Genomic DNA, 56,242 nt, shown 5'->3' on the forward strand with positions numbered 1-56,242 from the left:
CAACGCATTTGTTCAAGGTTCTCGCTGAACAAAGCAGTTCGCCGAAGTGGAATTTCTACAAGTACGTGGTCGATCGCCAGGGCAAGGTGATCGCCAATTTCTCCAGCCTGACCAAGCCGGATAATCCCGAGTTCATCGAGGCGGTGGAGAAAGCCCTCGCATCGAAACCCTGATCGACGCGCACTAAAAAGCCCCGCCTCTGTACAAGAGCGCGGGGCTTTTTCAATTCAGGCGGTGAGGGAGTCGCCGTGAATCATCAGAAACGGTATGTTGCGCCAACACCGAAACCGTTCGCATAGTTTTCATACTCTGCGCTGTAGTTCTGACGGCCGTTGCTGTTGTTGACCTTGACCGACTCTTCGCGCAGGTACGAGTACGCCACGTCGATGGTCAGGTCGTCGGTCGGGCTCCAGCCGGCGCCCAGGCTGAAAATCTTGCGATCGCCAGTCGGAATGCGCGGGGAACGGTTTTCGTTATTGGTCGGTGCCTGGTCAACGGACAGGCCGGTACGCAGGACCCATTGTTTGTTCAACTGGTACGAAGCGCCGATGGCGTGCGCCCAGGTGTCGTGCCAGTTCTGTTCTTCGGTGATGGTACCGAACTGGCCATTGAGGAGGGCCGGAACGCCTTTGTTTTCGACGGTGATTTCTTTCAGGCGGCTCCAGCGAGTCCAGGTGCTACCTGCGTAGAGCGTCCACTGGTCATCCAGTTGATGAGTGACCGAGAAGTCGACCGACTCAGGCGTGGTGATATCCAGAGACGCATCGTACTTCTGGTTCGGGTTCTGACCAACGGCACGGAGGAGGTTGTAATTGACCTTGGTGTCGCCTTCGAGCTTGTACTTCACTTTCGAGTGGTAGGTCAGGCCGACGCGCGTGCTGTCGGTGGCTTGAACCAGCACGCCGATGTTGTAGCCCAGCGCGGTGTCGTCACCCTTGATCTTGACCTTGCCGTCCGGTGCGGCCTGAGTGATCGACAGGTTCGATTCCAGGGTGCCGGCAATGTGGTTGATGGTCGGGCCAAAACCGATCGACACCTTGTCGTTGAAGGCGTAGCTGACGGTTGGCTGGAGAGTCACGATTTTGACTTCGCTCTTGCTGCCGAAGTATTTGCCGGCGAAGCCGTTCTCGTAGTCGGTCACCAGGCCGAATGGAGCGTAGACGCCGAAACCGAATGCCCACTGGTCATCGATTGGCTTTACGTAGTAGCCCATGGGCACGCCCATGAAAGGGACCATGTCACCTTTGTTGGTGCCACTGTTCGGACTGGAGCTCGCATCACTGATATCAGCGTGTGCGTCGATAAATGCAACACCACCGGTCACTTGTTCGCGCTTGAGGCGAGACATGCCGGCAGGGTTACCAAAAACCGTAGATGCGTCGTCGGCAGATGAAGATCGCCCGGCAAAACCTGTCCCCATCCCGCTGATGCTTTGTTCGTTGAGTGCGAAGCCACTTGCGAAGAGTTGGGTGGATGCCATGGCAACGGCGAGGCTAATGGTGGTTTTGAGCATTACTTTTTTCATTATTAGAATTCCTGGTGATCACCGGGGCGGAAATTACCAAGATTTTCGTCTGGGCGCTATAGCCTGTAACGCTTGAGTTAGAGCGGTTTTGTAGGACAATCCGACCAAAATCGCTACCTGTTGTACGATTTTCGGAAATGGGTGGCTTAGCAGGCGACCTGATTCAACGATGAAACACAGGTTTGCCACGCGTAGGTGAAATCTCGCAGACGACCTTGGGGCTGGAAAGTCTGGCGCCAGATTCGGGCCATTCCCAACAAGTCATCGGAGGCGGGGAGGGGAGTGTTCTGTTCTTCTACCAGCAGCCAGGCAATGGCGGTGGCGTAACGCAGGTTGACGGTCAATTCCAGATGCGGCCCGCTGAGAAAAGCATGCTGGCTGGCAAGGCCGCGGACCAGGCTTGCCCGATCCGGGTCCAGGGCCAGATAGTGATCCCAAAGGGCCTGGTGGCGGGGTTCGGTGATTCGGTACAGGCCGTGTCCACGGCGGTCATGCAGGGCTGAACCAAGGGCTGACTGACTGGCGGCGATGCCCAGCAGCAGGGATTCGGCAGTTGCGCTATGGCGTCCGAGGTAGATCAACGTCGGACGGATCACATAACGACACAGTTCGCTGGCAGCGATTCCCATAAAGCCCTCGAAACAGGAAGTGGTCGGCGATACCTGAAGGGCATTGGCAGCAGTGGAACGATTCAGGCTCGCCGCAAGCGGATCAAGCCGCTTGAGTTGAAGTGTAGTGTCATTATTTCGCTGTAAAGGACTGTTTTTAAAATATTTCCGGCTTCGAGTTATAACCGTTATATCGGTTGGTGCTTAGCCGCAGGTCGCGAAATGAGAAATATCGGGCAATAAAAAGCCCCGCTTTTGAGCAGGGCTTTTTAGGTTTTCAGCTTTTCTGGCGTCTCAGGCAACCAGTGCCTGGCGAGTACGCTCGATCACAGCCTGCAGCGGTTCTGCGCTGGAGTATTGATCAGGGTACAGGCGTTCGCTGTGACGAGCGATGCCGTGTTCGTTGACCAGAGTGAAGCTGAAGCAGCCTTTGCGAGCGGCCATAATCAGGCAGTTCATTGGAGCAAAAGCGTTGGTTAGGGTGCGAATGGCATCCTGAGTGTGGATTTGAGTGGACATAATTGGTGTTCCTACAAGCGACACGGATAAGAACCGTGCAAAGTTAAAACGTTCCAGTGACGACGACCACCATTGGTCGAACGAAGAACCCGACTGGAACAAAGCAGCCAGTTTGAAGCGCTGATAAATTGGCGCGCTTGGGCTGGCAGGTAGGTACTTAGGAGGGCAGGCAACACATCAAGGGCAAAGGTTCTGGGCCCGGGGTGAAGATCCTGATCAATTTGCAGGCTGGTTCGGTCAGAGTAAGTGAGCTTGGCAACACCCTTTGCTTTCGATTCAAAGGCTGCGTTGGCGCAAGATTTACCTGGAAACCATCGAGGTGGTCGATCCCGTTTTGTCGGTGGAGGCTTCTCTTAGGGAAGGCTGACCGGGGGATTTGTTCGACCAGAATTGACTTTCAGCTTGGTACTAACGCCGCGGATACTAACGGATTGAACTGCAGAAGGGAAGTCTGTTTGTAAAAAAGCGCTGAAGTGCCTGTCGGCAAGTCTCGATTGAGCTGTCAAAGAGCAGGCCAGTGCCCCGCAATAGCCCAGAACCCGACCGTTGATCCGAGCGAACGAGCGAGTCAGGATCGACCGGCGGCACGGGTTGCTCGGGTTTATCCCCAGACGCTGCCGAAAAACGCGCCGAAAAAGCGCATCGATATAACCGCCTCACAGGTACTTGTGCACATAAATTGCGCGAACTGTCATCCCACTGTCATCCTCGCCTCAACGGGAGTGGGTGCCTGTAATGAAAATTTAAGTCAATGAAAAACATCGCTTTTTTTTACTGGTGAAAAAATCGTCAGTTTGACTGCGAGCCCCGCGCCACACGGCTTTGCGCGAGTTCAAAGGCGGTTGTCCACTGAGTTATCCACAGCTTCTGTGGATTGTCCCAAGCGCTTGCTCTAGGACGGGCGTGCAGGCTTTTTTCGACTTTACCTGTATGAAAAAAAGAGTAGAGTGGCGCGCCTTCCGATCTGCCCTACAGTGCTTTATGAAGTTTCGCTCAGTATCAGTCTCTGCTGCTTCCACCTCTCCCAGTGTTACCCCACCTAAGCGCTTTTCGATGCGCGTGGCCGAGTGGCTACTCGACAGCCCGCGCCTGGGCGAAAACTCCAACATCAAACACTTCGCCGGACGCTTGCTTAAGCAGCCTGCCCTTGAAGGCGTCGTGGCCGCGCAAAGCCGTCTCGGCCAGCTAATGTGCCGCGAGTGCGGTAACGCTCGGGATCGCCGCATTGGCCAGGAGCTCCTGCGTCAGGCCGCGCGTGCGGGCGACCGACGTGCGCAACAGGAACTGGGCCTGAGCGAAGACTGAGCTGTCCAAGACCTGACGCCTTGGTTAACCTTCACGCTTTATCGAATCGGCAGGAGTGGCTATGGCGATGGACTTGACCAGCGCATTGCTGGGGCTGGCTGGTGCTGGGTTGCCGTTACTGGTACTGGCATGGCAACTTCAGCGTCGGGCGAGTGCGGGGCAGGCCGAGCTGGCGCTGCTGGAAGAGCGCCTTGCCATCGCCCAACAGACGCAGGATGGCTTGAATGCTCAGCTTGATACTTGCCGTGATGAAATCGCTGACCTGAGCCAGGCCAATGCCGCCAAACAAGCGGATCTGGCCGCCGTGCGCCGTGAAGTAGAACTGCTGCAGATCGAACGCGACGACGCCCGCGACGCATCTCACGCCTGGAACATCGAACGCGCCGGCAAAGAGGCTGAGTTGCGTCGTCTCGACGCGCAGGCCGCCTCTCTCAATGCCGAGCTGCGTGAGCAGCAGGAAAGCCATCAGCAGCGTCTCAACGACCTTCAAGGCTCGCGAGACGAGCTGCGCGCGCAATTCGCCGAGCTGGCGGGCAAGATCTTCGACGAGCGTGAGCAGCGTTTTGCCGAAACCAGTCAGCAGCGTTTGGGGCAGTTGCTCGATCCGTTGAAGGAGCGCATTCAGTCGTTCGAAAAGCGCGTTGAGGAAAGCTATCAAGCCGAAGCCCGCGAGCGTTTTTCCCTGGCCAAGGAACTGGAGCGGCTGCAACAGCTGAACCTGCGCCTGAGCGATGAAGCCACTAACCTGACGCGCGCCTTGAAGGGACAGAAAACACAAGGCAACTGGGGCGAACTGATTCTCGAGCGGGTGCTTGAGCACGCGGGTCTGGAGAAAGGGCGTGAGTATCAGACCCAGGTCAATCTCAAGGGGCCGGACGGTGAGCGTTTCCAGCCGGATGTGATTATTTACCTGCCCGGCGACAAGCAGGTCGTGGTCGATTCCAAAGTCAGCCTCACGGCCTATCAGCAATACGTGGCGGCCGAGGATGATGCCATCGGCCAGATCGCCATCAAGCAGCATGTGCTGTCCCTGCGCACTCACGTCAAAGGCTTGGCCGGCAAGGACTACAAGCGGCTCGACGGCTTGCACAGCCTGGATTTCGTTCTGCTTTTCGTCCCGATCGAAGCGGCGTTTTCTGCGGCGTTGCAGGCTGAGCCGACGCTGTTTCAGGAGGCATTCGACCGCAATATCGTGATCGTCAGCCCGACCACGTTGCTGGCCACTTTGCGGGTCATCGATAGCTTGTGGAAGCAGGAGCGCCAGAGCCAGAACGCTCGGGAAATCGCCGAGCGCGCCGGTTGGCTGTACGACAAGTTTGTGTTGTTCATTCAGGATCTGGATGAAGTCGGCAATCGCTTGCAGCAACTGGACAAGGCTTACAGCAACGCACGCAACAAGCTGACAGAAGGCCGTGGCAACCTGGTCAGTCGCAGCGAACAGCTCAAGTTGCTCGGAGCGCGGGCCAGCAAGAGCTTGCCGGCGGACCTGCTGGAGCGGGCAATGACCGATGTCGATGGCTTGGCCGAATTGCCGGAATAAGCAAGGCACCACCTAGTCTTCGTGGCGAGGGAGCTTGCTCCCGTTCGGCTGCGCAGCAGTCGTCAAGCAGACAGCGCGGTATACCTGACAGTCATCGTGGCAGCACTTGGGGCTGCTTCGCAGCCCAGCGGGAGCAAGCTCCCTCGCCACAGGTTTTGGGTGGTCTGGAGGGCCGCACTACAACGGCAAATGCCGACTCAACAACGCCCGCAACGCCGCCGGTTTCACCGGTTTGGCCAGGTAATCCAGGCCAGCTGCATGCACCTGGGCCACCGTCTCCGGCCGTCCATCGGCACTGATCACCACCCCTGGCACCGGCTCGCCCAGTTGCGTGCGCAACCAGGCCATCAACTCGGTCCCGGTTTCGCCATCGTCCAGGTGGTAATCCACCAGCGCCAGTTGCGGGCGCATCCCATCGCCGAGCAGCGTCGCGCATTCCTCACGGTTGCGCGCGGTCCAGACCTGGCAACCCCAGCGCGTCAGCAAACTGTTCATGCCGATCAGGATGCTGTCTTCGTTATCGATACACAGCACCTGCGCGCCGCTGAGCAAATGGCCATTGAGTTCGGCCACTTTGGCCGGCGTCGCGGCTTGTACCCGAGCCAGCGGTACGCTGACACTGAACACACTGCCGCGACCCGGCCAGGAACGCACGCGCAAGGTGTGACCCAGCACGCGACACAGCCCATCGGCAATCGCCAGGCCCAGGCCCAGACCTTTCTCGGCCCGGGTCTGGTGGCTGTCGAGGCGTTTGAATTCTTCGAAAATCACCTGCAGTTTGTCTTCTGGAATACCCGGTCCACGGTCCCAGACCTCAAGGCATAGCTCGCCGTTGCGCCGCCGAACGCCGAGCAGCACCGGCCCTTTGGCGTAGCGGAAGGCGTTGGTCAGGAAGTTCTGCAAAATCCGTCGCAGCAGTTTGATGTCGCTATCGACCCGCAGCGCGCTGCCCCTGACGCGAAATTTCAGCCCCTGTTCCTGCGCCAGAGCCTTGAACTCGGCGCCTAGCGTATGGAATAAATCATTGAGCTCGAAGGGCTTGCGATCAGGGTTGATCTTGCCGTTTTCCAGGCGGGAAATGTCCAGCAGGTCGCTGATCAGGTCCTCGGCCGAGCGTAGCGAACTGTCCAGATGATGAACCAGCTTGCGGGCTTCGCTGGATAAATTTTCTTCCTGGTGGGAGAGGGCGGCAGAGAACAGCCGTGCAGCATTCAGCGGTTGCATCAAGTCATGGCTGACGGCAGCCAGGAAACGGGTTTTCGACTGGTTCGCCGATTCGGCGGTGCCCTTGGCTTCAGTCAGGGCAACGTTGAGTTGCGACAGTTCGTGGGTCCGTTCGATGACCCGTTGCTCGAGGCCTTCGTTCGCTTCGGTCAGCGCTTGTTCGGCCTCGCGGAACGCGGTGATGTCGGTGAAACTCATGACGAAACCGCCGCCGGGCATCGGGTTACCGATCAGCTCGATCACTCGACCATTGGGGAACAACCGTTCGGAGGTATGGGCCCGGCCCTGACGCATCCAGTGCAAGCGGCGGGCGACATGCACTTGCGCTTCGCCGGGGCCGCACAGGCCGCGTTCGGCGTTGTAGCGAATGATGTCGGCAATCGGCCGGCCCACGCTGATCAAACCGTCGGGGTAGTTGAATAGCTCAAGGTAGCGCCGGTTCCAGGCCACCAGTTTCAACGACTGGTCGACCACGCTGATGCCCTGGGTGATGTTCTCGATGGCGCCTTGCAGCAAGGCGCGGTTGAACTGCAGCACCTCCGAAGTTTCGTCGGCGATCCGCACGACATCCTCGAGTTGCATTTCCCGACCTTCGATGGCGGCTTTTACCACTGCCCGGGTCGAAGATGCGCCGAGTACACCGGCCAGCAAGCGTTCGGTATGGGCGATCCATTCACCGTCCGCGTTTTGGGTCGGGCTGAAGCCTTTGCCCTGACGGTAGGCGAAACGGATGAAACTCTGACGAGCGCGTTCTTCGCCGACAAAACGGGCGGCCAGTTGCAGCAAGTCGTTGATCTGTACTGCCAGCATTGAGCGGGCATTGGGTCGCGCGCTGATTTCCTGGCCGATGAAGCGGCCGGCCTGCCAGTGCTCCGAAACCCGCGTGCGTGATAGTAGCGAGACCCAGGTGAACAAGGTGAAGTTGCCCGCCAGGGACAGCACCACGCCTTGAGTCAGCGGTGTGATCGGCAAGTTCAACGGGTTGCCTTGCAGCCAGGCTAGGCCTGGAAAACTGCTCAAGGGCAAGCCAAGACTGTTGGCGGCGATCGGCAACACCAACGTGTAGAACCAGAGGAACGTGCCGGCGGCCAGCCCGGCAAACACTCCACGACGGTTAGCCTGTTTCCAGTACAGCGCGCCGAGCATGGCCGGGGCCAGTTGGGTCACGGCGGCGAAGGCGATCTGGCCGATGGTCGCCAGGCTCGCGGTGGAGCCCAGCAGTCGATAACTGACGTAGGCCAACAGCAGAATGACCACGATGCTCACCCGGCGCACCGAAAGCATCCACTGGCGGAACACTTCGAACGGCCGCTCCGCGTTGTTACGCCGCAGCAACCACGGCAGCAGCATGTCGTTGGAGAGCATGGTCGACAGCGCCACGCTGGCCACGATCACCATACCGGTCGCCGCCGAAGCACCGCCGATAAACGCCAGCATCGCCAAGGCAGGGTGAGATTCGGCCAGAGGCAGGCTGATGACGAATGAGTCCGGCAGTACCGAACTGGGCAGCATCATCTGACCGGCCAGTGCGATCGGCACGACAAACAGCGCCGCCAGCGCCAGATAGGCCGGGAACACCCACTTGGCCAAGCGCAGATCCTGGGGGTCGATGTTTTCCACCACGGTTACATGGAACTGCCGGGGCAGGCAGATGATCGCCATCATCGCCACGCCGGTTTGCACCACCATGGACGGCCAGTTGATGGTTTCTTTCCAGTACGCCTCGAGGCGCGGGGCGAGCATGGCCTGGTCGAACAGGTCGTCGAAACCGTCGTACAGGCCGTAGGTCACGAACGCGCCGACCGCGAGAAAAGCGAACAGCTTGACCAGCGACTCAAAAGCAATCGCCAGCACCATGCCGCGGTGGTGTTCTGTGGCGTCGAGGTTGCGGGTACCAAAAACGATGGTGAACAGTGCAAGCACCAAGGAGACGATCAGCGCCGTGTCTTGCGCGCGCGTGCCCATGGCGTCAGCACCGGCGCCGATCAGCAGGTTCACGCCCAGCACGATGCCCTTGAGCTGCAAGGCGATGTACGGCAGCACGCCGACCAGACAGATCAGCGCCACCACCACCGCCAGCGACTGGGATTTGCCGTAGCGGGCGGCGATGAAGTCGGCGATGGAGGTGATGTTCTCCTGTTTGCTGATCATCACCATTTTTTGCAGGACCCACGGCGCGCACACCAGCAGCAGGATCGGCCCGAGATAGATCGGCAGGAATGACCAGAGTTGCTCGGCCGCCTGGCCCACGGCACCAAAGAATGTCCAGCTGGTGCAATAAACGGCCAGCGACAGGCTGTACACCCAGGCACGCATCCGTGGCGGCAACGGTGTGCTGCGCCGGTCACCGTAAAAGGCGATAGCGAACAGGATGGCCATATAGGCCAGGGCGACGGTGGCGATCAGCCCGATGGACAGCGACATGGGAACTCCAGACAAAAGACCTCCGGGACTGCGCCCGGTCAGGACAGTCTCGCATGACCGCTTGAGTTAGTCAGTGTCGACCAAGGTCGTGGCGTGGTGGGGTGTCGCAGGTTGGGAGCCGTCAGATCTTTGATGCCTGTGCAGGCTTCATCGCGAGCAGGCTCGCTCCCACATTGGATCTATGCCGGTCACAATTTATGTGTCCACTGAAGATCAACTGTGGGAGCGAGCCTGCTCGCGATGGCGGTTACTGATTCAGCGCAATATCAATCAACCGATGCAACTCTTCAACCTCCAGCGCCTGCGCTGAAAACAAGATGCGAAACACCGTCGGCGCCACCACCATATTGATCAGCCGATCGACACTCGGCTTCGGCTGATCGGGATAGCGATCCAGAATCGTCTGCAACTGCCCGCCAATGATCGTCACGCAATAGCCCGGTGTGGCGCTGGATTGCACGTCGCGCATCATGTTGCGCCCGGGCTCGGAACTCATTTCGTCCAGATACTGCTCCGCCCAGGCCCGCACATCACCGCGCAGGTTGCCGGTATTGGCCGGTTCGCTGTCGGGGCGCATGCGGGCGAGGGCGACGTCGGCCAGCAGCACCGACAGATCACCCCAGCGCCGGTAAATGGTCGACGGCGTCACCCCGGCCCGTGCAGCAATTTGCGGTACCGTCACGCTGGCACGATCCTGTTCTTCGAGGAGTGCGCGGACTGCCGAGTGAATCGACTCTTGGACCCTGGCGCTACGGCCACCTGGGCGTAAACCTTCTTTAATAGCCATACGGCGGACCTTAACACAAAGAATTTGCTTTAAGCGTTAGCCGGTAGCACACTCCGCAAAAGCAAAAAGTTAGCTTTTGCGGAGTGTGCCCATGTCCCGTCTAACGTCAAACCGTTCCAGCCTGTGGTTTCTGGCGATCACCTTACTCAGTTTTCTCGCCGCTTCCACCGCGCCGACACCGTTGTATCACTTGTATCAAGAACACCTGCGGTTCTCGGCAGCGACCCTGACCCTGATTTTCGGCGTCTACGCCCTCAGCTTGCTGGCGGCGCTGCTCACGGTTGGTTCGCTCTCGGATTATCTGGGGCGCAAACCGGTGATTTTCACCGCCGTGTTGCTGAACATGCTGGCGATGTTGCTGTTCATCAACGCCGACAGCGTTGCTTGGCTGATCGGTGCGCGGGTCCTGCAGGGTTTTGCCACGGGCATGGCCACCGCCGTTTTGAGTGCGGCGCTGCTGGATACTGACCGTCAGCAGGGGCCGATGGTCAACAGCGTCGCGCCGTTGCTGGGCATGGCGCTGGGTGCCATGGGCTGCGGTGTGTTGGCCGAGTTTGCGCCGCTGCCGCTGCAATTGACCTATTGGGTGCTGTTCGCGCTGTTTGTGATGCAAGCGTTGTATGTCTGGCGCCTGCCGGAAAGCGTCACTCGACAACCGGGTGCCTGGGCCTCGCTACGCCCGACCCTGCATGTGCCGATTCAGGCGCGGCGGATGCTGTGGCGGGTGCTGCCGATAGATCTAGCGGTGTGGGCGCTCGGTGGTTTTTTCGCTTCTTTGGCGCCGTCCCTGGTGCGGACTGCCACCGGGTCCACCTCGAATCTGATTGGCGGGGCGACGGTGGCCGTTTTGACGGTGACTGGCGCCTTGATGATCTACACCTTGCGCAATCGGCCGGCCGACAAAGTCTTGCTGTTGGGCGCGAGCCTGCTGCCTGCAGGCGTTGCGTTGATTCTGCTGGCAGTGCACAGCGCCAGCCTGCCGTTGTTTTTCTTTGGCACTCTGGTGGCGGGCGGCGGTTTTGGCGCGGGTTTCCTGGGTGCCCTGCGAAGCATCGTGCCGTTGGCCTTGCCTCATGAACGGGCGGGGCTGATGTCGGCGTTTTATGTGCTTAGTTATCTGGCGTTCTGCTTGCCTTCATTACTGGCTGGCAGTCTGACGCGGACCTTTGGGCTCGTGGCAACCACCGATGGTTATGGTGCGGTGCTGATCATACTGTCGCTCGGTGCGCTGGTCGGGTTGATGCGTGAGCAGTCCGTCAAAGTCTGTGGCGTCGATGTTCGATGACCGTTAGCCTTGGCACCGCCATTCATTTCGACGGACCGACCCGTGAAGATCATCCGCAGCAAATCCTTCACCGCTGACCGCGCCTGGGCGGCGCTGGACATCGCCAACATGAACGGCATCACCACACGTTTGCACTGGACCGATCAGGCTTATAAATGGCATATCAACGACGGTCAGGAAGTGTTCGTGGTGCTCGATGGGCAGGTGCAGATGCGTTATCGCGAAGAAGGCCAGGAGAAGGAAACGCTACTCGAAGTCGGCGATATTTTTTATGCGTCGGTGGGCACCGAGCATGTGGCTCATCCGCTGGGTGTGGCGCGGATTTTGGTGATCGAGACCGAAGACAGCGTCTAACGCCATATCTGTAAAACAGATAACAGTTAGAGATATTACCCGTTATATCGATATTCGATTCGGATCTACCATGAGCTCCACCTCACGAGAGGACAGGAGTTCACCATGACCTGCACCCATAGCGTTAAACCCGGTATCAAACCGTTCAGTCATTTGCAGCACCCTCGAGAAGCCATCCGCCAATTCACCCCCAACTGGTTCGCAGCGACCATGGGCACGGGTGTATTGGCGCTCGCGCTTGCGCAATTGCCGGTGGCGAATCCCGGTCTGCATGCGTTTGCCGAAGGCCTGTGGCTGTTCAACATTGTCCTGTTTGTTATGTTCACGGCCATGTATGCCGCGCGTTGGGTCATGTTCTTCGACGAGGCGCGGCGGATTTTCGGGCACTCCACGGTTTCGATGTTTTTCGGCACCATTCCCATGGGCCTTGCGACCCTCATCAATGGCTTTCTGCTGTTCGGTTTGCCGCGCTGGGGTGACGGTGTGATTCATCTCGCCGAAGTGCTCTGGTGGCTGGACGTGGCGATGTCGCTGGCTTGCGGCGTATTGATTCCCTACATGATGTTCACCCGTCAGGAGCACAGCATCGACCAGATGACCGCAGTCTGGCTGTTACCGGTGGTGGCGGCGGAAGTGGCGGCTGCCAGCGGCGGCTTGCTGGCGCCGCATCTGGCCGATGCTCATTCACAACTGGTGGTGCTGGTGACCAGCTACGTGCTGTGGGCCTTTTCCCTGCCGGTGGCGTTCAGCATTCTGACTATCCTGTTGCTGCGCATGGCGTTGCATAAATTGCCCCACGAAAACATGGCCGCCTCAAGCTGGCTGGCCCTTGGGCCGATTGGCACCGGTGCGCTGGGCATGTTGCTGTTGGGGGCCGACGCGCCAGCGATCTTTGCCGCCAACGGTTTGCCGGGTATCGGCGAGATCGCCGCAGGGCTTGGCTTGGTGGCCGGCATCACGCTGTGGGGCTTCGGGCTCTGGTGGATGCTGATTGCGCTGTTGATCACTGTGCGTTACTTGCGCGCCGGTATTCCGTTCAACCTCGGCTGGTGGGGCTTCACTTTCCCGTTGGGCGTCTATTCTTTGGCGACGTTGAACCTGGCGAGCACGTTGCACCTGACGTTTTTCAGTGTCTTTGGCTGTGTACTGGTGGCGTTGCTGGCGGTGATGTGGCTGATTGTTGCCAAACGCACGGTGCAGGGCGCATGGCGAGGTGAGTTGTTTGTTTCGCCGTGCATTGCAGGATTAAACAAATAACCGGCAAAGATTGGGTAATCTGTGGCCTGGATCGACGTTCGACATTCCAATAACAATTGCCACGCCACTTTTTATCCAACATCAGCTACCCAACATCAGGGACACATGGAAGATGAGTCACCCCTCGCAGTTCACCTTGCTTCGCACTCGGCGCTTCCTGCCGTTTTTTGTCACGCAGTCGCTGGGGGCCTTCAACGACAACATTTTCAAGCAGTCGTTGATCCTCGCCATTTTGTACCGGCTGACCATCGAGGGTGACCGTTCGATTTGGGTCAACCTGTGTGCGTTGCTGTTTATCTTGCCGTTTTTCCTGTTCTCGGCTCTGGCGGGGCAGTTCGGGGAAAAGTTTGCCAAGGACGCACTGATCCGTCTGATCAAGCTCGGGGAAATCGTCATCATGGCGGTGGGGGCGGTCGGTTTCATGTTCGATCACCTGTCGCTGATGCTGGTGGCACTGTTTGCCATGGGCACCCACTCGGCGCTGTTCGGGCCGGTGAAGTACTCGATCCTGCCGCAGGCCTTGCGCGAAGAAGAGCTGGTGGGCGGCAATGGTCTGGTGGAAATGGGCACCTTCCTGGCGATTCTCGCCGGGACCATTGGCGCCGGCATCATGATGTCGGCCAGCAACTACGCGCCGGTGGTGTCCACGGCAATCATTGGTATCGCCGTGCTCGGTTACCTGGCCAGCCGCAGCATTCCCCGGGCTGCCGCGGCATCGCCGGAAATGCGTTTGAACTGGAACATTTTCAGCCAGTCCTGGGCTACCTTGAAGTTGGGCCTGGGGCAAACCCCGGCAGTATCGCGTTCGATCGTCGGCAACTCATGGTTCTGGTTTGTCGGGGCGATTTATCTGACGCAGATCCCGGCGTATGCCAAGGAATGGATGCACGGCGACGAGACTGTGGTGACGCTGATTCTTACAGTGTTCTCGGTCGGTATCGCACTGGGTTCGATGCTCTGCGAAAAACTCTCCGGGCGCAAAGTCGAGATCGGTCTGGTGCCGTTTGGCTCATTCGGTCTGACGGTGTTTGGCCTGTTGCTGTGGTGGCATTCCGGCGCGATTCCAGACAGCGTTGCCGGTCATGGCTGGATCGAAGTCCTTGGGTTCGGTCACGCCTGGCTGGTGTTGATCGACATCCTCGGGCTCGGAATCTTCGGCGGTTTCTACATCGTGCCGCTGTATGCGCTGATCCAGTCGCGTACTGTCGAGAACGAACGGGCGCGGGTGATCGCCGCCAACAACATTCTTAACGCCCTGTTCATGGTGGTCTCGGCGATTGTGTCGATCGTCTTGCTGAGCATCGCCAAGCTATCGATCCCGCAGCTGTTCCTGGTGGTGTCGCTGCTGAACATTGGCGTCAATGCTTACATCTTCAAAATCGTCCCCGAGTTCAGCATGCGCTTCATGATCTGGCTGCTTGGCCATTCCATGTACCGCGTTGAACATCGCAATCTGGAGCTGATTCCCGATGAAGGCGCGGCATTGCTGGTTTGCAACCATGTGTCGTTCGTCGATGCGTTGCTGATTGGCGGCGCAGTGCGTCGGCCGATTCGCTTTGTGATGTATTACAAAATCTACAATCTGCCGGTGCTGAACTTCATCTTCCGTACGGCGGGGACGATTCCGATTGCCGGGCGTCAGGAAGACATTCAGATCTACGAAAAAGCCTTCACCCGCATCGCCCGGTATCTGAAGGACGGCGAACTGGTGTGCATTTTCCCTGAAGGCAAGTTGACCGCCGATGGCGAAATCAATGAATTCAAGGGCGGGCTGACACGGATTCTCGAAGAAACACCGGTGCCGGTGATTCCGCTGGCATTGCAGGGGTTGTGGGGGAGTTTCTTCAGTCGCGATCCGAACAAGGGGATGTTTCGTCGGTTGTGGTCGCGGGTGACATTGGTGGCGGGGCCGGCGGTGGCCGTTGAAGTGGCTGAACCGGCGACACTGCAAGGGTTGGTGGGGGAATTGCGTGGGGCCGTCAGGTAGTCGTTGATCGTGAGGGCCTCATCGCGGGCAAGCCCGGCTCCCACAGGGATTGACGGTGTGTCCACAATAGGTGACACAACACAGAACCTGTGGGAGCCGGGCTTGCCCGCGATGGCGTCAGTGGCCTAAGCGCTAACCTTGAGCCCAACCAACCCGGCAATGATCAACGCCACACTGGCCAGCCGAAACAACGCCATGGATTCACCAAACAAAATGATCCCGGCGATTACCGTGCCCACCGCACCCACGCCAGTCCAGATCGCATAGGCCGTGCCCAGCGGCAATTCCTTCATGGCAAGGCCCAGCAGGCCAAGGCTGATCGCCATGGCCGCGATGGTCAGTGCGGTAGGAAGAGGGCGGCTGAAACCGTCGGTGTATTTCAGGCCGACGGCCCAGCCGACTTCGAAAAGGCCGGCGAGAAACAGAATGATCCAGGACATCAGAGACCTCCATCGATGGATGGGGTCGTCCCCGGATTAATGATTCGATCGAGCCGCGAGGTCGTCCCCGCGTTGCGCAATAGAGTGCCCATCATTAACCCGAGGATCAAGTTTTCGGCTTAATCCGCTGCCTGCTGAGCAGCGATTTGCCGGTCTTCTTTCTCGCTCATACGACGGAAATACGTCGAGAGCAGTGCTCCGGAAATGTTGTGCCAGACGCTGAACAACGCGCTTGGCACCGCTGCCAGCGGCGAGAAGTGCGCGCTGGCCAGGGCCGCGCCCAGGCCGGAGTTCTGCATGCCGACTTCCAGTGCCAGGGATTTGCGTTGGGCCAGTGGCAGGTTGAACAGGCGCCCGGTGAAGTAACCCAGCAAGTAGCCGAAGCTGTTGTGCAACATCACCACGGCCATGATCAGCAGGCCGGATTCGGCAATCTTCGCCTGGCTGGCAGCCACCACGGCAGTGACGATGATCACGATGCTCACCACCGACACCAGTGGTAATACGTCTACCGCGTGACGAACCCGATCACCGAGTACGCGCTGGGCAACCACGCCGAGCACGATCGGCAGCAGCACGACTTGCAGGATCGACCAGAACAGCTCCATGAACGACACCGGCAACCAGGCCGAAGCCAGTAGCCAGATCAGCGCTGGCGTCAGCAGCGGAGCGAGGAGGGTAGTGACGGCGGCAATGGCCACCGACAACGCCAGATCGCCACGCGCCAGCCAGGTCATCACGTTCGAGGAGGTGCCGCTTGGGCAGCAGCCGACCAGAATCACACCGACGGCGATCTCTGGCGGCAGGTGGAAAACCTGGCAGAGTAACCACGCCACACCGGGCATGATCACGAAATGGGCGACTACGCCCAGCGCCACGCGCCACGGATGGCGAGCGACTTCGGCGAAGTCCTCAAGCTTGAGGGTCAGGCCCATGCCGAACATCACCAGCCCCAGCAGCGGTACGATGGCGCCTTTCAAACCGATGAACCAGGTCGGTTGCACAAACGCCACCACGGCGAAAATCAGTACCCAGTAAGCGAAGGTATTGCCGACAAAACGACTCAATGCAGCCAGTGCGCGCATGGCCTGATCCTTATTCTTGAGTAACACCACAAAACCAATGTGGGAGCGGGCTTGCTCGCGAAGGCGTCATAACATTCAACATCAATGTCGACTGTCAGTGCGCTTTCGCGAGCAAGCCCGCTCCCACAGTAGAGATCACAAGCCTTTAAATACCTTGCGGGGTCTCTTCACCACCCAACGCTTCAACCATCGCCGGCAGGAAGTCGCCGAAGGTCAGCATCATCAGGGTAAAACTGGCGTCCAGTTGCCCCAGGGCTTCGTCGCCACCGTCCTGTTCCGCCTGATCCTGCAGCAGGTCTTCGAACTTCAGGCGCTTGACCACCATTTTGTCGTCAAGCACGAACGACAGTTTGTCCTGCCAGGCCAGCGACAGTTGAGTGACCACTTTGCCGGTGCTCAGGTGCAGCTGGATTTCTTCGCTGGTCAGGTCCTGACGCTTGCAGCGCACGATGCCGCCGTCTTCGTGGGTGTCGCGCAGTTCGCACTCGTCCAGCACGAAGAAATCGTCCGCGGCTTTCTGGGTGGTGACCCACTCGGTCATGGTGGCGGTCGGCGACATCTTCACTGTCAGCGGACGCACTGGCAGCGAGCCGATCACTTCGCGCAGAGTAGACAGCAGGTCTTCGGCACGTTTCGGGCTGGCCGAGTTAACCAGGATCAGGCCCTGTTTCGGCGCGATGGCGGCGAAGGTCGACGAGCGACGGATAAAGGCGCGGGGCAGGAAGGCCTGGATGATTTCATCCTTGATCTGATCGCGTTCCTTTTTGTAGACCTTGCGCATTTGTTCGGCTTCGATCTCTTCGACCTTTTCCTTCACCGCATCACGCACGACACTGCCCGGCAGAATGCGTTCTTCCTTACGGGCGGCGATCAGCAAGAAGTCGCCGCTGATGTGCACCAGTGGTGCGTCTTCGCCCTTGCCGAATGGCGCGACGAAACCGTAGGTGGTCAACTCCTGGCTTGCACATGGACGCGCCAGTTTGGTGGCCAGTGCAGTTTCCAACGCCTCGGCATCAAAAGGCAGATCTTGGGTCAGGCGATAGATAAGCAGGTTTTTGAACCACATGGGGTGAGTCTCTCCTTTATACAAAGGGGGGCATTATTGTCCTCCGTGTGCCATAGGCCAACCCTTCTCTAAGCCTTTGGAAGGCCTGAGAAAATTAATTAAAAAAGTGCTTGCCAGAGGTTGGGTCGCTACGTAGAATGCGCGCCACACCGAAAGTGAAGGGTGATTAGCTCAGCTGGGAGAGCGTCTGCCTTACAAGCAGAATGTCGGCGGTTCGATCCCGTCATCACCCACCATTCGCTTTAGTGTTACGCGCAGCGGTAGTTCAGTCGGTTAGAATACCGGCCTGTCACGCCGGGGGTCGCGGGTTCGAGTCCCGTCCGCTGCGCCATATTCGGTAACCTGGAACGCTGAACGCCAGGTCACCACGGAAAAGCCCGCTAACGCGGGTTTTTTTCTGCCTGAGGTTCCTGCAGGGTGTGTCGTTTTACCGGTTTTCAGATTTTTTTGATTTTTTATCAATTAAATCAACACTTTATGAAAATCTGTGGCACAATGCGCCCCGCAACGAAGGTAAAGGGTGATTAGCTCAGCTGGGAGAGCGTCTGCCTTACAAGCAGAATGTCGGCGGTTCGATCCCGTCATCACCCACCACTTACTTTCAACGCTACGCGCAGCGGTAGTTCAGTCGGTTAGAATACCGGCCTGTCACGCCGGGGGTCGCGGGTTCGAGTCCCGTCCGCTGCGCCATATTCGGTATCTGGAACGCTGAACGCCAGATCACCACAGAAAGCCCGCTTAATGCGGGCTTTTTGCTGTCTGGGATTTGGCTTTGTGCTGACCTTCCACTGAAAAAGCGACCCGAACAGGTCAATACTGGTCAGTTAAGCGCGGAACCTGTGGGAGCGGGCTTGCCCGCGATAGCGACCTGTCTGACGCATCAATTATGAATGTGCTGCCGTCATCGCGGGCAAGCCCGCTCCCACATGGATTGCGCTTGACTGGCATTACCCGAACAGGTCGCTTTATTGTTCGGCGTTACGACTGTGCCGGTAGTCGCTGACGGCCTCATACACCGCTTTTCGCAACCGGTTGATCCCGCCAATCGGCCTATGGGCTTCAAGCCCGAACCATGGGTTGAAGGACAGGTTGTCGCATTGCAGGTTCAGCGCCGGGGTGTCGAAATCCTGGGCAGGCAGTTTGATCCGGGCCACGGTTTCGAAGGGCGCGTCGCTTTCGTTCCACTCGATACTGGTGTCTTCGATCGGCATGTACTTGCCCGCATCCTGACGCTGGATCTGTAAAACGAAACAGGCCGGCACCCGATCGGTCGACAACTGCTGATTCAGCGCGTTGCGCAGGAAATTCGGCAGGTTTTGATTTTGCGTGGGCAGCGCGTAGACCGGGCAGCTATCAGGGTCCGGCATCACGCGGAATTTAGCGTTAGCTTTACCGAACTTGTACGGCGAAACCGAAAAGTAAGTGGTCTGCGTCGGGCTTGCCGGGGCAGGGGAGAGCGTCGCCAGCGCAATAAACAGATGGCGAACTTGCCACGTGCGCGGGTCCCAGCCCGGGAAGAACGCCATCGCCTTTTTGCCATCAGCCTGAGCAGCCACATTCTGACGATACTCAGCGACATCGCTGACAAAGAAGTTCGGATGGTTGAACATCACGAAGTCCTGTTCGCTGTGCCCTTGTCGGTCACTCAGCAACTGTTTACCAGGCACATCGAATAGTTTGATGGCCATGCCCCGGGCATCGCGGATGCTATCGAACTGCGGATACGCATTGCCGTTGGACAGCCGTACCGTCGCTTGCCAGGTTTTTCCCGGTTCGCTGAACACGCCCTGACGTAACTCCGCCGTCAGACCCGGCAGCACCTGAACCTCGGCCTTCACGCAGCCATGGGCCTTGGCATGGGCATCGCGCAGGTAGCGAGTGCTTTCCCGGTGTTGATCGACGATACGTACGGCCGTCTGGATGATGTCCTGGGTCATTGCCGCTTCGCCGTCCGGAATCAGTTCTTCAGCCGATACCGGGCCGCGATGCTGCCAGGCGGACCAGGCCATGATCAGCGCCCAGCCAAGCAGGCCCAGACCCAACAACCACAGCAGGGTTTTGCCGAGGAAGGCGCCCAGGCGCAACCAGAGAGTGATCAGCATGGGTCAATCCTTTTGACTGAGGCGGCGGTCTGGCAATTGCGACTCCATCGGGCCGCCCAACACTTTCAGGTATTCCAGCAGCGCCCAGCGTTCCTCCGGTTGCAGCAGACGACCAATGACGCCGTTACCGCGTTCACCTGCGCGGAACTCGTGACCGCTGTTGTGATTACCGGTAATGCGCGTGTCGAACACAAAACCGTTGGTGAAGGCTTCGGTGCGATAGCCCAAGTGTTTAGGGTCATATTCGAAGGTGCCTTTGTAGAACGTGGTCGGGCGTTCACTTTGTGGCGAGAGCAATTGATAAAGGCTCGGTACCGAACCGTTGTGCAGAAACGGCGGCGTGGCCCAGACGCCCGCCAAAGGTCGGGCCTTGTAGCTACGCAACTCCTGAACGCCGATCGGCAGGCCGAATCCGTCCAGGTTCGGGCGCTCTGCGGGTGTCACTTTGGCTTCGCGGTAGGCCTGGTTGCCCACGAAAGCAGTGACGTAAGCCAGTCCCTTGGCCACGGACAATTGGCTCATATCCAAGGGTTCTGTGGGTTTGGGATGCAGTTGTACGTCCAGTTGCGCAAGCTCCGCCGGATCCCACTGTAAAGCCGTCAGATCGAAGCGATGATCGGCAATGTTGTTGGCGGCGCCGGGGTCTGTGCCAATGATCTCCACAGGCAGCAATTTCAGATGTTGCACCGGTCTGCCGTCGCTTTGGGTGACGCGGGGGACATGACACCCGGCGCAATTTTCAGCGAACAGTTCGCGGCCTTTTGCGGCCAGGGGCTTGTCGATGTTGCCCAACAGGGCTTCCGGCCAGGCAGGCGGTTTGAGTCGTTGCAGGGTTTTTTCGATCCGATGCAGATCGCGCACCCGGACGCTGGACGGGTAGCGGTCGTCGCCCTTGAGCGGCTGCCCGCTGCTGTCGAAGAAATTCAGCGTGGCGCCCACACCCAAGGCCTCTCCGATATTACGGGCCATCGGTTGCTGCGCCGAACCGTTCCACTGCACCCAGTCGAAGGTCCACATATCCCACAGTTGCGGGTAGTCCACCGGAGCGTTGGCCACACGGTAGTTGGCGGGTGAGATCGCGTCGCCGAAGCTGGCGTTGGCAATGCGCCCGAAAGCATCGGTGCGGCCAGGACCTTCTTCGGTGGGGTAAAGGCCTCGATGGGTGTCGTTCCAGGCCACCTTCAAGAAGGTATCGAGGGATCCTTTGAACTCCCGACGCAGCTGTTGGTGCCGTGCATCGTAGTCCTGACCCAAAACATTGCGGGCGAAACGTTCGAATTTCCAGGGGTTGTAGTAAGTCGAGGCGAGACTGGCCACTAGTGCCTGGCCGAAACTGCCGCCACGCAGGGTAGGGACGCTGGAGGGCAACACATGCTGGGCCGAGCCGCCGTCGATGCGCACAGTCTGGCCATTGAAGCGTAATTCGCCGGTGTGGCAGGCGGCGCACGTGATGTCCAGAAACTCGTCCTGGCTGCCGGGGTTTTGATGACGGGCAAAACCGACGGGCAAGTTACCAGGATTGTTCGGTGTGGCTTTCTGGCTCGGGTCGACCAGAAAACCAAAGCGTGCAAGGTATTCAGGAGCGGCGAATCGTTTTTGCGAAAAGGGCAATTCAAGGGCACTGAACCAGTCATAGCGCAAGCCTTTGACCTGGGTACCCTGAGGGGTGAAGTAGTAAGCCTGTCGGTCGTCGGCGCTCCATTGCTCCAGGTAATTTACCTGTTGCGCCGGTGACCAGGCCGGCAATTTCGGGTTGGCGACGTAATACAGCACTACGGCGAGGCCCAGCCCCAGCAATACTGCGATCAGGATCAGCAAGCGGAATATGAGGCGCACGATAAACGTCCTTGTCAGTTTGTAACTCTCTTATGCCTCAGCTCACGAAGTGCGGCAAGAGGCCATTACGCCAGAGTCTGTGGGAACCGGCCCTCAAGTCCGTAAGAGCCAAATGACAGAAGCTTCATCCTTCTATAGCCAAAATGCGTTTAAACACCTGAACTTATCAGACGTTTCCTGCTCTCATGCCGGTAGCCATTGGTCGTGGCGGCCTGATAAGCTCGCGGCTTTACTCGATTGCCCTTTAGGCGCATGAACAAGGAAATAGCATGAAACAGCATCGGTTGGCGGCGGCGGTGGCCCTGGTTGGCCTGGTACTTGCGGGTTGTGATTCGCAGACCAGCGTAGAGCTGAAAACCCCGGCGCAAAAAGCTTCCTACGGTATCGGCCTGAACATGGGCAAAAGCCTGGCTCAGGAAGGCATGGATGATCTGGATTCCAAAGCGGTAGCCCAGGGCATCGAAGATGCCGTCGGCAAGAAAGAACAGAAGCTGAAAGATGAAGAGCTGGTTGAAGCCTTCGCTGCATTGCAAAAGCGTGCTGAAGAGCGTTTGGCCAAGATGAGCGAAGAGTCGGCAGCCGCTGGCAAGAAATTCCTCGAAGAGAACGGCAAGAAAGCGGGTGTCACCACCACGGCTTCCGGCCTGCAATACGAAGTGGTCAAGAAAGCCGACGGCGCTCAGCCTAAGCCGACCGACGTAGTGACTGTTCACTACACCGGTAAATTGACCAATGGCACCGTTTTCGACAGTTCCGTCGAGCGCGGCAGCCCGATCGATCTGCCGGTCAGCGGTGTGATTCCGGGTTGGGTCGAAGGCCTGCAGCTGATGCACGTTGGCGAGAAGTACAAGCTGTACATCCCTAGTGAACTGGCTTACGGCGCCCAAAGCCCAAGCCCGGCGATTCCAGCCAACTCGGTACTGGTATTCGACCTGGAGCTGCTGGCCATCAAGGATCCAGCAAAACAAGACGCCCCCAAATAATTCGCGTCTGCTTTAAAAACAACGCCTCGCTTATGCGGGGCGTTGTTGCATCTGGCGTTCAGTGGAGGTAAACAAAGCGAACGGATGCGGTACGCTGAAGTCATAGCCAGTGAGGGCGCTCGAGCTAGACGGGCCAGAACGCCAAGTCAATGAAATCTTGGGTTTTTTTATGTGAGTAAAAAACGCCCGATCTGAGTCAGGCCCTTATGAAACGGGGCTTTCAGCGGTGAAATGCAGCTCTGTTCACAAGGTTATCCACAATTTGTGTGGATAACATTTCAGTGGGAGTAATAAATGAAAACGCCCTGGAATTTTGCTCGTTTCCTGCCTCTGGCTGGACGCCTGCTCGCCCGTGGTCGTTTACCGACCCTGCTGTTCGCGGTTGCCAGCAAAGGCGCGAGCCAGGGCAATCGTCTGGGTAAACTCAAAGATGATCTGCGTTTGTTACAGGCACTCTGCCTGGCCTACTGGCGTGGTGAGTACCGGGCCATCAGCCCCAAAGCACTGGTCTCGGTGGTGGCCGGCTTGATGTATTTCCTGAGCCCGGTGGATGCAATCCCGGATTTCATCCCGGTATTCGGCATGCTCGACGACATTGCCGTACTGGCCTGGTTGATGAAAGTTCTCGATGACGAGCTCAACGCCTTCCGCGCTTGGCGCAAGCGTCAGCTGCCGGAGAAGCTCGCGGTAGTCGAACGCTTGCCTGATACCCCCGAACAACTGCAGCTTCAGGGGCCGAAAAAAAACTGAGCCAATTCAAAATCCTCCAGATATTCATACCCCCCCGCGACCTTGGCCGCTGTTAGGATTACACTTCTAAGGAAAAGCGCCGACTCGCTAAGTGTCGTTGTCCTACGGGGTAGTCATGGATATTCAGATAATTACACGCGAAGGCGAGCCCGAATATGCGGTTCTGCCATGGGCTCAGTATCAGGCTCTACTGAAAGCAGCAGGCATCAAGCAACAATCACCGCGTGACGCCACAGCGCCTCCCGCGGTGGCACCAGACCAGATTCTTCCGGGTCTGGATCAACTACGCAATTTGCGCGAAGGGAAGGGCATCGCCATTGAGGCGCTGGCCCGCACGGTAGGCATCAGCCCGTCATATCTCGCCTTGATCGAAAGCGGTGAGCGTCAACCCGACGCTGCTATTCGCCGCAGCCTCGCCTGGGAATTGACGGTGCCAGGATGGAGGGATGAATCGTGAGCGTACGCATCAGTCGTCAACATTGGGATGGATTGCTGGGGGAGCTGGATCAGGCGCGTCGTCAGCGCCATCTTTTGACTTATCGGGCGTTGCTGGAGCGTTTACAGCTACCCACGCCGGCCATGCAAACCTTGACCGCAGCCCTTGAGCACCTGGCCGCACTGGATGCCAGAGCCGAGCAGCCGTTGCGCAGCTCGTTGGTGATCAGCCAGGGGGCCAGCCGCTTGCCGCGCACCGGCTTCTTTGAATGTGTCGAGCGACTCGGGCGCTTTTCCGGCCCGTCCGATGGCGTGGCTGCCGCGTCCTGGCATGCCTCGGAAGTGGTGCGGGTGTTCGAATACGAGTACCCCGAATCGGCAGAAGCCTGAGTGTTTTTACGACTCAAGGCGCGGGCCAGTTACTGGTTGGCCCGCCGGTTGTTCCACTGGTCGTGGTTTGTGCGTCAGCCGCGAGGCTGGAGCTGGCTCGAGGGCCAGTTTGCGCGTATGGCGAACCTGGGTGATGTCGGCGCCCAGAGCTTCTACGGCCACATTCTGACCTTTCGCGGCGTCGGTCTTGGGGCACGCGAGGAGGGCGTTCGATTGCTGCGTCTGGCCGCGTTGGCGGGGGATGCGAAAGCGGCGTATCAGGTTGGGGTGATCAGCCTTGCGGGAACGCCGAGCAAGGCACCGGACCCGGTGGAAGCGGCTCGCTGGTGGGAAATGGCGGCGAAGGCCGGGCATCCGCTGGCTGAACTCAAGTTGAAAGAGTTGGCGTCTCGTGGTTCTGCGGATTAAGCAATTAAGTGTCTGACAAATTAACGTGGCGTGAGGGAAACCTCCCGCCACGTTTGCGTTTCTGGTTGCTTGTTGATTAATGGGGTGATCATTAGCGAATCACCCTACATCAACATCATCCTTTCCCGACTTCTTTCCTGATTGATCCCCCGCAAAGTCTCGCGCGTTTATTACCGTGTAGATCCATCGGAGATTTCCTTCAAGTTGTAGCGGTTTTCATGAACTGGTGCGCGATGCGCTCCATCGATAGTCTTGGGGTTGTCACTGCAAATTCAGTGACAGGGTGTGGAAGCCCTTCTATCGTTAGGCGCATCAAGCGCCACCAGTTCGGCGTTTTTTATCGTCTGTGTTTTATGGTGGCTGTGCGCGGGGCGCTTTCGAGTGCGCCAGGTGCCTAACGTCCTGGTCTTCCACACCTGCGTACAGCCGCCACCTATTGCGTGGAAGTGATTTCTGGCGGCTCCAATCCATACGTTAGGAATCAAACAATGACAGCAATTACCCCTGATCCACCCTACGAAAAACCAATTCCCCACCCCAAAAACCGCTTCATGGCACTCACCAGCAACTGCAACGACATGCCCACGCTGTTCGTCGATACCCATGCGCCGCTCGATGTTTTGTATGAGGCTGCCAGCTATCGAATTCGTGCCGTCACCCAGGTGCTTGAGAACCTGTCCATGCGCGGCTCAGTCGAATGTGATTCGACGATTCTCAGCGACTTTGCCTTGCTCTGCGCCATTCCACTGCGCGATGGCTGTGATGTGCTGGATGTGATTGGGCGGCGGTTGCGGGCGCGGTCTTCGGACTAGAGCCGAGTGGTTTTTTGTGGCGAGGGGGCTTGCCCCCGTTGGGCTGCGGAGCGGCCCCAAAACCTGCATTCCGGATTTTTCAGGTACACCGCGGGGCTTGGTTTGGCGACTGCTGCGCAGTCGAACGGGGGCAAGCCCCCTCGCCACAGAGTTTTGTGGTGGTCTCAGGTTTCTGGGGCTGCTGCGCAGCCCAGCGGGAGCAAGCTCCCTCGCCACATAAGAACAAGATCAAAAGATCGCAGCCTTCGGCAGCTCCTACGGGATGTATGGCAAATCACCGATGCCCGGCAACCAACGTTTCCTCGGCTACTGGCACCGCCAGGCTATCAATCACATGCACGCTATACCCCGGCACATTCTTCGCGTGATGCTTGGCCTGCGAGGCCATCTCTGCCAACTGGCTCGCATCGAGTTGTCCGCAGGCCTGTGGATGCAAATGCACTACGCCGATGGACAGGGACAGCAGCGCAAACTCCTGCCGTATGCCTTGGCGATTCGGCGCGATGAAGCAGCCGGCTTCCAGGTGTTCGCTGCGGTAAAAGCGTCGGCATTGGCTGTGGAAGTCGTCCAGCAATTGGTGCAGGCGTTTGCGCCAGTCTTCCGGGCCGAGCACCAGCAGGAAGTCGTCGCCGCCGATATGGCCAACGAAATCGCGAGATGGGTCGATGCGGTCGTTCAGGCATTGCGCCAGGCACAGTAGGACTTCATCGCCGCGACCGTAGCCGTAGATGTCGTTGAAGGGTTTGAAACTGTCGATGTCCACGTAGCAGATCACCGATTCCCGTTCCTGTTGCAGCAGCCGTATAAGGCATTGCTGGATCGGTACGTTACCCGGCAGCAGGGTCAGCGGGTTGGCGTAGCGGGCTTGCTGGATTTTCAGTTCGGTAATCAGCTTGAGCACGTCGATCACTCGGCCCAGCCCCAAATAGCTGCCGTTGAGGGTGATGATGAAGTCTTCTTCGATGCGCTGGCGGGCGCGGCTGGTGATCAAGCGGCTGACCTGTTGCAGCGACTGGCTCAATTCCACGGCGAGGAAGTCGTCGCTCATCAAGCGGCTAATGGGCTTGCGGGCAAACAGGTCAGTGGCAAAGGGCTTGAGCAAGGCGTCCGAGAGCGAATGGCGGTGGACGATGCCACAGGGCTGGCCCTGTTTGTCGAGCACCGCCAGGGAGTTCAGGTTGGCCTGGCGGCGGAAGGCTTCCAGCACGGTGGCGGTCGGGGTGTCGCTGGTCACCGCCGGCTGGTCGTTGAGCAGGGCGCTGAGGTCACTGACTTCCTCGTTCAGTATCGCGGCGATGCTGTTTGGTTTGGGCATCAAGGTTCGGGCATCGCGAGGCGGATGCTCCTGGGGCCGGCAGAGCAGATAACCTTGCAGCAGATCAACGCCCATTTCGGTCAGCACGGCCAGTTCTTCCGGCAATTCGATGCCTTCGGCGATTACTTTGGCCCGGGAAGCCTTGGCGATCTGCAGGATCGAGCCAACGAATTCACGCTTGAGCGCGTCCTGGTGAATGCCGTCGATAAAGTGCCGATCGATCTTGACGTAGTCCGGGCGCAATTCAGACCAGAGCCGCAAGCTCGAATAACCGGCACCCAGATCATCCAGTGCAATGGAAAAGCCCATTGCCCGATAGTGATGCAGGGCGTTTTGCAGCAACTGGAAATCGTCGGTCGGGGTCTGTTCGGTGAGTTCAATTACCACCTGGCTCGGTGGGATGCCGAAATCCTGCAACAGTTGCAAAGTGCGTCCGGGTTGGTGGGCGGCTTCAAGCAGGGATTCCGGGGATACGTTGAGGAAGAGTTTGCCGGGCAGTTGCTGTTCATTGAAGCGTCGGCAAGCACTTTGACGGCAAGCGATTTCCAGTTCGCTGAGGCGACCGGCCTGGCGAGCTACCGCGAACAGGGCAACAGGGGAGTGCAGCGGACTGTTGGAGGGGCCGCGGCTGAGGGCTTCGTAGCCAACGATACGTCGTTCAGAGAGGGAAATGATCGGCTGGAACAGGCTGTGCAAACCGCTTTGAGTCAGTATCGAGCTCAAGGCACTCAGCTGTTCGGTTGTGGTCATGGCGTTCTCTGGCGATAAAAAAAGGACCGGGTGCAAGGTGCACCCAGTCCTTTATTTCACGACAGAATGATGTCTGTTTGATGACGCTCCGGGGAGCGTCAGCATTAAATTGCCATCATTCTGATTGTAACAACTTAGTGCTTGGCAACCGCGGTGTTGAGTTTCAAGTAATCCAGCAGAATCCGCCCCGTCTCGCTCAGATAAGCATCGTCTTCTGGCTTGGTCTTGTCCGGCTCACCCGCGAGGGCATCTTCGTCTTCTTTCTTCAGCTCTTTGAGCGGCTCTTCGCCCTTGGCCTTGCGACGGATGTTTTCCATGACAAGTTGCTTGGCTTCGATATCGGCATGTTGTGCACGACGCTCGGCTTCATTGAGGCTGACGGTTTTTTCGCTCATCAACTTCTGCGCCAGGGCCAGTTTGTCGCGGATGAACACGAACTCCGCGTCTTTGGCCGTGCGTACGTCATGCTCGGACTTGAGCTGCGTGATGTACGGTTTGAACGGGTCAAGCGCAGGCTTGATGGCCGCACGAATAGTGTCCCACGGCATGGCTTCCGGCAGGGCGCTTTCGCCGATTTCCTTGGTGTCGATGAGCGATGGGTAATCGATGTCCGGCAGCACGCCCTGATGCTGGGTGCTCTGGCCGGAAACCCGGTAGAACTTGGCCAGGGTCAGTTTCAGTTCGCCATGGTTCAGCGGCTGAATGGTCTGCACGGTGCCTTTGCCGAAGGTCTGGCCGCCGATGATTAGCGCGCGGTGGTAGTCCTGCATTGCGCCGGCGAAAATCTCCGAAGCCGAGGCGGACAAACGGTTGACCAGCAACACCATCGGGCCTTTGTAGAACGCGCCCGGGTTTTCATCTTCCAGCACATCGACCCGGCCGTCGGCGTTACGCACCAGTACGGTCGGACCTTTGTCGATGAACAGACTGGTCAGCTCGGTGGCTTCCTGCAAGGAACCGCCGCCGTTGTTGCGCAGGTCGATGACCACGCCGTCGACCTTGTCTTTCTGCAGCTCGGTCAGCAGCTTCTTGACGTCGCGGGTGGTGCTCTTGTAGTCCGGATCACCGGCACGGAAGGCCTTGAAGTCCAGGTAGAAGGCCGGGATCTCGATGACGCCGAGTTTGTAGTCCTTGCCATCCTGCTTGAGGTTGAGGACCGACTTCTTCACTGCCTGATCTTCGAGCTTCACCGCTTCGCGGGTAATCGGCACGATTTTGGTGGTCTGGTCGTTCGGCGCGTTGCTGGCCGGAATCACTTCCAGGCGCACCACGGTGCCTTTGGGGCCACGAATCAGTTTGACCACTTCGTCCAGGCGCCAGCCGACCACGTCGACCATCTCTTTGTTGCCCTGGGCCACGCCGATGATCTTGTCGGCCGGTGCAACCTGCTTGGTCTTGTCGGCCGGGCCGGCAGGCACCAGGCGCACGACTTTCACTTGATCGTTATCGCTCTGCAACACGGCGCCGATGCCCTCCAGGGACAGGCTCATGTTGATGTCGAAGTTTTCCGCGTTATCCGGCGACAGATAGTTGGTGTGCGGGTCGTAGGACATGGCGAAGGTATTGATGTACGCCTGGAAGATGTCTTCCGCACGGGTCTGGTCCAGACGCGACAGCTGATTCTTGTAACGCTTGGTCAGGGTTTCCTGAATCTGCTTCGACTCTTTGCCGGAGATCTTCATCCGCAGCACTTCGTCCTTGACGCGTTTGCGCCACAGGTCGTCCAGCTCGGCGGTGGTCTTGAGCCAAGGGGCATCCTTGCGATCGACCAGCAAGGTTTCCTTGGCGGTGAAGTCGATCTTGTCGACGCCCTTGTTCAGCTCGGCAAGGGCAAAGTCCAGACGCGACTTGACGCGGTCCAGGTAGCGCTTGTAGATGGTGAACCCGGCGTTCAGGTCGCCGCTTTTGAGGAAGTCGTCAAACTGGGTTTTCCATTTGTCGAATTCGGCAATATCGCTGGCCATGAAATAGCTACGCGATGGATCCAGCAGCTTGATATAGCTGTCGTAGATGATCACGGAGCGTGCATCGTCGAGCGGTGGTTTGCTGTAATGGTGACGCTTGAGCAATTCGACGACGTTCAGACTGGCGATTACTTCGTCACGATCGGGCTGAAGCTTGTCCCAGCTGTTGGCTGCGAACGAATTGCTCGACATCGGCAAAAGACCGAGACCAATGACAAGAGCGAGGGCGGTGCTGGGGAGCAGATGCTTCATGCTGATTCGACGCGGGGACAATTGATAACGCATATTAGGCCGTCTTTGAAGTCGCCGGATCCACAAGGACCGGTCGCATAATGCAAAAAGCCCGGCGCTACAGCTTCGGGCTCAGTCCAGACTCACTATGGAGGCACTGTGAAAGCATTGCAAGGCGTTGAGGGGCGAGTGGAGTGGGTTGAAGAGCCGAGTCCTACGTGCGATGTAGGACAAGTTCGCATCCGAGTGGCGGCAGCAGGACTCAATCGCGCTGATTTGTTACAGAAAGCAGGACTTTATCCGCCACCGCCGGGGGCCAGTCAAGTACTGGGTCTTGAGTGTTCCGGGGTGATCAGCGAGGTCGGCCCGGGCTCGTCCTGGCAGGTCGGCGATCGGGTTTGCGCCTTGCTGGCCGGGGGTGGGATGGCCGAAGAGGTAGTTGTCGACGGACGGCATGTGTTGCCGGTTCCCGAAGGTTTGTCCCTGGCCGAGGCCGCGGCATTGCCGGAAGTGTATGCGACTGTTTGGCTGAATTTGTTTCAACTGGCTGCGCTCAAACCGGGTGAGAAAGTTCTCCTGCACGCCGGCGCCAGTGGAATCGGTTCAGCTGCCATTCAGCTGTGCAAGGCGTTTGGTAACCCGTGCTGGGTCAGCGTCGGTTCCGCCGAGCGTCTGGCTTACTGTGAAGCGTTGGGCGCACAGGGTGGCGTCGTGCGCAATGGCGATCTGGATAGCTTGAATGATCTTGCCCCGTTCGACGTGATCCTCGACCCGGTGGGTGGCAACTATGCGGCGTTGAACCTCAAGCTGCTGGCTCGCGATGGTCGTTGGGTGCTGATCGGATTGATGGGCGGTCGCGAGGCGCAGCTGGATCTGGCGCAGGTACTGGCCAAACGTGTGCAACTGCTGGGTTCAACCTTGCGCAACCGCGATGAGCAGTTCAAGGCCGATTTGTTCAGCGATCTCGGCCAGCATGTCTGGCCGCTGTTTGCCGAAGGGCGTTTGAGCCCGCAACTGGCCAGGACATTTGCAATCAAGGATGCCGAAGCGGCATTTGCGGAACTGGCGACGAATAAGGTTTCCGGCAAACTGGTGTTGGTGATCGACGAAAGCCTGGTTTAGGGGTGATCGTTCCCACGCTCCGCGTGGGAACGCCTCAATGGACGCTCTGCGTCCGCTTCTGGGACGCGGAGCATCCCGGGCTGCATTCCCACGCAGAGCGTGGGAACGAGCAGTAGGGCGGGGTTACTTCCAGATATGGATTGGCCAGCCGGCCTTTTCGGCGTGTTCGAGCAGCACCGGATCCGGATTCACCACATGCGGAAAGTCCACCTTCAGCAGCAGCGGCAAGTCATTGCGCGAATCTGAATAGAAACTCGCGCCTTCCAGGTTTTCCTCTTCGGCATCGAGCCATTCCAGCAACCGGGTGATCTTGCCTTCGCGGTAGGTCAGGGTACCAACGGTTTGGCCGCTATAAACCCCATGGGCCACTTCCAGCTCGATGCCGAGAATCTCGTCGATGCCCAAACGGTCGGCAATCGGCTTGACCAAATGCGTGCCCGAGGCCGAGATCACCAGGATCCGGTCGCCGGCCTTGCGGTGGGCGGCGATGGCTTTGGTGGCGTCGCTGAAGATGATCGGCTCGATGAAGTCTTCCACCCAAGGCCCGACCAGATGGTCGACTTCTTCCGGTGTGCGCCCGATCATCGGCTCAAGGCTGAAGGTCATGTACTCCTCCATGCGCAACTTGCCGTGGCTGTAAGCGTCCATCAGTTCGTTGTTCTGACGCATGAACGACTCGGGATCGACCCAGCCCTGGCGACCCATTTGCTCGCTCCAAAGGGTGGCGCAGTCGCCGTGGATCAGGGTTTCGTCCAGATCAAAAATTGCCAGGGCCATCAGTGCAGTTCTCTCTTCAACATCAGCAAGGTCATCAGGCTACCTCACACAGGGCCGTCGGATCGATGGAAAGTGCCAGGCGCTGACCATCGGGATGCAGGTCGGCCGCCGAACGGTTCAGCACATCCACCACCAATTCCACGCCCCGGGCTTCGACCCGATAGCGAATCACGTTGCCCAACAGGCTGTGGCTGCGTATTTGCGCGTCGAGTTCGCCGTTGAGGCTTAGCTCGATGGCTTCCGGGCGAATCGCGAGGCGATGGGTGATCGGTCGTTGCAACAGCTTACTGGCGCTGTCGGCGTCCAGCAGGTTGTAGTTGCCGATGAAGCCTGCGGCAAATACATCGACTGGCGCGGTGTAGAGGGTTTCGGCATCGCCGCTTTGTACGATCTTTCCCTGATTCATCAGGAAGATTCGGTCAGACATGGTCAGGGCTTCTTCCTGATCGTGAGTGACGAAGATCGTGGTCAGACCCAGTTCGCGCTGGATCTGACGGATCTGTTCGCGCAGGTGCTTGCGAATCCGCGCGTCTAGTGCCGACAGCGGCTCATCCAGCAACAGCAACCGAGGCCGGGTCACCAGCGAGCGGGCCAGGGCGACACGCTGACACTGGCCGCCGGACAATTGATGCGGGTAACGGGCGGCGAAGTCGTTGAGCTCCACCAGTGCCAGCACTTCGGCGACGCGCTTGTGGCTGTCGTCCGCGTTGACCTTCTGCATGCGCAAACCGAAGGCGACGTTCTGCTCCACGGTCATGTTCGGGAACAGCGCATAACTCTGGAACACCATGCCGATCCCGCGTTTTTGCGGGCTCAGTGGGACGAGGTCCTGACCTTCCAGCAGGATCTTGCCGCCGTCCACCGAGGTCAGGCCGGCGATGCAACGCAGCAGGGTGGACTTGCCGCAACCGGACGGGCCGAGAAGCGTGACGAATTCGCCTTTCTTGATTTCGCAGTTGATGTCGCTGAATACCGTGGTTCCAGAGTAATTTTTCTGAAGGTGTTGGACGCTGACATAGCTCATTCGCTTTTGTCCTTGTTCAAGATATTGGCCGCCCAGGTCAGAACCAGCACAAAGAAGAAGTAGGAGATCACCAGCGCACTGGTGAAGTGGCCGCTGCTGTTACGCATGTTATTGAGGTAGACCTGCAGGGTTTCATAACGGGTGCCGACGAGGATGTTGGCGAACACGAACTCACCGAACAGGAACGAGAACGACAGCAGCAACGCCACCATCAAACCCTTGCGCAGGTTCGGCAGCACCACCAGGAATGCCGCTTGCCAAGTGCTGGCACCAAGCAGTTGCGCGGAGTCCATCAGGTCGCGCAGGTTGATCGCTTGCAGGTTGTTGGTGATCGCTCGGTACATGAACGGCAGCGCCACGGTGAAGTAGCAACCGATCAAAATCCAAGGCGTGCCGACCATCGCGAACGGCCCCGAGCCATAGAGTTGCAACAACCCCACCGACGACACCACCGGCGGCACCGCGAAGGGCAGCAGGATCAGGATATTCATCAAAGCGTCGAGTTTCGGGAAGTGGTAATGCACCACGAACAGCAGCGGCAGAATCAGCACCACCGACAGAATCAGCGAGCCGACGCAGACCAGCAAGGACTGACCGAACGCGTCGAGAAAGCGCGGATCGCTCCAAAGCTGGAGGTACCACTTGAAGGTAAAACCGCTGGGCATGATCGTCGCGGACCAACTGCTGGAGATCGAGTAGATCAATGTTCCAAGCAGCGGCAGCAGCAGAATGGCAAACAACAAATACACCACCACCCGGTGGTAGATACCGACGGGGCCCAGTTCAGCGCGAGACATGGTAGCTCCTCTTCAACAGCAGCTGATGCACGATAGTCACCAGGGTCATCAACGCCACCAGCACCACGGCCAAGGCGCTGGCCAGGTTCGGGTCCAGGGAAATGTCGCCGGAGACCATTGCCGCGATGCGGATCGGCAACACGTTGAAGTTGCCGGTGGTCAGGGCGTAGACCGTGGCATACGCGCCGAGGGCGTTGGCCAGCAGGATTACGAATGTGCCCAGCAGCGCCGGGGTCAGTACCGGTAAACCGATGTGTCGCCAGAATTGCCAGCCGTTGGCACCGAGCAACGCGGCGGACTCACGCCAGTCTTCGCGCAAGGCGTCGAAAGCCGGGTAGAGCAGCAGCACGCCCAGGGGAATCTGGAAGTAGGTGTAGAGAATGATCAGACCGGTTTTCGAGTACAGGTTGAAGTCCTGAATGATCCCGGCCTGTTTGAGCATGATGGTGATGCTGCCGTTGAACCCCAGCAAAATGATGAACGCGAAGGCCAGGGGCACGCCGGCGAAGTTGCTGGTCATGTTGGCGAAGGCGTTGACGAAGTTGCGCAGTTTCGAGTCGACCCGGCGCAAGGAGTAGGCGCCGAGTACGGCGATGATGATGCCGAACACGCTGGACCAGAAACTGATCTCGAGGCTGTACTGGATCGCCTGCAGATAGAACCTCGAGTTGAAGATTTTGCTGAAGTTGGCCAGGCCCCAGCCGAACTCTTCCGATTGCAGGCTGTTGATCATTACCCAGAGCAGCGGGGCGATCTGGAACACGAAGAAGAAAATCGCGAAGGGCACCAGGCACAAAGCGGCCAGCCATTTACCGCGGGTCATGGCGTTCACTTGAGCAGCTCCCGGCACACAGGTTTGTCGTGGGGCACGCCCAGCAGTTCGCAGACGGTGCCGCAGATTTCGGTCTGTTTTGGCGCGGCGTTTTGGTTGAAGCTGAAGGCATCGCCGAGGACGAACAACGGCACTTCGCGTTCTTCGGGCAACAGGCCGTTGTGCGAGCGGTCGTTGTTCATGCCGTGGTCAGCCGTCACCAGCACCTGGTAACCGGCGTCGAGCCAGCCTTGCAGGTAATCGGCGAGGATGATGTCGGCTGAGCGAGCGCTGTTGCGGTACTGCGAGGTGTCGAGGCCGTGCTTGTGCCCGGCGTCGTCGATGTTCATGGGGTGGACCAATAAAAAGTTCGGCGCGTGGCGCAGACGCAGGTGTTCCGCGTCGGCGAACAGGTGCGAGTCGGGGTAGTGGTCGTTCCAGTAGAAGTGACCGTGCTGGATCGGCAGTTTGGGGTCATCGGTATGACGATCCCGGGCGGCTACGAACGGCGAACGGTTATACAGCTCGCTGACCCAGTGATAGGCCGCGGCTGCGGTTTTCAGGCCGGCGTCGGTGGCGTAATGGTAGATGCTGCGCTGGTTGGACAGGCGCGAGACGTTGTTGTGAACGATGCCGCTGTCGATCGGCGAAACGCCGGTCAGGATGCATTCGTAAAGGGGGCGGGACAGGGCCGGCAGTTCGCACTCCAGCTTGTAGAGTGCCGCGCGTCCTGCGCCAACGTAAGCCTGCAGATGCCCCATGGCGTGGCGCGCGACTTCGTAATTGAGGCCGTCGAGCACGACAAGGATGACGTTGTGCTTCATAGGGGCTGGGACTCCGCAAAAACAGATGATTCAAGTACGCAACCAATCCCCTGTGGGAGCGGGCTTGTGTGGCGAGGGGGCTTGCCCCCGTTGGGCCGCGCAGCGGACCCAGTATCTGCGAGCGCTGCGCACTCGAACGGGGGCAAGCCCCCTCGCCACAAGCTCGCTCCCACATTGGAGCTTCATCAGATCCCCGAATGGGGGTCTACCGTGTTACGGCATATTGATAATGACTTCTTCCTGCCACTTCTGCGGCAGCGCCTTGGAGGTCTTTTCCCATGCGTCCGCGTCTTTGATCGGCGTAACCTTTTTGTACTGCTCGTTCGGCAGCAGCTTGGCCTTGACCTCTTCCGGCAGCTTCAGGTGCTCGGCACGGATCGGACGGGCGTTGCCTTTCGCCAGGTTGATTTGGCCGGCATCGCTGAAGATGTATTCGCGGGTCAGCTTGGCGGCATTCGGGTTCTTCGCGTATTTGTTGATGATGGTGGTGTAGCCGGAAATCACCGAGCCGTCGGATGGAATCAGCACGATGTAGTCATCCGGATTCGCCATCTTGGCCTTGTAGCTCAGGCCGTTGAAGTCCCAGACCACGCCGACTTCGATTTCACCCTTTTCCATGGTGGCGATCGTCGGGTTGGCCATGGACAGGCGACCTTGCTTGGCGATGTCAGCGAACAGCAACAGGGCTGGCTGAATGTTTTTCTCGTCACCGCCGTTGGCGAGGGCGGCGGCCAGTACACCGTTGGCCGCTTGTGCCGCGGTGCTCACGTCACCGATAGAGACTTTGTACTTGCCGGTCTTGAGGTCCGCCCATTTGGTTGGTGCTTCAGAACCGTGCAGCAGTTTTTTGTTGACGATGAATGCAATGGTGCCGGTGTAGGCCAGCGCCCAGTTACCGTCCTTGTCCTTGGCCCAGTCGGGAATCTGTTCCCAGGTAGTTGGCTTATAAGGTTGCACCACGCCCTGCTTGACCGAGATCGGGCCGAAGGCGGCACCGACGTCGCCGATGTCGGCTGTGGCGTTATCTTTTTCGGCGGCGAACTTGGCGATTTCCTGAGCCGAGCTCATGTCGGTGTCGATGTGTTTCAGGCCATATTTCTTGGCCAGGTCTTCCCAGGTGCCTTTCCAGTTGGCCCAGTCATCGGGCATGCCGACGCTGTTGACTGCGCCTTCCGCTTTCGCAGCGGCTTCCAGGGTTTTCAGATCATCCGCCGCCATGGCGGAGGTGCACAGGGCAATGGTCGAGCCTAACAGTGATGCCAGGAAAAACTGTTTCATCCGAAGCTCCTTTGGGCGTTTTCAACGCTGCGATTGCGGTTGTGTTGGTCTAGGTCAGCAATACCTGAGCCAATTTAGGCGGGTTGGATGACATTTTGATGTCGACGACCGGTCGGCCTGAATTTTCTGCGCTCGGATACGCGGGGTGCGAGATAAGCGTAGACCATGGCTAAGGAGCTGATATGAAAGGGACTTGGCCATAAAATTGCAGGTGTCTGGCGCAACCGTTCGGCGGCTTTGTCATCTGTCAGTCATATGCAGTGCCTAGGCTTGCAGGCAGTTGAAGGAACCGATTTGAATCACGGTTCTGCCCTGAATCAGTGCTGGTCTAGTCCAGATAGGTAACGTTGATGCGCATCGAGACCACCAAAGCGGTGACAGCCATCGGGCAGGTTCTGCAAGAACAGCTTGACCACGGTCTGTTGGCGCCCGGGAGCAAGTTGCCGGCAGAGCGCAAGCTCAGTGAGTTGTTCGGTACCACGCGGATCACCGTGCGTGAGGCTTTATTGCAGCTGGAGGCCCAGGGCCAGATTTATCGCGAGGAGCGGCGCGGCTGGTTTGTGTCGCCACCAAGGCTGGCTTACAACCTGATGCAGCGCAGCCACTTTCACGCGATGGTCAGTGCGCAGGGGCGAGTGCCGTCCACCGAGGTAATTTCGGCCCGTTTGCAACCGGCATCAGCGGCGGTGTGTGCCTGGTTGCAGTTGCCGGCGCTGTCGAGCGTGATTCAGATTTGCCGCTCGCGACGGATTGACGGGCGATTGGTGTTGTATGTGGAGCACTACCTGAACCCGCAGTTTTTCCCCGGGATTCTGGACTTCGACCTGAATCAGTCGATGACCGAACTGTATGCCCGGCATTACGACTTGCACTACGGGCGGGTGCGTTTCGAGATTGTGCCGACGGCATTGTCGGTGGATGCGGCAGCGGCTTTACGGGTGTCGGTGGGCAGCCCGGGGTTGCGGATTGCCCGGGTCAATTACGATCAGCACGAGCGGTTGATCGATTGCGACCTCGAATTTTGGCGCCATGATGCGATTCATGTCGGGGTGGATGTGGTCTGATTTTCTGGATCTTCGGTAGGAACACCGCCTGGAAATTTGTTCGAAAATAATGCCTGCCTATATATATGTACCGCATCTGAAACTTCTGATCCTCATAGACTTACCTTTAGCAGGAAGGCATATGGAGTGTATTCATATTAAATGCTAACTCCTGCTTGTCCTGCTATCACGACGCAAGTCTATAGAGGAGAAATTCTATGTCAGGGAATGGAATAACACTTCCGGTTTCGGTTGTGCGTCCCAATAAACAAGATGAGTATTTGCATTACTTGGGGATGGGAGATGGCTCAGGGCCTGGAATCGATTTTGCGCCGCTGGGTGAGATTCTGGATATGGAGAATGCCTATAAAGAATTCTCCAATAATCTTGCGCATACCCTTGAGGTAGAACTTGCGCAAGTCAGAGCCGCAGGAGATACAAGCGTTTTGCCTCCCCTGCAGGCCTTTGTACGTGAATTGGGTGTCAGGGATCATTTACTCGCCAGAAAAGCCAGTGCACTGCCATCAGCCAAGAGTACGGCCAGTCAAAGGTTCGGTCAGACGCAGGTCGATACATTTCTGATGCGGGGACGGTTGCCCCAGATAAACCGTCGGGCTGGGACCAGCGGCGTTTCTGTCCGTGAGGCTTACGCCGCATTGTTCAATGCCAAGTTGCTGGCTGAGGGCATCGCGCTGTTAAACGCCCAATCCGTTAACGTGAAGGGCGTTATTGCTACGTTACAGGCTCAGGAGGCCAGTCGGGTCGCACAGGAGCAGGCACGACTCGCAGCGGAGCATGCTCGGCAAGTCGCTCAAGAGCAGGCTCGTATTGCGCAGGAGCAAGCCCGTAGAGTGGCAGAAGAATTAGCACGTATCGCCGCGGAAAATGAAGTCAGGCGACTGGCAGAAGAGCGAGCGCGTATTGCGGCCCAGGCACATGCGAAGGAAATGGCTGAAGCGTTGGCTCGGCTTGAGGCAGAAAACTTGGCGCGTCAAAGGGCTGAAGAACAGGCCCGGATCGAGGCGGCCGAGCAAGCACAACGCTTAGTGGATGACGAGCTTCGACGCCTGGAGCTCGCCGGAGCCGCGAATACTTACCGGGTAGGCGCCGCCGCTCACGCTCAGCTCGGGTTCACGATGCCGAACGGGGTCATGGAGCTTGCCGAAGACGTGATAGTGGCATTGCGCGCCGCTATACGCGCCGCTATCGCTACGTTATCCAGTCTGGCCGCAGGAACGGCAACGGGTTTTATGGTCGGTGTTGGTGTACTGGTTTACTCACCTGAACTGGCCAATGGTGAATTGCCGAAAAGGTACATGTTCAGCTATCCCTTGTCGGACTTTATGTCCGGTCCTTTGCCTGATCTCGACGATCTAGCGAAGCAAGGCGGTTTGCTTGATGTGCCAGTGCGTTTCAGTTCCAGGGCAACAGAGGACGATCAATCGGAGTTACTCGTCGTTCCGGTCGATGGAGTAAGCCTCCCCGCCGGTGTGCCGGTAGTGGCGGCTGTTCACAACCCGCAGGAGAACGTCTATAGCGCCATCATCCCTGATGTACCCCCCAGGACGTTGGTATGGACACCACTGATTACTCCGGATAGCAGTTCGACTGCGCTACCCGTCCAGGAACCGAGTCCGCCGCGGTATGCAGGTGGCGTCATAATCCCCGCCGAAGGACGAATCGACAGTCATCCGGCTGTTGGTGAAGCCGGCTTCGATGATTACATTATTGTGTTTCCGGCGGATTCTGGCCTGCCCCCGCAATACATAATGTTCCGAGACCCCCGGGAGGATGCCGGGGTCGCCACGGGTGATGGAGAGCCGGTTGTCGGTAGATGGCTGGAAGCGGCTTCGCAAGGTGATGGCGCGCCTATTCCGTCGCAGATTGCAGAGCAGTTGAGAGGCAGGCAGTTCAGGAATTTCAGGGCGTTCAGGGAGGCCTTTTGGAAAGCGGTTCCCACTGATATGGAGTTGGCGAAGTCGTTTGATCAGGGTAGCTTGAATGAAATGAACAAAGGACGAGCCCCGTTTGTAAGAGTGGCTGATCGTGCTGGGAAAAGGGTGAAGTTTGAGTTACACCACAGCACTGCGCTAGCAAGCGGTGGGGCTTTATACGATAGCGACAACCTTCGTGTACTAACTCCAAAGGGGCATGTGGAAATCCATAGGGGGAATAAAAAATGATGAAACTCATTAGTGATATGTCTGAGGCGGAATTCTTAGGCTTCGTGCAGAAGATATATCAATCCGAGTATGCAACTGAGAAAGATCAAGTTGCAGCTGTTATGGAATTTGAAAGATTGAGCGAGCATCCCGCCGGATCTGATTTATTGTATTACCCAGATCCAGGTAAAAGTGGGCCGGAAGCAGTTGTTGCAGAAATAAAGAGTTGGCGCGCAGCTAACGGCAAATCCGGCTTCAAAGAATAACGTTCAGTGAATGATTCAGCTCCTGTCGATATGCTGATTTTCGACAGGGGCTGACCCCCTGTTTTCACTGCTTTGAATAAGTAACTACTCTTCACTCGCTTCCTCCACTTGGTGTGATTACTTGCACACTCATCCGCGGCGTCGCCAGATCCAGCCCGGCTTCATCCAGATGGCGCTTGAGCGACAAATTGAACGCCCGGGAAACTTCCCACTGCTTGATTGGCGCGGTCTTGAAGCGTGCGCGAAGAATCGCGTTGCCGGATTCGAAACTTTCTACACCCTGAATCTCCAGCGGCGACCAGATGTTTCGCCGTTGCAGCGGGTCGGTGCGCATTTTCTGGCCAACTTCGCGCATCAGTTTGATCGCCTCGTCGATGTCCATGTTGGAGGGCACCGCCACCCGGAAGATCGCGTAGCCGAATTCCCGGGAGTAGTTCTTGATGCTTTTGATTTCGCTGAACGGAATGGTGTGAACGATGCCGTCGATGTCCCGCAGGCGCACGGTGCGGATGGTCAAGCCTTCGACCGTGCCCAAGTGGCCGCCGACGTCCACGTAGTCGTCGATGGCCAGGGAGTCTTCGATGATGATGAACAGCCCGGTGATCAGGTCGGCCACCAGTGATTGCGCGCCGAAACCGATGGCCAGGCCGATCACACCGGCACCGGCCAGCAACGGCGTGACGTTCATGCCCATGTTCGCCAGGGCGACGATCAGCGCAATGATGAAAATCGCCACGAACAGCACGTTGCGGATCAGCGGCATCATCGTCTGTGCGCGGGCATTGGCCAGGCCTTTGCGCGAGCGGGTGAGGGCGTGATGCACGGCGGTGTCACTGAGGATCCAGATCAGCCAGGCAAAAATCAGCGTGCCGCCGAGGCTGAACAGTTTGACGCTGACCTCATGGCCTTCGCCTTCGGTGAAACGGATCAGCGACATCCCCCAGACGCGCAGGCCGAGTTCGATGAATGCCAGCCACACCAGCAGATGGGCGAGGGTGTAGAAGAAGCTTTTCAGGCGATCCGAATACAGCGCGTGGCGCTTCACGCTGCGCTGCGGTTTGAGCGAATGGCGGCGCACTAGCCCATTGATGACCATGCACAACACCAGCAGCACAGTGCAGATCAGTGACTGACGCAAGGCCGTGCTGGTGTCGCCGGCGGAGACGAAGGTGGCGAACAGCGAGATGCCCACCAGCACCAGCGCTGGCAGGTACCAAAAGGTGCCGAGGATTTCGATCGTGTCGCTCAAGGCCCGGCGAGTCAGGCGCCGGGACAGCGGTTGGTTGCGGATCAAGTGCGCGATGGGCCGACGGAAACGCAAAACGAAAAAACCGGTGGAGATCGCCGCCAACACATTGGCGAACGTCGCTGCGGTGTGAGCCAGGTGACTGCCGAGACTGGCGATCAGGCGCGGATCGTTCAGGGCTTCACCGAAGGCAGCGAAACTGCCGATCAGCCACAACGGGCGGAAGGCCTGATGCCGCAGGATGTACAAGGCACGGTGACGATGCGGACCATCCAGCACGGAAAACGCGATCACGCAGATCGCCGAGAAACAGGTACCGACGACCAGCGCATAGGCCAACACCATGGCCAAGCTTTTGCCCAATGACGAAGGCAGGGCGTAGGTCATGTAAACCGTCATGACCAAGGCAATCAACCACGGCCCGAGTTTGCGCAAGGCGAAGCGCAGCATGTCCAGCGCCTTCGGGTGTTGTGGCAGTTCTTCGGTGAGACCAAAGCGCATGCGTACCCGGTGGCCGAGCCAGATCAGGGCGGCGGCCAGCAGGCTCCAGACCATCAGGATTACAGCAAAAGCGAAGATGATCGGCAGCCATTCATTGGCCGGAAGCATCAGCGCCGCCAGTTCATCCTTGGCCAGATCGACCTCTTCGGACCAGCGATTGAGCGGACTGTCGGTGCCGGAAAATTGCTTTTCGAGACCGGCCAGGGTGCCGCCGATCAGCCCCAGCACGCCTTGTTCAGTGGTCGGCTGAGCCTTTTGGGTGACGTCGCGAAGTTTTTTCAGGTCCGTCAGTAGCTGAGTCCGCTGCTGATCGTTTTCCAGGGACTTGATGACTTCGTCCAGCGATTGCCCCAACGGCTCTTGTGCTTGCGGCTGGGTTTTCGCCGAGCCATTGAGCAACCCCGGCAAACCGACCGCTTGGGCAGGTGCCATCGGCAGCAGTGTCATCAGGCAGGCAAGGAGCAAACATGGCAGGGCAAAAAGACGAGCGAACACGGTCGACCTCGGATGAACGAATCGGCCGAGTGTACGAGCCCGTCAAAATCAATGCGAGCCAGGCGCGAGGATTTATTCGTTGAGTTTGGCGAGGATCTTGTAGATCACAGTGGCGAGGATCATCAGCATGCCAACCCACATCGCGAACACACCGGCGTTCTTGTCGCGAAAGTTGAAGCCGATGGCCAGCATGATCATCCCGGAAAGAATCGGGATCAGCATGGCGTGGAACGAAGACAACGAGATCATGGTGACAGCCTTGTCGGAGAGGGTACTGCAAGTCTAGGCGGCTTTCGGACGAGCGGAGGTGATGGAGATCATTGTGGCGAGGGAGCTTGCTCCCGTTGGGCTGCGAAGCAGCCCCAAAACAAGCAATATCGGATTATCAGACAGGCCGAGTTCGCCAAGGTACGACTGCTTCGCAGCCGAGCGGGAGCAAGCTCCCTCGCCACAAAAGTTACCTTTTAATCACTAAGGACTACGGCAATTCGCGGCAGGTGTAAAACGCGCTCAGCACTTTGACCAGATGTGCCAGGTCATGGCTGCCGCACAACTCACGGATCGAGTGCATGGCGAACGTCGGCAGGCCGATGTCCACAGTGCGCACGCCCAGGTGGCTGGCGGTGATCGGGCCGATGGTAGAGCCGCAGCCCATGTCGCTGCGTACCACGAAGCTCTGCACCGGTACTTCTTCGGCCATGCACAAATGGCGGAAGAACCCGGCGGTTTCGCTGTTGGTGGCGTAGCGCTGGTTGCTGTTGACCTTGATCACCGGGCCGGCGTTGAGTTTCGGGCCGTGGTTGGCGTCGTGCTTGTCCGCATAGTTCGGATGCACGCCGTGGGCGTTGTCGGCCGAAACCAGCAGGGATTTCTGAATGGTCCGTACGAATTCATCCCCTTCGGGCAACAGACGACGCAGGGTTTGCTCAAGCATCGGACCGTCGGCGCCACAGGCGGAGCAGGAACCGACTTCTTCGTGATCGTTGCAGACCAGCACGCAGGTTTCGTCGGTTTCGGTCGTCAGCAAAGCTTGCAGGCCGGCGTAGCACGACAGCAAGTTATCGAGGCGCGCACCCGCAATGAAATCGCCATGCAGGCCAATGACCGCTGCGCTTTGGGTGTCGTAGAAGCTCAGCTCGTAATCGAGCACTACGTCAGCGTTCAGGCCGTGTTCGCGGGCCAGTTGATCGGTGAGCACGGCGCGGAAGTCCACGCGCTCGTCACCGGCGAATTGCGCGAGGATCGGCGGCAGTTCGGTCTGGGCATTGATCGCCCAGCCCATATTGGCTTCACGGTTGAGGTGAATGGCCAGGTTCGGAATGATCGCGATAGGTGCCTTGAAGTCGATCAACTGGCTCTCGACCTTGCCATCACGGCGGAAAGTCACGCGGCCGGCCAGAGACAGATCGCGGTCGAACCACGGCGCCAGCAATGCACCGCCATAGACTTCGACACCCAGTTGCCAGAAGCCCTGGCGTTGCAGTTCCGGCTGGGGTTTGACCCGCAGGCACGGGCTGTCAGTGTGCGCGCCGACCAGTCGGATGCCGCCGTGCAGGGGCGAATGACGGCCCATTTTGAACGCGACGATCGAAGAGTCGTTACGGGTGACGTAGTAACGACCATTGGCTTCAGTGGTCCACGGCTCGCGCTCGTCGAGGCGCATATAACCGGCCGCTTCCAGACGCTGAACAAGGCTGGCGGTGGCATGGAACGGGGTAGGGGAGGCCTTGAGGAAGTCGATCAGGCCTTGGTTCAACTCTTCGCGCATAAGAAGCTCCAGACAGCAGTGGCGCCAGTTTAACGTATTGAAAGCGCAAAGTGCGGCGGGCCTGTTCTTGGTGGCGATGAGTCTTAATGTGGCGAGGGAGCTTGCTGTGGCGAGGGGGCTTGCCCCCGTTCGGCTGCGAAGCAGTCGTAAATCCTGCAGATGCGGTTTAGCTGGTTTCAGGAGTGCTTCGCACTCCAACGGGGGCAAGCCCCCTCGCCACAAAAGCACGCTCATTGACCGTTAAAACGGTGCGGGGCACTCGAAGCGCAGGCGTTCGCCCGTCTGCGGATGAGTGAAGCTGAGCATGCTCGCGTGCAGGCACAAACGTGGCCAGGCAGCCAGTGCCTGTTCATGGGCATAGAGTCCGTCACCTAGCAGCGGGTGACCTATCGACAGCATGTGCACGCGCAACTGATGAGAGCGGCCGGTGATCGGCGTCAGTTCGACGCGGCACCAGTCACCACAACGCTCCAGCACACGCCAGAACGTCAGGGCATGCTTGCCGAATTCGTGGTCCACCACGTGGCGTGGCTTGGTTGGAGGGTCGTAGCGCAGGGGCAGGTCGATGCTGCCGCTGTCCAGTTCCGGTTGTCCCCAGCACAGGGCGGTGTAGGCTTTTTCGGTTTCGCGGTCGTGAAATTGCCGAGACAGCTCGCGATGAGTGTCCGGGTCACGGGCCAACAGAATGATACCGGACGTTTCCCAGTCCAGCCGATGGACGATTCGCGCTTCCGGGTAGCCGTTTTCTTGCAGGCGCGTAATCAGGCAGTCCTTGTTGTCATCGGCCCGACCGGGGACGGAGAGCAACAGGGTCGGTTTGTTCACCACCAGTACGGCGGCGTCCTGATGAATGATGCGGATGTTGGACAACGGCATTAAAACAGCCTCGTAACAAACGCCAACGGCGGCTCAGAACCCTAATGCCCAATGCAGGAGCTGCCGCAGGCTGCGATCTTTTGATTTTGCTTTTAAAACAAGATCAAAAGATCGCAGCCTGCGGCAGCTCCTGCAAAAGCCTGAAGGTTCTGAGCCGCCGTGGCTCCCGCCGGATCGACTCAGCGATCTGGCAGGGTGATATTGAGTTCCAGGATCGAGCAACTGCCCTGGTTTTCCAGAGCGACGTGCACGTCATCGGACCCGATATTGACGTACTTGCGGATCACTTCCACCAGTTCCTTCTGCAAGGCTGGCAGGTAATCCGGCGTACTGCGCTGGCCGCGTTCATGCGCCACGATGATCTGTAGACGCTCTTTCGCTACCGACGCGGTGCTGACCTTTTTACTGGCACGAAAGAAGTCAAAAAGGTTCATTACCTACCTCCAAAAAGGCGCTCGAAGAATCCCTTCTTCTCAACATCAAGGAACCGGTGTTCACGACTTTCGCCCAGCAGGCGGTCAACGGTATCGCTGTAGGCCTGACCAGCGTCGCTCTGGTCGTCGAGAATCACCGGAATGCCCTGGTTGGATGCCTTGAGCACCGCCTGGGATTCAGGGATCACGCCGAGCAATGTCACCGAGAGAATATCCTTGACGTCTTCGACGCCGAGCATTTCGCCCTTGCTTACACGTTCTGGATGGTAGCGGGTGATCAGCAGGTGTTCCTTGATCGGGTCTTCGCCTCTTTCGGCGCGACGGGATTTGCTGGCCAACAGGCCCAGCATACGGTCCGAGTCACGTACGGAGGAGACTTCCGGGTTGGTCACTACAATCGCTTCGTCAGCGAAGTACATGGCCAGGTGGGCGCCTTTCTCGATGCCCGCCGGGGAATCACAGACGACGAAATCGAAGTCTTCCTTGAGCTGCATCAGGACCTTTTCGACGCCTTCGACAGTCAGCGCGTCTTTATCGCGAGTCTGACTGGCGGCCAGCACGTAGAGGTTTTCCAGACGCTTGTCTTTGATCAGAGCCTGTTGCAGGTTGGCTTCGCCGTTTACCACGTTGACGAAGTCATACACCACGCGGCGCTCGCAACCCATGATCAGGTCGAGGTTACGCAAGCCGACGTCGAAGTCGACGATAACTGTTTTGTGACCACGCAGAGCGAGGCCGGTACCGATAGCGGCGCTGGTGGTGGTCTTACCCACACCACCCTTGCCGGATGTAACCACGAGAATCTTGGCCAAGGTGTTTTACCCCTAAGGAAAAAGGACGTTTAGCCCCTGAAAAACATCTCTTGAAAAACTACTGCAGTCGGACAGCCTTGGCTGGAATCCGGTTCTGAGCGGCGTTTACCCCCGGTAAACACTGCTTTTGGCCTTTTTCCTACTTCGTTTGAGCCGTTTTCGCTACGTTTTAGAGATGCTTGGAAAATGCGGCAGTATCCGTTAAAGCCGAATGATGTTCAACACGTCGCCCGACAGGCTGACTTGTACGCCCGCGCCCCACAATGGATCACGACGCAGATCCTCGGAAACCTTGTAGTGGCCAGCGATAGAGACCAGTTCAGCGGTCATTTGCTGACAGAAAATCCTGGCTTTCGTGTCACCTTTGACGCCGGCCAAGACACGACCGCGCATCGCGCCGTATACATGGATGTTCCCATCGGCGAGAAGTTCCGCCCCCGGGCTGACCGACGAAATCACCACCAAATCGCAACCCTGGGCATAAATCTGCTGGCCACCGCGTACGGGCGAGGTGATGATTTTGGTTGGTTTGATGGTCGGTTCCGGTGGTTTTTCCGGTTTTTTCGCAACGGTGCCTTCGTGCGGGTCGAGCGGGCGTTCACGGGCGCCGGACGGCGGCAGCACCGGCAGATCGACGGCGATGGCGGCGGCAATGTCTTCAATGCGGCTGGCACGGATCGCCAGTGTGCGCAGGCCATGCTGGCGGCAGATGCGCATCAGCCCCGGCAGATCGACCGAGGCTTCGCTGGCCGGAAGTTTGTCCAGGGCCAGGACCAGCGGCGCATTGCTGAAGAAGTTTGGCGCCTGGGCGACCTTGGCGGCCAGTTGCCGATCAAGGTTCTCAAGGTCGTTACGGGCCAGTTCCAGCACCGTAATGGCAAGCATACTGCCCTTCAACTGGAACACGGGATCTTGGTCTAGCGGTTCGGTTTGGCTCATGGTCGGCATACAACGACTTGTCACTAAAAGTGCCGAGACTTATAACGAGAACGCCCGCAGGCCGCAAGCCGGGTCGAACGATGTAGAATGCGCGGCCACTGTCTTGACGGAACCTTTAATGGATCGCCCGCGTTTTCGAACAGCATTTCTTTCTCCACGTTTCTGGCCGCTGTGGTGTGGCTTGGGGCTGTTGTGGCTGATTGTGCAGTTGCCATATCCGGCGTTGCTGTCGGTCGGTCGCGTCTTGGGTGCCTTGATGTATCGAGTGGCCGGCGACCGACGGCGCATTGCCAAGCGCAATCTTGAGCTGTGTTTCCCTGAAAAGTCCGCTGCCGAGCGCAAGCGTCTGCTCAAGGAAAACTTCGCCTCCACCTGCATCGCCTTCTTCGAGATGGCCATGAGCTGGTGGTGGTCGCGCAAGCGTCTGGCGAAACTGGCCCATGTCGAAGGCCTGGAGCATTTGAAGCAGGCCCAACGCGACGGCAAGGGCGTGATTCTGATGGCCGTGCATTTCACCACGCTGGAAATCGGTGCGGCACTGCTCGGTCAGCAACACACCATCGATGGCATGTACCGCGAACACAAGAATCCACTGTTCGACTACATCCAGCGTCTTGGTCGCGAGCGGCACAACCTCGACTCGCTGGCGGTGGAGCGTGACGACGTGCGCGGCATGCTCAAGCTGCTGCGCTCAGGCCGAGCGATCTGGTACGCGCCGGATCAGGACTATGGCGCCAAGCAAAGTATCTTCGTGCCGCTGTTCGGGATTGAAGCGGCAACCGTCACCGCCACCAGCAAGTTCGCACGGCTGGGCAAGGCACTGGTAGTGCCATTCACTCAGCAACGCCTGGCGGACGGCAGTGGTTATCGGTTGGTGATTCATGCGCCGCTCGAGGGCTTTCCCGGCGAGACGGAAGAGGCTGACTGCATTCGGATCAACCAGTGGGTCGAAAGTGCTTTGCGCGAATGTCCGGAGCAATACCTCTGGGCACATCGCCGCTTCAAGACCCGTCCACCGGGCGAGGCGAAGCTGTACACCAAACGCGGTTGAGTCACCGATCCCTTTAAGCACCATGGAGTGTTGCGATGAGTTCTGCTGAACCGGTTACAGGGTTGATACTTTCCGGCGGCGGGGCTCGGGCGGCTTATCAGGTGGGCGTGCTGGCGGCGATTGCCGAGCTGCTGCCGGTGGGAGCGGCGAATCCGTTTCCGGTGATCGTCGGTACTTCGGCTGGCGCGATCAACGCGGTCAGCCTGGCCAGTGGGGCAATGGACTTTCGCGGCGCGATTCAGCGTCTGACTGCCTTCTGGCAAGGTTTCCGCAGTCATCTGGTATTGCGCAGCGACTGGCCGGGGGTGATCCATCAAGCCACCCGGTTTGTCAGTCACAGTCTGCTGGGGATTGGCGCTCAGGTGCCAGTGGCCCTGCTCAACAGCTCGCCGCTGCGCGGTTTACTCAACGAAAAACTGCACATGCCCGGAATTGCCGAGGCCATTGCGCAGAAGCAATTGAAGGCGGTGGCGGTCACGGCGTTTGGTTATGAGTCCGGTCAGGCCGTCACGTTTTATCAGGGCGGCGGCACCATCGAAGCCTGGTTGCGCCATCGGCGAATCGGCGTGCCGACACAATTGAGCGTCGAACATTTGCTGGCCAGTTCGGCGATTCCGTTATTGTTTGCGCCGGTGAAAATCGGCGAAGAGTATTTCGGCGATGGCGCGGTGCGTCAATCGGCACCGATCAGCCCGGCCCTGCACCTGGGTGCCAGCCGGGTACTGGTGGTGGGCGTCAGCGGCAACCCGCGCGGGGTCGACCCGCAACAGCCGCTGCAACGCGCCTACACAGGTCAGCAGCCGACCCTGGCGCAAATCGGCGGGCACATGCTCAACAGTACGTTCATTGACAGCCTGGAAAGTGATATCGAGTTGCTGCAGCGTCTGAATCAGTTCAGCCATCTGTTGCCCGACGGCGCGCCGAGTCGGGCATTGGGAGCAGCGCCGGTGGAGGTGCTGGTGATTTCGCCGAGTCAGCCGATCGATGAAATTGCGGCGCGGCATCGCCAGGAATTGCCGGCGGCCTTGCGTCTGTTTTTGCGCGGGCCGGGGGCGACCAAGACCAGCGGGGCAGGGGTATTGAGTTATCTGCTGTTCGAGGCGGGATATTGCAGTGAGTTGATCGATCTGGGGCGGCGCGATGCGTTGGCCAAGCGGGATGAGCTGTGCCGGTTTCTGGGGGTGTCATAAAGCAAAAGATCGCAGGCTGCGGCAGCTCCTACCCCGGATGCGCACGTCCGTAGGAGCTGGCGAAGCCTGCGATTTTTTGACTTTAAATCAGAAGTGGAACTTCACCAGGAAGCTCGTGTTGCTCTGATCGGTCTTGAAGTACTGGCTGTCCTTGATCCCGTACTTGTCTGACCAGTAGTCGTACTCGACACCGACGTACAACTGCTTCTCGCCGATGTTCAGGGCTTTGCCCAAGTCGTATTTGATCTGTGGGTTGAAGTGCAGGTTGGCGTGGTAGGTGCCTTTGCTGTTCTTGTCGTTATCGACTACCCAGTCCATAAAACCATCGATCAGGATATTCGAATCGCCCACGGGAATGGTGTAGGACCAGGCCGGTGTGATCTGCCAGACGTTGTCACCAGCACGGCTGCCTTCGGTGTGACGCTGGTAGAAGTTCAGCTGGAAGTAGTCGAACCCGGGAATCGCCAGGTCGAAACCCGGACCGATCAGGTAGGACTCGGTATCGCCCTCACCGAACTCGTACGTCATGGCCAGCAGCACGTCTTTGATCGGGCCGAACGCCAGTTTCTGGTCGAAGATCTTGCCAAACGACAAGCGTGGGCTGATTTCGCCGTAATAGGTGTTCGAGCCGACGCCGCTGTCTTCCTTGCCGTTGTAGAAAATCTTGTCGACGAACACGAAGTTGTCCCCGTATTTCCAGGCATCGGCGTGCTCGAAGGTGACGGTTTGCTGAATGCGCGGGTTGACCTGGAAGTCCTTGCCATAGAGGTAGGTCAGGCTGTTGTTCTGCCATTGCAGCAAGTCGCCGGCCATTGCCTGGCCCCCGGCCAGCAAGGATCCCGCGAGCATCAGGCTGGTGCACGTACGTCTCATTCGGTTGCTCCCAAAAAGTAGGTGGTTCCACGTTATTTTTCTAAGGTCGGCGCTCTGGTGTGGCGCCTTTTCTTTGCTGTAAAAACAATCCAGTCGGTCAGCTTTAGTGCTGTTAGCAAGAGCTGAGCCAAGGCTTTCAAAAAGTAAAAAAACGCCCGCTCGGCTGTTCGAAAACAGTCGATTGAGCGTCAATTCGAGAAGCCTTGGTACTGTCCAGAGCCGGGATAAGTTGTCTTTCTGGTCAGGAATTAAATCCGCGCTTTTTTTTAGAGCGGATTCGGGCGGGCGCGGAGAATACTGACTCCTTGGCCAGGTCTCAAGTGCCCCGCAACAGAGCACCGGTGACAGGTATCGGGCACGGTTGCGGGCCATCTTAAAAGTGCACCTTTACCAGCAGGCTGGCGGTGTTTTGGTCAGTGTCAAAGTTGGCGCTGTTTTTGATTCCGTACTTGTTTTTCCAATAGCTGTATTCGGTGCCGACGTAGACCCGTTTCTCGCCCCAGCCCAACGCCTTGCCCAGGTCGTACTTGATCTGCGGATTGATGTGCAAGTTGGCGTGGTAAGTGCCGCGTGCGTTGCGATCGTTGTCCACCACCCAGTCCAGATAGCCATCGATCAACAGGTTCGAATTGCCTAGCGCAACGCTGTAGGACCAAGTGGGAGTGATCTGCCAGACACCATCACCGGGGCGTGGGCCTTCGGTCTGGCGACGATAGAAGTTCAAGGTGAAGTAGTTGAAACCCGGTACTGCCAGATCGAAACCCGGGCCGATCAGATACGCTTCGCTGTCGCCTTCGCCATACTCGTAAGTCATGGCCAGCAATACGTCCTTGATCGGGCCAAACTCGAAACGACGGTCGAGTATCTTGCCAAAGGACAGGCGCGGACTGAATTCGCCATAGAAGGCGTGGGGGCCTTTATTGCGGTCTTCTTCGCCGTTGTAGAAGATCTTGTCGATGAACAGGAAGTTATCGCCGTACTTCCATTTGTCGGCGTGCTCGAACGTCACCGTCTGCTGGATCGACGGGTTGATCACGAAATTCTTGCCGTACAGGTAGCTCAGGCTATTGGTTTGCCACAGCAGTAAATCGCTGGCCATGGCCTGGCTCGCGGCCAACAGGCCAGAGCCCAGCAGCACGCTGGTTTTTGTCCGAGTCATCTGTTGCTCCCTTTTGTTTTTATTGTTTGAGGCACAGGTAGCCACCCCTGTGGGAGCGAGCCTGTTCGCGATGGCGTTGGTTCAGTCAACACTGATGTTGAATGTCATACCGTCATCGCGAGCAGGCTCGCTCCCACAGTGGGTGTGTCTTTTAGTGGGTCAGTGCGGGTGGGCGTGGCAGCCGGCTTCCTGAAGAATCTTGATCCCGGTGGCGGCGACCATGCCGAACATCGCAATCGCCGTACCGCCCAGTACCGCAGGTGGAATCGACGCCACCAGTAGCGCCGCTTTCGGCAGTTGCAAGAGGGGTAAACGCTGAATGGCGGGTGCGTCGGGGATACGGGCTTCGGATAGCTCGGACATGCAACACCTCGGATCTTTTTTATTCTTGTGATTTGTGTATCGGGTGGACCTGTGACGAGGGGCTTGCTGTGGCCACAAAAGCCCCCTCGCCACAACGGTGTGTTGCTTATTGGGTTTGAGCTCCCTGAACAATCCACGCACCGATCAGGTCGCGCTCTTGCTGGGTCATCTGGGTGATGTTGCCCAATGGCATGATCTGGCTGGCGACAGCCTGGGCCTGGATGCGCGGGGCCTGAAGCTTGATCTGCTCGGGGGTATCGAACATCACGCCCGCCGGCGCCGCGCTGAACAGCGGGCTGGTGGGTTTCGCCGAATGGCAGACCGTGCAGCGTTCCTGGATCACGTCGTGCACCTTGTCGAAGGCAGGACCGGCATTGGATGCCTGGGCGGGTGCAGTTTCAGGGGCTGCCGTCGGTGCAGCTTCAGCCGGTTTCTTGCCGCCGCCGAGGGCTGTTTCCGGCAGCGGCTGATACTCGATGGCCCCAGGCGCCTTGGCCACTTCAGGTGCGCTGGACATTGGCGCCGGCCCGGTCACATAGGCCAGGCAGATCATGCCGACCGCCGCAGCGGGCAGGGTCCAGGCGAATTTGTGGCTGTCGTGACGGGTGTTGAAGTAGTGACGCACCAACACCGCCAGCACCGCGATCCCGGCCAGGATCAGCCAGTTGTATTGGCTGCCGTAAGTGCTCGGGAAGTGGTTGCTGATCATGATGAACAGCACCGGCAAGGTGAAGTAGTTGTTGTGTCGCGAACGCAGCAAGCCTTTGGCCGGCAGCGCCGGATCGGGCGTGCGGTTCTCGGCAATCGCCGCCACCAATGCGCGCTGCGCCGGCATGATGATGCGGAACACGTTGCCGACCATGATGGTGCCGATGATCGCGCCGACGTGCAGGTACGCACCACGACCGCTGAACACTTTGCTGAAGCCGTAAGCGGCGCCAATGATCAGCACGAACAGGATGAAACCGAGCAGGGCAGGGCGTTTGCCCAGGGCCGAGTCGCAGAGGAAGGAGTAGATGAACCAGCCGACGAACAGCGAGCCGATGCCCAGCAGGACACCTTCAGGGCCGGTCAGGCTGCTGCCCGGAGCGAGCAGGTAGAGCGTCGGGTTGGAGTAGAACACCACGCACAGCAGCGCGACCCCCGACAACCAGGTGAAGTAGGCTTCCCATTTGAACCAGTGCAGGTTGTCCGGCATGGTCGGTGGAGCCAGTTTGTATTTTTCCAGGTGGTAGATACCGCCGCCATGGATCGCCCACAAATCGCCCGCCAGCCCGTTTTTCGGGTTGACCCGATTGAGGTTGTTCTCCAGCCAGACGAAATAGAACGACGCGCCGATCCAGGCCACGCCAGTGATCATGTGAACCCAGCGCACGCTCAGGTTCAGCCATTCCAACAGATGTGCTTCCACAGTCTTTACCTCTCGCCTGTCACTCTGTTGTCGAGTGATCAGACCTTCTCTTATTGGTGGGGGGCGAGGATCAAACGCTCATCCTCTTTGAAAAAATGCTCATCGCAGTTATTGCCTGTGCCACTGCGATCAACCACCAGGAAGTCATCCCGCTTTTCGATCGTCAGCACCGGATGGTGCCAAACGCCGCGATGGTAATTAATGCCCTGCCTGCCGTTGGTGACGAAGGCGCGGACCAAGCCTGATACAGGTTCATCGCCAAGTGGCGCGACCACGATCAGAAAGGGGTTGCCGAGCAGCGGAATGAAAGCCTGGCTGCCCAGCGGATGACGCTCCAGCATGCAGACGGTCAGCGGCATGTCCTGCGCGTCGGCGCGGAAGATGCTGATGATCGCGTTGTCCTCTGGCGTGGCGGTTTCTACCGTCGCCAGTTTGTGAAAGCGCATGGTCGAACCGTTGTTGATCATGAAGTGATCACTGCCGTCGGTTTCGATCACGTCACCGAAAGGGGCGAAGGCTTCTTTGGTCAGCGGTTCAATCGTCAATGTGCGCATGCTGGTCTTCTTTTCCGAATTCTGTGTTGTTTGTTGATCGTTCCCACGCTCTGCGTGGGAATGCAGCCCGTGACGCTCCGCGTCACATCCAAAGCGGACGCAGAGCGTCCATTGATGCATTCCCACGCGGAGCGTGGGAACGATCATTACGGCTTACTTGGCGACCTTGCCCAAAACGCGCAGGCGGCTCACGCCCCCATCCGGGAACACGTTCAGGCGGATGTGGGTGATCGGGCCCAGTGCCTTGATCTGCTCGGCGAAGGTATGTTCGGCGTGCATTTCCAGCTTCTGGCTTGGCAACAGTTCACGCCAGAACAGCGACTGGGTTTCGATCTGGCTGTCGGTGCCGCCTTTCACGAATGCACCCTGGATCGAGCAAGTGTCCGGGTAGTTGCCTTTGAAGTGCAGGGTGTCGACGATGACTTTCTCGATCTCGCCCGCATGACCCAGCGCGACGATCACCCAGTCATTGCCCGGCGTGCGACGACGTGCGGTTTCCCAGCCATCGCCCATGTTGATGCCACGACCCGGGTTGAGGATGTTACTCATGCGTCCGAAGTGCTCGTCGGAGCAGGCCAGCGCCCGGCCACCGTTCAGGGCTGCGGCCAGGTCGACCTGTTCGTTGTCGCCCACAGCCGACCAGTCGCGGTAAGGAATGCCGTACACACGCAGACGAGCCACGCCGCCATCCGGGTAGATGTTGAAGCGCAGGTGGCTGAACGCCTGGTCGTTATTGATTTCGTGGTAGTGGTGGCTGTTGCCTTGCAGCTCGACGGCGGACAGCACTTCAGTCCACTGGGTGTTTTCGTCCGGCTCGCCCGAGGCCAGGAAGCAGGCTTCCAAGGAAGCCGATGGCGGGTAGTTGCCGGTGAAGAATGAAGTGTCGATGTCCACGCCCTTGATCGAGCCCGGTACGCCCAGGCGGATCACCGCGCTGTCGTAGCCTTCGAAGCGCTTGCGGCGCGACTCCCAGCCGTCCATCCACTTGCCGTTGTCATCGAACACGCCCTCCTTCCACACGGCCGGGGTCGGTTGGAACAGACGGTTGGCGTCGGCGAACCAGTCATCGGTGACCGAGATGATTTTGGTGCCCAGGCGGGCGTCGGCCAGGTTGACGAACTTCTCGAAAGGTACGGCGTAAGCTTTCATTCTTCTTGTCTGCCTTTAATAAGTTGGCTTGGGATGCTTGCAGGGCCCTGAGCGTTTTCCGCGTTTTTTAACGCTCGGGCCAAGTTCGCTATAGGGTCAGTAATCGGAACAGGGCGATCTTGTTGATCTGCGCCAGCGCGCATTTGAATTCGGTGTCGACCGAGTTGTGGATGCGCGTTTCGAACGCTGCGAGGATCTGATGCCGGTTGCTGCCTTTTACCGCCATGATGAAGGGAAACTTGAACTTGGCCTTGTAGGCGTCGTTCAGCTCGGTGAAGCGCTGGAACTCTTCGGCCGTGCATTGGTGAATACCCGCGCCAGACTGTTCTTCAGTGCTGGCAGCGGTAAGCTGGCCCTGGACGGCGGCTTTGCCGGCCAGGTCCGGGTGAGCGTTGATCAGGGCCAGTTGGCTTGTGTGATCAGCGCTCAACAAGATGTCGCTCATGCGCTGGTGCAGGGTTTCGATCTCGTCGATCGAAGGGTCCTGGCCCAGGTCGAAGGCCTTCTCGGCCACCCATGGCGAGTGTTCGTAGATGTCGGCGAAGGCGGCGACAAACGCGTCGCGGCTCAGGGACGATGGCTTCAGGGTTTGGAAGCGGCTCATTTCGCGGCCCCTTGATACGGGTGGGTTGTGTGCCAGTGGCGAGCGATGTCGACGCGGCGGCTGAACCACACCTGTTCATGACTTTTAGCGTATTCGATAAAGCGTTTGAGCGAAGCCAGACGCGCTGGACGGCCAATCAGCCGGCAGTGCAGGCCGATCGACAACATCTTCGGTGCCTCGGCGCCTTCGGCATACAGCACGTCGAACGCGTCTTTGAGGTATTCGAAAAAGTCGTCGCCCTTGTTGAAGCCCTGGACCTGGGTGAAGCGCATGTCGTTGGTGTCCAGGGTGTACGGGATCACCAAATGCGGCTTGCCGGTCGGGTTGTTCGGTTCCCAGTAGGGCAGGTCGTCGTCGTAGGTATCGCAGTCGTAAAGGAAACCGCCTTCTTCCATCACCAGCCGACGGGTGTTCGGGCCGGTGCGGCCGGTGTACCAGCCCAGTGGGCGCTCGCCGGTGATTTCGGTGAGGATGCGGATCGCTTCGAGCATGTGCTCGCGTTCCTGCGCTTCGTCCATGTACTGGTAGTCGATCCAGCGGTAGCCGTGACTGCAGATTTCATGGCCAGCATCGACCATGGCGCGGATCACGTCCGGGTGGCGCTGGGCGGCCATGGCCACGGCGAAGATGGTCAGCGGAATGTCGAATTCCTTGAACAGTTTCAGAATCCGCCAGACGCCGGCACGGCTGCCATACTCGTAAAGGGATTCCATGCTCATGTTGCGCTCGCCTTGCAGCGGCTGCGCCGAGACCATTTCCGAGAGGAACGCTTCGGACTCTTTATCGCCGTGCAGGATATTGCGCTCGCCACCTTCCTCGTAGTTGAGCACGAAGGACAGCGCGATGCGGGCATTGCCCGGCCAGTGTGGGTGAGGAGGGTTACTGCCGTAACCGATCAGGTCGCGTGGATAGTCAGCGCTCACTGCAGTCTTCCTTCTTGTTCGTGTCGACTTGTTCAAAGTCAGGGTGTGTGTGGCGGCCTGGCGATGAGAGGGCAGGCTGGCGTCACAGCGATGGGTTGATTGTATACAACTTTATGTTCACTTTGTAAGCCTGTTTTTTTGCATTTTTCATAGGCTATCCACTTTGAAGGGTACTGCAAGAAACCTGCCTGACTGGTCAGCTAATGGATAGGAGGTCCTCTGATCTCATGGTTCGGCGCAAGATTCGCTGACAAACCCTGAATGGAGGTGGCAGCGGTAAAAATGTCGTTTTTATTGTGTACAATTTTTATGAAAAGTGTCTTAATCAGTCGCTCGCCGCAGCTTTTCGTGCTCCGAAACGGTGCGGTCTCCTTTTCAACTGACTTCGGGAGGCGCGAGGTCTGACTG

50 protein-coding genes, 4 tRNA genes and 2 pseudogenes are annotated in these 56,242 nt (G+C 58.4%); 23 read left to right on the forward strand and 33 right to left on the reverse strand.

Annotation, left to right across the window (positions count from 1 at the left end):
* Positions 1–173, forward strand: a pseudogene (locus ACQKPC_RS14070) (glutathione peroxidase); the annotation flags it as partial.
* 83 nt (positions 174–256) lie between these two features.
* On the opposite strand, the gene ACQKPC_RS14075 reads toward ACQKPC_RS14070, so the two are convergent.
* From ACQKPC_RS14075 to ACQKPC_RS14085, 3 genes are all read right to left on the reverse strand, one after another.
* Positions 257–1,525, reverse strand: coding sequence for an OmpP1/FadL family transporter (locus ACQKPC_RS14075; protein ID WP_218394236.1), 1,269 nt, complete (start codon positions 1,523–1,525; stop codon positions 257–259).
* 146 nt (positions 1,526–1,671) lie between these two features.
* On the reverse strand, positions 1,672–2,154 hold the full coding sequence (locus ACQKPC_RS14080) for a hypothetical protein (RefSeq protein ID WP_007898914.1): 483 nt from the start codon (positions 2,152–2,154) through the stop codon (positions 1,672–1,674).
* A 273-nt stretch (positions 2,155–2,427) separates the two neighbouring features.
* A complete protein-coding gene (locus ACQKPC_RS14085) occupies positions 2,428–2,652 on the reverse strand; it encodes a hypothetical protein (protein WP_007898912.1) in 225 nt (74 codons plus the stop codon).
* 981 nt (positions 2,653–3,633) lie between these two features.
* On the opposite strand from ACQKPC_RS14085, the gene ACQKPC_RS14090 reads away from it, so the two are divergent.
* Both ACQKPC_RS14090 and rmuC read left to right on the forward strand, forming a co-directional pair.
* Positions 3,634–3,957, forward strand: coding sequence for a sel1 repeat family protein (locus ACQKPC_RS14090; RefSeq protein WP_427625159.1), 324 nt, complete (start codon positions 3,634–3,636; stop codon positions 3,955–3,957).
* A 175-nt stretch (positions 3,958–4,132) separates the two neighbouring features.
* Positions 4,133–5,497, forward strand: a complete 1,365-nt coding sequence (gene rmuC / locus ACQKPC_RS14095) for a DNA recombination protein RmuC (protein WP_427625249.1) — start codon at positions 4,133–4,135, stop codon at positions 5,495–5,497.
* A gap of 177 nt (positions 5,498–5,674) precedes the next feature.
* Here rmuC and ACQKPC_RS14100 read toward each other — a convergent pair whose 3' ends face one another.
* Together ACQKPC_RS14100 and ACQKPC_RS14105 are read right to left on the reverse strand one after the other, a co-directional pair.
* Complete coding sequence (locus ACQKPC_RS14100) at positions 5,675–9,145, reverse strand: hybrid sensor histidine kinase/response regulator (RefSeq protein WP_427625160.1); 3,471 nt, start codon at positions 9,143–9,145, stop codon at positions 5,675–5,677.
* 247 nt (positions 9,146–9,392) lie between these two features.
* Positions 9,393–9,932, reverse strand: a complete 540-nt coding sequence (locus tag ACQKPC_RS14105; RefSeq protein WP_427625161.1) for a TetR/AcrR family transcriptional regulator — start codon at positions 9,930–9,932, stop codon at positions 9,393–9,395.
* A 91-nt stretch (positions 9,933–10,023) separates the two neighbouring features.
* Between ACQKPC_RS14105 and ACQKPC_RS14110 the strand changes: the two genes are divergently transcribed.
* From ACQKPC_RS14110 to ACQKPC_RS14125, 4 genes are all read left to right on the forward strand, one after another.
* Complete coding sequence (locus ACQKPC_RS14110) at positions 10,024–11,217, forward strand: MFS transporter (protein WP_427625162.1); 1,194 nt, start codon at positions 10,024–10,026, stop codon at positions 11,215–11,217.
* Positions 11,218–11,259: 42 nt separating this feature from the next.
* A complete protein-coding gene (locus tag ACQKPC_RS14115) occupies positions 11,260–11,571 on the forward strand; it encodes a cupin (protein WP_427625163.1) in 312 nt (103 codons plus the stop codon).
* A 105-nt stretch (positions 11,572–11,676) separates the two neighbouring features.
* Entirely contained in the window at positions 11,677–12,828 is a 1,152-nt protein-coding gene (locus ACQKPC_RS14120) for a TDT family transporter (RefSeq protein ID WP_427625164.1), read from the forward strand.
* A gap of 112 nt (positions 12,829–12,940) precedes the next feature.
* Positions 12,941–14,815, forward strand: a complete 1,875-nt coding sequence (locus tag ACQKPC_RS14125) for an MFS transporter (protein ID WP_427625165.1) — start codon at positions 12,941–12,943, stop codon at positions 14,813–14,815.
* A 125-nt stretch (positions 14,816–14,940) separates the two neighbouring features.
* On the opposite strand, the gene sugE is transcribed toward ACQKPC_RS14125, so the two are convergent.
* The 3 genes from sugE to rdgC all read right to left on the reverse strand — a co-directional run bounded on the left by sugE (position 14,941) and on the right by rdgC (position 17,406).
* Positions 14,941–15,255 carry a quaternary ammonium compound efflux SMR transporter SugE gene (sugE, locus tag ACQKPC_RS14130; protein WP_008071553.1) on the reverse strand — a complete coding sequence of 105 codons (315 nt, stop codon included), beginning with the start codon at positions 15,253–15,255 and terminating at the stop codon, positions 14,941–14,943.
* A gap of 119 nt (positions 15,256–15,374) precedes the next feature.
* Positions 15,375–16,340, reverse strand: a complete 966-nt coding sequence (locus ACQKPC_RS14135; RefSeq protein ID WP_007898902.1) for a bile acid:sodium symporter family protein — start codon at positions 16,338–16,340, stop codon at positions 15,375–15,377.
* Between the two features lie 145 nt (positions 16,341–16,485).
* Entirely contained in the window at positions 16,486–17,406 is a 921-nt protein-coding gene (rdgC, locus tag ACQKPC_RS14140; RefSeq protein ID WP_007898901.1) for a recombination-associated protein RdgC, read from the reverse strand.
* 160 nt (positions 17,407–17,566) lie between these two features.
* Between rdgC and ACQKPC_RS14145 the strand changes: the two genes are divergently transcribed.
* From ACQKPC_RS14145 to ACQKPC_RS14160, 4 genes are all read left to right on the forward strand, one after another.
* A tRNA-Val gene (locus tag ACQKPC_RS14145) sits at positions 17,567–17,642 on the forward strand.
* Positions 17,643–17,660: 18 nt separating this feature from the next.
* A tRNA-Asp gene (locus tag ACQKPC_RS14150) sits at positions 17,661–17,737 on the forward strand.
* A 187-nt stretch (positions 17,738–17,924) separates the two neighbouring features.
* Positions 17,925–18,000, forward strand: a tRNA-Val gene (locus ACQKPC_RS14155).
* A 19-nt stretch (positions 18,001–18,019) separates the two neighbouring features.
* Positions 18,020–18,096 (forward strand) — tRNA-Asp (locus tag ACQKPC_RS14160).
* A 275-nt stretch (positions 18,097–18,371) separates the two neighbouring features.
* On the opposite strand, the gene ACQKPC_RS14165 is transcribed toward ACQKPC_RS14160, so the two are convergent.
* A complete protein-coding gene (locus ACQKPC_RS14165) occupies positions 18,372–19,508 on the reverse strand; it encodes a catalase family protein (RefSeq protein WP_427625167.1) in 1,137 nt (378 codons plus the stop codon).
* Positions 19,509–19,511: 3 nt separating this feature from the next.
* Positions 19,512–21,344: a di-heme-cytochrome C peroxidase gene (locus ACQKPC_RS14170; RefSeq protein WP_427625168.1), complete on the reverse strand. Its 1,833-nt coding sequence runs from the start codon at positions 21,342–21,344 to the stop codon at positions 19,512–19,514.
* Positions 21,345–21,613: 269 nt separating this feature from the next.
* Between ACQKPC_RS14170 and ACQKPC_RS14175 the strand changes: the two genes are divergently transcribed.
* From ACQKPC_RS14175 to ACQKPC_RS14200, 6 genes are all read left to right on the forward strand, one after another.
* Complete coding sequence (locus ACQKPC_RS14175) at positions 21,614–22,327, forward strand: FKBP-type peptidyl-prolyl cis-trans isomerase (protein ID WP_007898896.1); 714 nt, start codon at positions 21,614–21,616, stop codon at positions 22,325–22,327.
* A gap of 294 nt (positions 22,328–22,621) precedes the next feature.
* Entirely contained in the window at positions 22,622–23,077 is a 456-nt protein-coding gene (locus ACQKPC_RS14180) for a YkvA family protein (RefSeq protein ID WP_007898895.1), read from the forward strand.
* 115 nt (positions 23,078–23,192) lie between these two features.
* On the forward strand, positions 23,193–23,534 hold the full coding sequence (locus ACQKPC_RS14185; RefSeq protein WP_427625171.1) for a helix-turn-helix domain-containing protein: 342 nt from the start codon (positions 23,193–23,195) through the stop codon (positions 23,532–23,534).
* Positions 23,531–23,902 carry a hypothetical protein gene (locus ACQKPC_RS14190; protein WP_007898892.1) on the forward strand — a complete coding sequence of 124 codons (372 nt, stop codon included), beginning with the start codon at positions 23,531–23,533 and terminating at the stop codon, positions 23,900–23,902. The genes ACQKPC_RS14185 and ACQKPC_RS14190 overlap by 4 nt, the downstream gene beginning before the upstream one ends.
* Positions 23,903–24,310 (forward strand): SEL1-like repeat protein, encoded by a 408-nt coding sequence (locus ACQKPC_RS14195; protein WP_218394246.1) that lies wholly within the window; start codon positions 23,903–23,905, stop codon positions 24,308–24,310.
* A 488-nt stretch (positions 24,311–24,798) separates the two neighbouring features.
* Positions 24,799–25,122, forward strand: coding sequence for a hypothetical protein (locus ACQKPC_RS14200; protein WP_427625172.1), 324 nt, complete (start codon positions 24,799–24,801; stop codon positions 25,120–25,122).
* Between the two features lie 274 nt (positions 25,123–25,396).
* On the opposite strand, the gene ACQKPC_RS14205 is transcribed toward ACQKPC_RS14200, so the two are convergent.
* The gene (locus tag ACQKPC_RS14205; RefSeq protein WP_427625174.1) at positions 25,397–27,187 is read right to left on the reverse strand and encodes a bifunctional diguanylate cyclase/phosphodiesterase; all 1,791 of its coding nucleotides are present in this window, start codon (positions 27,185–27,187) and stop codon (positions 25,397–25,399) included.
* Between the two features lie 134 nt (positions 27,188–27,321).
* Positions 27,322–29,403 carry a carboxy terminal-processing peptidase gene (locus ACQKPC_RS14210; RefSeq protein WP_427625175.1) on the reverse strand — a complete coding sequence of 694 codons (2,082 nt, stop codon included), beginning with the start codon at positions 29,401–29,403 and terminating at the stop codon, positions 27,322–27,324.
* Positions 29,404–29,541: 138 nt separating this feature from the next.
* On the opposite strand from ACQKPC_RS14210, the gene ACQKPC_RS14215 reads away from it, so the two are divergent.
* Positions 29,542–30,504, forward strand: coding sequence for a zinc-binding dehydrogenase (locus tag ACQKPC_RS14215; RefSeq protein ID WP_427625177.1), 963 nt, complete (start codon positions 29,542–29,544; stop codon positions 30,502–30,504).
* A gap of 123 nt (positions 30,505–30,627) precedes the next feature.
* Here ACQKPC_RS14215 and ACQKPC_RS14220 read toward each other — a convergent pair whose 3' ends face one another.
* The 6 genes from ACQKPC_RS14220 to ACQKPC_RS14245 all read right to left on the reverse strand — a co-directional run bounded on the left by ACQKPC_RS14220 (position 30,628) and on the right by ACQKPC_RS14245 (position 36,015).
* Positions 30,628–31,281, reverse strand: a complete 654-nt coding sequence (locus ACQKPC_RS14220; RefSeq protein ID WP_427625179.1) for an HAD family hydrolase — start codon at positions 31,279–31,281, stop codon at positions 30,628–30,630.
* 34 nt (positions 31,282–31,315) lie between these two features.
* Positions 31,316–32,305 carry an ABC transporter ATP-binding protein gene (locus ACQKPC_RS14225; protein ID WP_007898867.1) on the reverse strand — a complete coding sequence of 330 codons (990 nt, stop codon included), beginning with the start codon at positions 32,303–32,305 and terminating at the stop codon, positions 31,316–31,318.
* Entirely contained in the window at positions 32,302–33,102 is an 801-nt protein-coding gene (locus tag ACQKPC_RS14230) for an ABC transporter permease (RefSeq protein WP_008073685.1), read from the reverse strand. Before ACQKPC_RS14230 ends, ACQKPC_RS14225 begins: the two co-directional genes overlap by 4 nt.
* Positions 33,089–33,925: an ABC transporter permease gene (locus ACQKPC_RS14235; protein ID WP_427625251.1), complete on the reverse strand. Its 837-nt coding sequence runs from the start codon at positions 33,923–33,925 to the stop codon at positions 33,089–33,091. Before ACQKPC_RS14235 ends, ACQKPC_RS14230 begins: the two co-directional genes overlap by 14 nt.
* Positions 33,926–33,930: 5 nt before the next feature.
* Complete coding sequence (locus ACQKPC_RS14240) at positions 33,931–34,737, reverse strand: alkaline phosphatase family protein (protein ID WP_427625181.1); 807 nt, start codon at positions 34,735–34,737, stop codon at positions 33,931–33,933.
* 213 nt (positions 34,738–34,950) lie between these two features.
* Complete coding sequence (locus tag ACQKPC_RS14245) at positions 34,951–36,015, reverse strand: ABC transporter substrate-binding protein (protein WP_427625183.1); 1,065 nt, start codon at positions 36,013–36,015, stop codon at positions 34,951–34,953.
* Between the two features lie 350 nt (positions 36,016–36,365).
* On the opposite strand from ACQKPC_RS14245, the gene ACQKPC_RS14250 reads away from it, so the two are divergent.
* From ACQKPC_RS14250 to ACQKPC_RS14260, 3 genes are all read left to right on the forward strand, one after another.
* Positions 36,366–37,079 carry a UTRA domain-containing protein gene (locus ACQKPC_RS14250; RefSeq protein WP_007898856.1) on the forward strand — a complete coding sequence of 238 codons (714 nt, stop codon included), beginning with the start codon at positions 36,366–36,368 and terminating at the stop codon, positions 37,077–37,079.
* A 197-nt stretch (positions 37,080–37,276) separates the two neighbouring features.
* Positions 37,277–39,241, forward strand: coding sequence for an S-type pyocin domain-containing protein (locus tag ACQKPC_RS14255; protein WP_427625185.1), 1,965 nt, complete (start codon positions 37,277–37,279; stop codon positions 39,239–39,241).
* Positions 39,238–39,486, forward strand: coding sequence for a bacteriocin immunity protein (locus tag ACQKPC_RS14260; protein WP_427625186.1), 249 nt, complete (start codon positions 39,238–39,240; stop codon positions 39,484–39,486). Before ACQKPC_RS14255 ends, ACQKPC_RS14260 begins: the two co-directional genes overlap by 4 nt.
* A 91-nt stretch (positions 39,487–39,577) precedes the next feature.
* Here ACQKPC_RS14260 and ACQKPC_RS14265 read toward each other — a convergent pair whose 3' ends face one another.
* The 7 genes from ACQKPC_RS14265 to minC all read right to left on the reverse strand — a co-directional run bounded on the left by ACQKPC_RS14265 (position 39,578) and on the right by minC (position 46,557).
* The gene (locus ACQKPC_RS14265) at positions 39,578–41,728 is read right to left on the reverse strand and encodes a mechanosensitive ion channel family protein (protein ID WP_427625187.1); all 2,151 of its coding nucleotides are present in this window, start codon (positions 41,726–41,728) and stop codon (positions 39,578–39,580) included.
* A gap of 72 nt (positions 41,729–41,800) precedes the next feature.
* Positions 41,801–41,977, reverse strand: coding sequence for a hypothetical protein (locus tag ACQKPC_RS14270; RefSeq protein ID WP_007898847.1), 177 nt, complete (start codon positions 41,975–41,977; stop codon positions 41,801–41,803).
* Positions 41,978–42,206: 229 nt separating this feature from the next.
* A complete protein-coding gene (locus ACQKPC_RS14275) occupies positions 42,207–43,496 on the reverse strand; it encodes a M18 family aminopeptidase (RefSeq protein WP_008073688.1) in 1,290 nt (429 codons plus the stop codon).
* Between the two features lie 240 nt (positions 43,497–43,736).
* Entirely contained in the window at positions 43,737–44,372 is a 636-nt protein-coding gene (locus tag ACQKPC_RS14280) for an RluA family pseudouridine synthase (protein WP_008073690.1), read from the reverse strand.
* Between the two features lie 179 nt (positions 44,373–44,551).
* The gene (gene minE / locus ACQKPC_RS14285) at positions 44,552–44,806 is read right to left on the reverse strand and encodes a cell division topological specificity factor MinE (protein WP_007898843.1); all 255 of its coding nucleotides are present in this window, start codon (positions 44,804–44,806) and stop codon (positions 44,552–44,554) included.
* Positions 44,806–45,618, reverse strand: a complete 813-nt coding sequence (gene minD / locus ACQKPC_RS14290; RefSeq protein WP_223487639.1) for a septum site-determining protein MinD — start codon at positions 45,616–45,618, stop codon at positions 44,806–44,808. The genes minE and minD overlap by 1 nt, the downstream gene beginning before the upstream one ends.
* A gap of 201 nt (positions 45,619–45,819) precedes the next feature.
* Positions 45,820–46,557 (reverse strand): septum site-determining protein MinC, encoded by a 738-nt coding sequence (gene minC / locus ACQKPC_RS14295; RefSeq protein ID WP_032830770.1) that lies wholly within the window; start codon positions 46,555–46,557, stop codon positions 45,820–45,822.
* A 118-nt stretch (positions 46,558–46,675) separates the two neighbouring features.
* On the opposite strand from minC, the gene ACQKPC_RS14300 reads away from it, so the two are divergent.
* Entirely contained in the window at positions 46,676–47,608 is a 933-nt protein-coding gene (locus tag ACQKPC_RS14300) for a lipid A biosynthesis lauroyl acyltransferase (RefSeq protein WP_427625188.1), read from the forward strand.
* A 35-nt stretch (positions 47,609–47,643) separates the two neighbouring features.
* The gene (locus tag ACQKPC_RS14305) at positions 47,644–48,798 is read left to right on the forward strand and encodes a patatin-like phospholipase family protein (RefSeq protein WP_427625190.1); all 1,155 of its coding nucleotides are present in this window, start codon (positions 47,644–47,646) and stop codon (positions 48,796–48,798) included.
* Positions 48,799–48,885: 87 nt separating this feature from the next.
* On the opposite strand, the gene ACQKPC_RS14310 is transcribed toward ACQKPC_RS14305, so the two are convergent.
* The 8 genes and pseudogenes from ACQKPC_RS14310 to puuE all read right to left on the reverse strand — a co-directional run bounded on the left by ACQKPC_RS14310 (position 48,886) and on the right by puuE (position 55,834).
* Positions 48,886–49,671, reverse strand: a complete 786-nt coding sequence (locus tag ACQKPC_RS14310) for an outer membrane protein OmpK (protein WP_427625192.1) — start codon at positions 49,669–49,671, stop codon at positions 48,886–48,888.
* Between the two features lie 373 nt (positions 49,672–50,044).
* Positions 50,045–50,830, reverse strand: a complete 786-nt coding sequence (locus ACQKPC_RS14315) for an outer membrane protein OmpK (protein ID WP_427625193.1) — start codon at positions 50,828–50,830, stop codon at positions 50,045–50,047.
* A gap of 183 nt (positions 50,831–51,013) precedes the next feature.
* A pseudogene (locus ACQKPC_RS14320) lies at positions 51,014–51,136 on the reverse strand (solute carrier family 23 protein); the annotation flags it as partial.
* A 163-nt stretch (positions 51,137–51,299) separates the two neighbouring features.
* Entirely contained in the window at positions 51,300–52,604 is a 1,305-nt protein-coding gene (locus ACQKPC_RS14325) for a urate hydroxylase PuuD (RefSeq protein WP_427625195.1), read from the reverse strand.
* Between the two features lie 50 nt (positions 52,605–52,654).
* Positions 52,655–53,158 carry an ureidoglycolate lyase gene (locus ACQKPC_RS14330; RefSeq protein WP_008005655.1) on the reverse strand — a complete coding sequence of 168 codons (504 nt, stop codon included), beginning with the start codon at positions 53,156–53,158 and terminating at the stop codon, positions 52,655–52,657.
* Positions 53,159–53,311: 153 nt separating this feature from the next.
* The gene (gene alc / locus ACQKPC_RS14335) at positions 53,312–54,307 is read right to left on the reverse strand and encodes an allantoicase (protein ID WP_427625197.1); all 996 of its coding nucleotides are present in this window, start codon (positions 54,305–54,307) and stop codon (positions 53,312–53,314) included.
* Positions 54,308–54,395: 88 nt separating this feature from the next.
* Positions 54,396–54,911 (reverse strand): 2-oxo-4-hydroxy-4-carboxy-5-ureidoimidazoline decarboxylase, encoded by a 516-nt coding sequence (uraD, locus tag ACQKPC_RS14340; RefSeq protein ID WP_427625199.1) that lies wholly within the window; start codon positions 54,909–54,911, stop codon positions 54,396–54,398.
* Complete coding sequence (gene puuE / locus ACQKPC_RS14345) at positions 54,908–55,834, reverse strand: allantoinase PuuE (protein WP_427625201.1); 927 nt, start codon at positions 55,832–55,834, stop codon at positions 54,908–54,910. The genes uraD and puuE overlap by 4 nt, the downstream gene beginning before the upstream one ends.
* Between the last annotated feature and the right edge of the window lie 408 nt (positions 55,835–56,242).

Source organism: Pseudomonas sp. NPDC089918 (assembly GCF_050280605.1).
In the GTDB taxonomy this organism is placed as follows: Bacteria; Pseudomonadota; Gammaproteobacteria; order Pseudomonadales; family Pseudomonadaceae; genus Aquipseudomonas.

What these genes read in the sequence shown, in the direction of transcription:
- ACQKPC_RS14230 (WP_008073685.1), bottom strand. Translation starts at nt 33,102, where the DNA reads ATGTCTCGCGCTGAACTGGGCCCCGTCGGTATCTACCACCGGGTGGTG.
- ACQKPC_RS14180 (WP_007898895.1), top strand. Translation starts at nt 22,622, where the DNA reads ATGAAAACGCCCTGGAATTTTGCTCGTTTCCTGCCTCTGGCTGGACGC.
- ACQKPC_RS14240 (WP_427625181.1), bottom strand. Translation starts at nt 34,737, where the DNA reads ATGAAGCACAACGTCATCCTTGTCGTGCTCGACGGCCTCAATTACGAA.
- ACQKPC_RS14110 (WP_427625162.1), top strand. Translation starts at nt 10,024, where the DNA reads ATGTCCCGTCTAACGTCAAACCGTTCCAGCCTGTGGTTTCTGGCGATC.
- ACQKPC_RS14210 (WP_427625175.1), bottom strand. Translation starts at nt 29,403, where the DNA reads ATGAAGCATCTGCTCCCCAGCACCGCCCTCGCTCTTGTCATTGGTCTC.
- ACQKPC_RS14105 (WP_427625161.1), bottom strand. Translation starts at nt 9,932, where the DNA reads ATGGCTATTAAAGAAGGTTTACGCCCAGGTGGCCGTAGCGCCAGGGTC.
- ACQKPC_RS14305 (WP_427625190.1), top strand. Translation starts at nt 47,644, where the DNA reads ATGAGTTCTGCTGAACCGGTTACAGGGTTGATACTTTCCGGCGGCGGG.
- ACQKPC_RS14125 (WP_427625165.1), top strand. Translation starts at nt 12,941, where the DNA reads ATGAGTCACCCCTCGCAGTTCACCTTGCTTCGCACTCGGCGCTTCCTG.
- alc (WP_427625197.1), bottom strand. Translation starts at nt 54,307, where the DNA reads ATGAAAGCTTACGCCGTACCTTTCGAGAAGTTCGTCAACCTGGCCGAC.
- ACQKPC_RS14175 (WP_007898896.1), top strand. Translation starts at nt 21,614, where the DNA reads ATGAAACAGCATCGGTTGGCGGCGGCGGTGGCCCTGGTTGGCCTGGTA.
- ACQKPC_RS14135 (WP_007898902.1), bottom strand. Translation starts at nt 16,340, where the DNA reads ATGCGCGCACTGGCTGCATTGAGTCGTTTTGTCGGCAATACCTTCGCT.
- ACQKPC_RS14090 (WP_427625159.1), top strand. Translation starts at nt 3,634, where the DNA reads ATGAAGTTTCGCTCAGTATCAGTCTCTGCTGCTTCCACCTCTCCCAGT.
- ACQKPC_RS14185 (WP_427625171.1), top strand. Translation starts at nt 23,193, where the DNA reads ATGGATATTCAGATAATTACACGCGAAGGCGAGCCCGAATATGCGGTT.
- ACQKPC_RS14245 (WP_427625183.1), bottom strand. Translation starts at nt 36,015, where the DNA reads ATGAAACAGTTTTTCCTGGCATCACTGTTAGGCTCGACCATTGCCCTG.
- ACQKPC_RS14260 (WP_427625186.1), top strand. Translation starts at nt 39,238, where the DNA reads ATGATGAAACTCATTAGTGATATGTCTGAGGCGGAATTCTTAGGCTTC.
- ACQKPC_RS14235 (WP_427625251.1), bottom strand. Translation starts at nt 33,925, where the DNA reads ATGACCCGCGGTAAATGGCTGGCCGCTTTGTGCCTGGTGCCCTTCGCG.
- ACQKPC_RS14275 (WP_008073688.1), bottom strand. Translation starts at nt 43,496, where the DNA reads ATGCGCGAAGAGTTGAACCAAGGCCTGATCGACTTCCTCAAGGCCTCC.
- uraD (WP_427625199.1), bottom strand. Translation starts at nt 54,911, where the DNA reads ATGAGCCGCTTCCAAACCCTGAAGCCATCGTCCCTGAGCCGCGACGCG.
- ACQKPC_RS14085 (WP_007898912.1), bottom strand. Translation starts at nt 2,652, where the DNA reads ATGTCCACTCAAATCCACACTCAGGATGCCATTCGCACCCTAACCAAC.
- ACQKPC_RS14120 (WP_427625164.1), top strand. Translation starts at nt 11,677, where the DNA reads ATGACCTGCACCCATAGCGTTAAACCCGGTATCAAACCGTTCAGTCAT.
- ACQKPC_RS14270 (WP_007898847.1), bottom strand. Translation starts at nt 41,977, where the DNA reads ATGATCTCGTTGTCTTCGTTCCACGCCATGCTGATCCCGATTCTTTCC.
- ACQKPC_RS14300 (WP_427625188.1), top strand. Translation starts at nt 46,676, where the DNA reads ATGGATCGCCCGCGTTTTCGAACAGCATTTCTTTCTCCACGTTTCTGG.
- ACQKPC_RS14225 (WP_007898867.1), bottom strand. Translation starts at nt 32,305, where the DNA reads ATGAGCTATGTCAGCGTCCAACACCTTCAGAAAAATTACTCTGGAACC.
- ACQKPC_RS14200 (WP_427625172.1), top strand. Translation starts at nt 24,799, where the DNA reads ATGACAGCAATTACCCCTGATCCACCCTACGAAAAACCAATTCCCCAC.
- ACQKPC_RS14280 (WP_008073690.1), bottom strand. Translation starts at nt 44,372, where the DNA reads ATGCCGTTGTCCAACATCCGCATCATTCATCAGGACGCCGCCGTACTG.
- ACQKPC_RS14255 (WP_427625185.1), top strand. Translation starts at nt 37,277, where the DNA reads ATGTCAGGGAATGGAATAACACTTCCGGTTTCGGTTGTGCGTCCCAAT.
- sugE (WP_008071553.1), bottom strand. Translation starts at nt 15,255, where the DNA reads ATGTCCTGGATCATTCTGTTTCTCGCCGGCCTTTTCGAAGTCGGCTGG.
- ACQKPC_RS14220 (WP_427625179.1), bottom strand. Translation starts at nt 31,281, where the DNA reads ATGGCCCTGGCAATTTTTGATCTGGACGAAACCCTGATCCACGGCGAC.
- ACQKPC_RS14250 (WP_007898856.1), top strand. Translation starts at nt 36,366, where the DNA reads ATGCGCATCGAGACCACCAAAGCGGTGACAGCCATCGGGCAGGTTCTG.
- ACQKPC_RS14100 (WP_427625160.1), bottom strand. Translation starts at nt 9,145, where the DNA reads ATGTCGCTGTCCATCGGGCTGATCGCCACCGTCGCCCTGGCCTATATG.
- minE (WP_007898843.1), bottom strand. Translation starts at nt 44,806, where the DNA reads ATGAACCTTTTTGACTTCTTTCGTGCCAGTAAAAAGGTCAGCACCGCG.
- ACQKPC_RS14315 (WP_427625193.1), bottom strand. Translation starts at nt 50,830, where the DNA reads ATGACTCGGACAAAAACCAGCGTGCTGCTGGGCTCTGGCCTGTTGGCC.
- rdgC (WP_007898901.1), bottom strand. Translation starts at nt 17,406, where the DNA reads ATGTGGTTCAAAAACCTGCTTATCTATCGCCTGACCCAAGATCTGCCT.
- ACQKPC_RS14165 (WP_427625167.1), bottom strand. Translation starts at nt 19,508, where the DNA reads ATGCTGATCACTCTCTGGTTGCGCCTGGGCGCCTTCCTCGGCAAAACC.
- ACQKPC_RS14075 (WP_218394236.1), bottom strand. Translation starts at nt 1,525, where the DNA reads ATGAAAAAAGTAATGCTCAAAACCACCATTAGCCTCGCCGTTGCCATG.
- ACQKPC_RS14310 (WP_427625192.1), bottom strand. Translation starts at nt 49,671, where the DNA reads ATGAGACGTACGTGCACCAGCCTGATGCTCGCGGGATCCTTGCTGGCC.
- ACQKPC_RS14330 (WP_008005655.1), bottom strand. Translation starts at nt 53,158, where the DNA reads ATGCGCACATTGACGATTGAACCGCTGACCAAAGAAGCCTTCGCCCCT.
- ACQKPC_RS14080 (WP_007898914.1), bottom strand. Translation starts at nt 2,154, where the DNA reads ATGGGAATCGCTGCCAGCGAACTGTGTCGTTATGTGATCCGTCCGACG.
- ACQKPC_RS14205 (WP_427625174.1), bottom strand. Translation starts at nt 27,187, where the DNA reads ATGACCACAACCGAACAGCTGAGTGCCTTGAGCTCGATACTGACTCAA.
- minC (WP_032830770.1), bottom strand. Translation starts at nt 46,557, where the DNA reads ATGAGCCAAACCGAACCGCTAGACCAAGATCCCGTGTTCCAGTTGAAG.